This is a genomic window from Actinoplanes sp. NPDC021490 (genome assembly GCF_055562135.1).
In genome coordinates, this window is sequence record NZ_JBVHFW010000011.1 from 1 (window position 1) to 54595 (window position 54595).

At 68.6% G+C, this 54595-nt stretch carries 58 protein-coding genes and 3 tRNA genes (1 of these 61 cut by a window edge); 19 read left to right on the forward strand and 42 right to left on the reverse strand.

The features are described from left to right. A partial coding sequence (locus ACZ3I4_RS26630; RefSeq protein WP_465384749.1) for a serine hydrolase domain-containing protein occupies positions 1-800 on the reverse strand: 800 nt, incomplete at its 3' end. An 86-nt stretch (positions 801-886) separates the two neighbouring features. Beyond that, complete coding sequence (locus ACZ3I4_RS26635) at positions 887-1363, reverse strand: nuclear transport factor 2 family protein (protein ID WP_465384750.1); 477 nt, start codon at positions 1361-1363, stop codon at positions 887-889. Between the two features lie 69 nt (positions 1364-1432). Here ACZ3I4_RS26635 and ACZ3I4_RS26640 point away from each other — a divergent pair, with 69 nt between their 5' ends. Then, a complete protein-coding gene (locus ACZ3I4_RS26640) occupies positions 1433-1969 on the forward strand; it encodes a TetR/AcrR family transcriptional regulator (protein WP_465384751.1) in 537 nt (178 codons plus the stop codon). Positions 1970-2043: 74 nt separating this feature from the next. On the opposite strand, the gene ACZ3I4_RS26645 is transcribed toward ACZ3I4_RS26640, so the two are convergent. From ACZ3I4_RS26645 to ACZ3I4_RS26655, 3 genes are all read right to left on the reverse strand, one after another. Further along, a tRNA-Arg gene (locus ACZ3I4_RS26645) sits at positions 2044-2119 on the reverse strand. A gap of 36 nt (positions 2120-2155) precedes the next feature. Next, a tRNA-Ser gene (locus tag ACZ3I4_RS26650) sits at positions 2156-2246 on the reverse strand. Positions 2247-2540: 294 nt separating this feature from the next. Beyond that, positions 2541-3509, reverse strand: a complete 969-nt coding sequence (locus ACZ3I4_RS26655; protein WP_465384752.1) for a hypothetical protein — start codon at positions 3507-3509, stop codon at positions 2541-2543. 457 nt (positions 3510-3966) lie between these two features. Here ACZ3I4_RS26655 and ACZ3I4_RS26660 point away from each other — a divergent pair, with 457 nt between their 5' ends. After that, on the forward strand, positions 3967-4509 hold the full coding sequence (locus tag ACZ3I4_RS26660; RefSeq protein WP_465384753.1) for a hypothetical protein: 543 nt from the start codon (positions 3967-3969) through the stop codon (positions 4507-4509). On the opposite strand, the gene ACZ3I4_RS26665 is transcribed toward ACZ3I4_RS26660, so the two are convergent. Beyond that, positions 4496-5263, reverse strand: coding sequence for a CPBP family intramembrane glutamic endopeptidase (locus ACZ3I4_RS26665; protein ID WP_465384754.1), 768 nt, complete (start codon positions 5261-5263; stop codon positions 4496-4498). The genes ACZ3I4_RS26660 and ACZ3I4_RS26665 overlap by 14 nt on opposite strands. Before the next feature lie 145 nt (positions 5264-5408). Between ACZ3I4_RS26665 and ACZ3I4_RS26670 the strand changes: the two genes are divergently transcribed. Beyond that, a complete protein-coding gene (locus ACZ3I4_RS26670) occupies positions 5409-6521 on the forward strand; it encodes a globin domain-containing protein (protein ID WP_465384755.1) in 1113 nt (370 codons plus the stop codon). 76 nt (positions 6522-6597) lie between these two features. Here the strand turns inward: ACZ3I4_RS26670 and ACZ3I4_RS26675 are convergent, their stop codons facing one another. Continuing rightward, positions 6598-8127, reverse strand: a complete 1530-nt coding sequence (locus ACZ3I4_RS26675) for a peptide deformylase (RefSeq protein WP_465385046.1) — start codon at positions 8125-8127, stop codon at positions 6598-6600. A 386-nt stretch (positions 8128-8513) separates the two neighbouring features. Here ACZ3I4_RS26675 and ACZ3I4_RS26680 point away from each other — a divergent pair, with 386 nt between their 5' ends. Next, on the forward strand, positions 8514-9233 hold the full coding sequence (locus ACZ3I4_RS26680; protein WP_465385047.1) for a hypothetical protein: 720 nt from the start codon (positions 8514-8516) through the stop codon (positions 9231-9233). 78 nt (positions 9234-9311) lie between these two features. Here ACZ3I4_RS26680 and ACZ3I4_RS26685 read toward each other — a convergent pair whose 3' ends face one another. Continuing rightward, positions 9312-11297: a DUF6311 domain-containing protein gene (locus ACZ3I4_RS26685; RefSeq protein WP_465384756.1), complete on the reverse strand. Its 1986-nt coding sequence runs from the start codon at positions 11295-11297 to the stop codon at positions 9312-9314. 265 nt (positions 11298-11562) lie between these two features. Here ACZ3I4_RS26685 and ACZ3I4_RS26690 point away from each other — a divergent pair, with 265 nt between their 5' ends. After that, complete coding sequence (locus ACZ3I4_RS26690; RefSeq protein WP_465384757.1) at positions 11563-12276, forward strand: class I SAM-dependent methyltransferase; 714 nt, start codon at positions 11563-11565, stop codon at positions 12274-12276. 59 nt (positions 12277-12335) lie between these two features. Here ACZ3I4_RS26690 and ACZ3I4_RS26695 read toward each other — a convergent pair whose 3' ends face one another. Next, entirely contained in the window at positions 12336-12866 is a 531-nt protein-coding gene (locus tag ACZ3I4_RS26695; protein ID WP_465384758.1) for a YbhB/YbcL family Raf kinase inhibitor-like protein, read from the reverse strand. A gap of 312 nt (positions 12867-13178) precedes the next feature. Here ACZ3I4_RS26695 and ACZ3I4_RS26700 point away from each other — a divergent pair, with 312 nt between their 5' ends. Then, positions 13179-14375, forward strand: coding sequence for a GAF domain-containing sensor histidine kinase (locus ACZ3I4_RS26700; protein ID WP_465384759.1), 1197 nt, complete (start codon positions 13179-13181; stop codon positions 14373-14375). A gap of 46 nt (positions 14376-14421) precedes the next feature. On the opposite strand, the gene ACZ3I4_RS26705 is transcribed toward ACZ3I4_RS26700, so the two are convergent. The 4 genes from ACZ3I4_RS26705 to ACZ3I4_RS26720 all read right to left on the reverse strand — a co-directional run bounded on the left by ACZ3I4_RS26705 (position 14422) and on the right by ACZ3I4_RS26720 (position 19370). After that, positions 14422-15462 (reverse strand): C40 family peptidase, encoded by a 1041-nt coding sequence (locus tag ACZ3I4_RS26705; RefSeq protein WP_465384760.1) that lies wholly within the window; start codon positions 15460-15462, stop codon positions 14422-14424. Positions 15463-15697: 235 nt separating this feature from the next. Further along, positions 15698-16213 carry a DUF4352 domain-containing protein gene (locus ACZ3I4_RS26710; protein ID WP_465384761.1) on the reverse strand — a complete coding sequence of 172 codons (516 nt, stop codon included), beginning with the start codon at positions 16211-16213 and terminating at the stop codon, positions 15698-15700. A 316-nt stretch (positions 16214-16529) separates the two neighbouring features. Next, positions 16530-17489, reverse strand: a complete 960-nt coding sequence (locus ACZ3I4_RS26715) for an NAD(P)H-quinone oxidoreductase (protein WP_465384762.1) — start codon at positions 17487-17489, stop codon at positions 16530-16532. A gap of 18 nt (positions 17490-17507) precedes the next feature. Further along, positions 17508-19370: an RICIN domain-containing protein gene (locus ACZ3I4_RS26720; protein WP_465384763.1), complete on the reverse strand. Its 1863-nt coding sequence runs from the start codon at positions 19368-19370 to the stop codon at positions 17508-17510. Positions 19371-19583: 213 nt separating this feature from the next. Here ACZ3I4_RS26720 and ACZ3I4_RS26725 point away from each other — a divergent pair. Further along, positions 19584-19668 (forward strand) — tRNA-Ser (locus ACZ3I4_RS26725). 155 nt (positions 19669-19823) lie between these two features. On the opposite strand, the gene ACZ3I4_RS26730 is transcribed toward ACZ3I4_RS26725, so the two are convergent. The 15 genes from ACZ3I4_RS26730 to ACZ3I4_RS26800 form a co-directional block, all read right to left on the reverse strand. Continuing rightward, complete coding sequence (locus ACZ3I4_RS26730; RefSeq protein WP_465384764.1) at positions 19824-21218, reverse strand: tyrosine-type recombinase/integrase; 1395 nt, start codon at positions 21216-21218, stop codon at positions 19824-19826. Then, a complete protein-coding gene (locus ACZ3I4_RS26735; RefSeq protein ID WP_465384765.1) occupies positions 21215-21406 on the reverse strand; it encodes a helix-turn-helix transcriptional regulator in 192 nt (63 codons plus the stop codon). Before ACZ3I4_RS26735 ends, ACZ3I4_RS26730 begins: the two co-directional genes overlap by 4 nt. A 230-nt stretch (positions 21407-21636) precedes the next feature. Continuing rightward, complete coding sequence (locus ACZ3I4_RS26740) at positions 21637-22746, reverse strand: AAA family ATPase (protein ID WP_465384766.1); 1110 nt, start codon at positions 22744-22746, stop codon at positions 21637-21639. Beyond that, on the reverse strand, positions 22746-23621 hold the full coding sequence (locus ACZ3I4_RS26745; protein ID WP_465384767.1) for a bifunctional DNA primase/polymerase: 876 nt from the start codon (positions 23619-23621) through the stop codon (positions 22746-22748). The genes ACZ3I4_RS26740 and ACZ3I4_RS26745 overlap by 1 nt, the downstream gene beginning before the upstream one ends. Positions 23622-23803: 182 nt before the next feature. Then, the gene (locus ACZ3I4_RS26750) at positions 23804-24343 is read right to left on the reverse strand and encodes a hypothetical protein (protein ID WP_465384768.1); all 540 of its coding nucleotides are present in this window, start codon (positions 24341-24343) and stop codon (positions 23804-23806) included. Next, positions 24343-25017 carry a DUF4417 domain-containing protein gene (locus ACZ3I4_RS26755; protein ID WP_465384769.1) on the reverse strand — a complete coding sequence of 225 codons (675 nt, stop codon included), beginning with the start codon at positions 25015-25017 and terminating at the stop codon, positions 24343-24345. Before ACZ3I4_RS26755 ends, ACZ3I4_RS26750 begins: the two co-directional genes overlap by 1 nt. Further along, a complete protein-coding gene (locus tag ACZ3I4_RS26760) occupies positions 25014-25385 on the reverse strand; it encodes an RRQRL motif-containing zinc-binding protein (protein ID WP_465384770.1) in 372 nt (123 codons plus the stop codon). Before ACZ3I4_RS26760 ends, ACZ3I4_RS26755 begins: the two co-directional genes overlap by 4 nt. Next, entirely contained in the window at positions 25385-26104 is a 720-nt protein-coding gene (locus tag ACZ3I4_RS26765; RefSeq protein WP_465384771.1) for a DNA methylase, read from the reverse strand. The genes ACZ3I4_RS26760 and ACZ3I4_RS26765 overlap by 1 nt, the downstream gene beginning before the upstream one ends. Continuing rightward, on the reverse strand, positions 26104-26442 hold the full coding sequence (locus tag ACZ3I4_RS26770) for a hypothetical protein (RefSeq protein ID WP_465384772.1): 339 nt from the start codon (positions 26440-26442) through the stop codon (positions 26104-26106). The genes ACZ3I4_RS26765 and ACZ3I4_RS26770 overlap by 1 nt, the downstream gene beginning before the upstream one ends. Beyond that, positions 26439-26687 carry a hypothetical protein gene (locus ACZ3I4_RS26775; protein WP_465384773.1) on the reverse strand — a complete coding sequence of 83 codons (249 nt, stop codon included), beginning with the start codon at positions 26685-26687 and terminating at the stop codon, positions 26439-26441. Before ACZ3I4_RS26775 ends, ACZ3I4_RS26770 begins: the two co-directional genes overlap by 4 nt. 143 nt (positions 26688-26830) lie before the next feature. Then, entirely contained in the window at positions 26831-29035 is a 2205-nt protein-coding gene (locus ACZ3I4_RS26780; RefSeq protein WP_465384774.1) for a cell division protein FtsK, read from the reverse strand. A gap of 164 nt (positions 29036-29199) precedes the next feature. Next, the gene (locus ACZ3I4_RS26785) at positions 29200-29346 is read right to left on the reverse strand and encodes a hypothetical protein (protein WP_465384775.1); all 147 of its coding nucleotides are present in this window, start codon (positions 29344-29346) and stop codon (positions 29200-29202) included. A gap of 88 nt (positions 29347-29434) precedes the next feature. Further along, entirely contained in the window at positions 29435-29626 is a 192-nt protein-coding gene (locus ACZ3I4_RS26790) for a hypothetical protein (protein ID WP_465384776.1), read from the reverse strand. Between the two features lie 11 nt (positions 29627-29637). Further along, positions 29638-30375, reverse strand: coding sequence for a DUF2637 domain-containing protein (locus ACZ3I4_RS26795; protein ID WP_465384777.1), 738 nt, complete (start codon positions 30373-30375; stop codon positions 29638-29640). Continuing rightward, positions 30375-30620: a DUF6284 family protein gene (locus ACZ3I4_RS26800; protein ID WP_465384778.1), complete on the reverse strand. Its 246-nt coding sequence runs from the start codon at positions 30618-30620 to the stop codon at positions 30375-30377. Before ACZ3I4_RS26800 ends, ACZ3I4_RS26795 begins: the two co-directional genes overlap by 1 nt. 151 nt (positions 30621-30771) lie before the next feature. On the opposite strand from ACZ3I4_RS26800, the gene ACZ3I4_RS26805 reads away from it, so the two are divergent. From ACZ3I4_RS26805 to ACZ3I4_RS26815, 3 genes are all read left to right on the forward strand, one after another. After that, positions 30772-31551 (forward strand): GntR family transcriptional regulator, encoded by a 780-nt coding sequence (locus tag ACZ3I4_RS26805; RefSeq protein WP_465384779.1) that lies wholly within the window; start codon positions 30772-30774, stop codon positions 31549-31551. Between the two features lie 125 nt (positions 31552-31676). Next, positions 31677-32102: a GNAT family N-acetyltransferase gene (locus ACZ3I4_RS26810; RefSeq protein WP_465384780.1), complete on the forward strand. Its 426-nt coding sequence runs from the start codon at positions 31677-31679 to the stop codon at positions 32100-32102. Between the two features lie 679 nt (positions 32103-32781). Then, positions 32782-34578, forward strand: a complete 1797-nt coding sequence (locus ACZ3I4_RS26815) for a GmrSD restriction endonuclease domain-containing protein (protein ID WP_465384781.1) — start codon at positions 32782-32784, stop codon at positions 34576-34578. 561 nt (positions 34579-35139) lie between these two features. Here the strand turns inward: ACZ3I4_RS26815 and ACZ3I4_RS26820 are convergent. The 5 genes from ACZ3I4_RS26820 to ACZ3I4_RS26840 all read right to left on the reverse strand — a co-directional run bounded on the left by ACZ3I4_RS26820 (position 35140) and on the right by ACZ3I4_RS26840 (position 38845). Further along, positions 35140-35457, reverse strand: coding sequence for a winged helix-turn-helix domain-containing protein (locus ACZ3I4_RS26820; RefSeq protein WP_465384782.1), 318 nt, complete (start codon positions 35455-35457; stop codon positions 35140-35142). Continuing rightward, entirely contained in the window at positions 35454-35918 is a 465-nt protein-coding gene (locus tag ACZ3I4_RS26825; RefSeq protein WP_465384783.1) for a hypothetical protein, read from the reverse strand. Before ACZ3I4_RS26825 ends, ACZ3I4_RS26820 begins: the two co-directional genes overlap by 4 nt. 428 nt (positions 35919-36346) lie before the next feature. Continuing rightward, positions 36347-37090 carry a CDP-alcohol phosphatidyltransferase family protein gene (locus tag ACZ3I4_RS26830; protein WP_465384784.1) on the reverse strand — a complete coding sequence of 248 codons (744 nt, stop codon included), beginning with the start codon at positions 37088-37090 and terminating at the stop codon, positions 36347-36349. Then, entirely contained in the window at positions 37065-38126 is a 1062-nt protein-coding gene (locus ACZ3I4_RS26835) for an iron-containing alcohol dehydrogenase family protein (protein WP_465384785.1), read from the reverse strand. Before ACZ3I4_RS26835 ends, ACZ3I4_RS26830 begins: the two co-directional genes overlap by 26 nt. After that, positions 38114-38845: a phosphocholine cytidylyltransferase family protein gene (locus ACZ3I4_RS26840; protein WP_465384786.1), complete on the reverse strand. Its 732-nt coding sequence runs from the start codon at positions 38843-38845 to the stop codon at positions 38114-38116. Before ACZ3I4_RS26840 ends, ACZ3I4_RS26835 begins: the two co-directional genes overlap by 13 nt. 114 nt (positions 38846-38959) lie before the next feature. Here ACZ3I4_RS26840 and ACZ3I4_RS26845 point away from each other — a divergent pair, with 114 nt between their 5' ends. Then, positions 38960-40054 (forward strand): aminotransferase-like domain-containing protein, encoded by a 1095-nt coding sequence (locus ACZ3I4_RS26845; RefSeq protein WP_465384787.1) that lies wholly within the window; start codon positions 38960-38962, stop codon positions 40052-40054. A 156-nt stretch (positions 40055-40210) separates the two neighbouring features. Continuing rightward, complete coding sequence (locus ACZ3I4_RS26850) at positions 40211-41260, forward strand: magnesium and cobalt transport protein CorA (RefSeq protein WP_465385048.1); 1050 nt, start codon at positions 40211-40213, stop codon at positions 41258-41260. Between the two features lie 60 nt (positions 41261-41320). Here the strand turns inward: ACZ3I4_RS26850 and ACZ3I4_RS26855 are convergent, their stop codons facing one another. Beyond that, positions 41321-41959, reverse strand: a complete 639-nt coding sequence (locus ACZ3I4_RS26855) for a hypothetical protein (protein ID WP_465384788.1) — start codon at positions 41957-41959, stop codon at positions 41321-41323. Between the two features lie 160 nt (positions 41960-42119). On the opposite strand from ACZ3I4_RS26855, the gene ACZ3I4_RS26860 reads away from it, so the two are divergent. After that, the gene (locus tag ACZ3I4_RS26860; protein ID WP_465384789.1) at positions 42120-42650 is read left to right on the forward strand and encodes a peptidylprolyl isomerase; all 531 of its coding nucleotides are present in this window, start codon (positions 42120-42122) and stop codon (positions 42648-42650) included. Positions 42651-42664: 14 nt separating this feature from the next. Beyond that, a complete protein-coding gene (locus tag ACZ3I4_RS26865) occupies positions 42665-43576 on the forward strand; it encodes a rhomboid family intramembrane serine protease (RefSeq protein ID WP_465384790.1) in 912 nt (303 codons plus the stop codon). Here the strand turns inward: ACZ3I4_RS26865 and ACZ3I4_RS26870 are convergent. Beyond that, entirely contained in the window at positions 43573-43980 is a 408-nt protein-coding gene (locus tag ACZ3I4_RS26870) for a PH domain-containing protein (RefSeq protein ID WP_465384791.1), read from the reverse strand. The genes ACZ3I4_RS26865 and ACZ3I4_RS26870 overlap by 4 nt on opposite strands. Before the next feature lie 35 nt (positions 43981-44015). Between ACZ3I4_RS26870 and ACZ3I4_RS26875 the strand changes: the two genes are divergently transcribed. Both ACZ3I4_RS26875 and ACZ3I4_RS26880 read left to right on the forward strand, forming a co-directional pair. Further along, positions 44016-45146, forward strand: a complete 1131-nt coding sequence (locus ACZ3I4_RS26875; RefSeq protein ID WP_465384792.1) for an acetyl-CoA C-acyltransferase — start codon at positions 44016-44018, stop codon at positions 45144-45146. 58 nt (positions 45147-45204) lie between these two features. Next, positions 45205-45642 carry a hypothetical protein gene (locus tag ACZ3I4_RS26880; protein WP_465384793.1) on the forward strand — a complete coding sequence of 146 codons (438 nt, stop codon included), beginning with the start codon at positions 45205-45207 and terminating at the stop codon, positions 45640-45642. Between the two features lie 9 nt (positions 45643-45651). Here ACZ3I4_RS26880 and ACZ3I4_RS26885 read toward each other — a convergent pair whose 3' ends face one another. Together ACZ3I4_RS26885 and ACZ3I4_RS26890 are read right to left on the reverse strand one after the other, a co-directional pair. Then, positions 45652-46521 (reverse strand): transketolase family protein, encoded by an 870-nt coding sequence (locus ACZ3I4_RS26885; RefSeq protein WP_465384794.1) that lies wholly within the window; start codon positions 46519-46521, stop codon positions 45652-45654. Positions 46522-46526: 5 nt separating this feature from the next. After that, positions 46527-47207: a transketolase gene (locus tag ACZ3I4_RS26890; protein ID WP_465384795.1), complete on the reverse strand. Its 681-nt coding sequence runs from the start codon at positions 47205-47207 to the stop codon at positions 46527-46529. 39 nt (positions 47208-47246) lie between these two features. On the opposite strand from ACZ3I4_RS26890, the gene soxR reads away from it, so the two are divergent. Next, on the forward strand, positions 47247-47684 hold the full coding sequence (gene soxR / locus ACZ3I4_RS26895; RefSeq protein ID WP_465384796.1) for a redox-sensitive transcriptional activator SoxR: 438 nt from the start codon (positions 47247-47249) through the stop codon (positions 47682-47684). A gap of 10 nt (positions 47685-47694) precedes the next feature. Then, complete coding sequence (locus tag ACZ3I4_RS26900; protein ID WP_465384797.1) at positions 47695-48432, forward strand: VOC family protein; 738 nt, start codon at positions 47695-47697, stop codon at positions 48430-48432. A gap of 10 nt (positions 48433-48442) precedes the next feature. On the opposite strand, the gene ACZ3I4_RS26905 is transcribed toward ACZ3I4_RS26900, so the two are convergent. The 5 genes from ACZ3I4_RS26905 to ACZ3I4_RS26925 all read right to left on the reverse strand — a co-directional run bounded on the left by ACZ3I4_RS26905 (position 48443) and on the right by ACZ3I4_RS26925 (position 53720). Then, a complete protein-coding gene (locus ACZ3I4_RS26905) occupies positions 48443-49057 on the reverse strand; it encodes a hypothetical protein (protein ID WP_465384798.1) in 615 nt (204 codons plus the stop codon). Positions 49058-49530: 473 nt separating this feature from the next. After that, entirely contained in the window at positions 49531-50109 is a 579-nt protein-coding gene (locus ACZ3I4_RS26910) for a TetR/AcrR family transcriptional regulator (protein WP_465384799.1), read from the reverse strand. Further along, positions 50102-50935, reverse strand: coding sequence for an alpha/beta fold hydrolase (locus ACZ3I4_RS26915; RefSeq protein WP_465384800.1), 834 nt, complete (start codon positions 50933-50935; stop codon positions 50102-50104). The genes ACZ3I4_RS26910 and ACZ3I4_RS26915 overlap by 8 nt, the downstream gene beginning before the upstream one ends. A 59-nt stretch (positions 50936-50994) precedes the next feature. Then, positions 50995-52515, reverse strand: coding sequence for an arylsulfotransferase family protein (locus ACZ3I4_RS26920; protein WP_465384801.1), 1521 nt, complete (start codon positions 52513-52515; stop codon positions 50995-50997). Positions 52516-52544: 29 nt separating this feature from the next. Continuing rightward, entirely contained in the window at positions 52545-53720 is a 1176-nt protein-coding gene (locus tag ACZ3I4_RS26925) for a glycosyltransferase family 4 protein (RefSeq protein ID WP_465384802.1), read from the reverse strand. Between the two features lie 25 nt (positions 53721-53745). Here ACZ3I4_RS26925 and ACZ3I4_RS26930 point away from each other — a divergent pair, with 25 nt between their 5' ends. Next, positions 53746-54595, forward strand: the 5' portion of a protein-coding gene (locus tag ACZ3I4_RS26930; RefSeq protein WP_465384803.1) for an Fpg/Nei family DNA glycosylase. 11 nt of this gene lie beyond the right edge of the window; only the first 850 of its 861 coding nucleotides appear in the window; the start codon lies at positions 53746-53748; its stop codon lies beyond the right edge, outside the window.

A 54595-nucleotide genomic window follows, 5' to 3' on the forward strand; every position in this document is an offset into this window, starting at 1 on the left:
TCGATCGGCTCGCCGTACCGGGGATCCTGCGCCGTCCCGCCCGGGCCGGGGAATCGCTGGTAGCCGACCGCGTGCGGGCGCGGGATCGTCGGGTTGGTGGCCGGCAGGTAGGTGTGGCGCAGGCGCAGCGGCTCGACGATCCGCTTCCGGACCTGCTGCTGCCAGGTGCGACCGGTGATCTTCTCGATGATCATCGAGGCGACGACGTAGTTGGTGTTGGAGTAGCCCCATTTTGCGCCCGGCGCGAAGTCGGCCGGGAACTGCATGGCCAGGCCGACGAGTTCAGCGCTTGTCCAGGTACGCAGCCGGGTCTTCCGGAAACCCTCCACGGTGCCCATGGACGTCATGGCGTTGGTGTATTCCGGCAGGCCGCTGGTGTGCTGCAGAAGCTGCCGTACGGTCATCTTCTGCCCGTCGTTGCCCTTGCTGCGGATCAGACCGGGCAGGAACCGCTCGACCTTGTCGTCCAGCGACAACTTGCGCTCGCCGACCAGCTGCAGCACGGTCGCCGCCACGAACGGCTTGGTGTAGCTGCCGATCCGGAACTTCGCGTCCCACGGAACCGGGGTGCGCTTCGCGACATTGCCGTACCCGCTACGCACTCGCACGTCACCCCGCGGAGTGTTCAATCCGACCAGCACGCCCGGCGCGCCGTACCGCCCCAGTGCGTCCGCGTCGGCCTGCAGGGTCGCGGTCAGTCCGGGCCGGCCGGGCGTGCTCGCCTGAGCGACCCCGACGCCGACCAGGGCGGCTCCCACCAGCGTCGCCGTGGCGACCACGGCTACAAGTGATTTCTTCATGTCGATGACGCTAGAGAGATCACCTGCGGAAAACGTCACCACAGAGTGGACAGTCGGCCGTCCCTCGCACGGGGGACAGAACGCCACTACGACCGGGCGTCAGATGCGGCAAGCGTGGCGGCCAGAGCGGGCAGGCGACCAAAAGCACGGGCGCCGGCCACGTGGTCGACGTAGTCGCGGGACTCGACGATCTCGCCGTCCCGGACCCGGACCACGAAGATGCAGGGCAACGTGAAAGCGCGGCCGTCGATCACCCCGGCGTACCGGAATTCGAAGATGACCACCTCGGGATCCGGTGTCCGATACACGTGGTCGTCAACGACGTCGTAGCGTTCCACGCCGGCCGGGCGGCCCCCGGCGCCGAAATGTTCCCGAACCTTGGCGCGGCTGCTCAGCGGAGTGTCGCCGACCGGGCTGAACGGATGACGCACGTCCGTGCGCTCCGCATAGCAGGCTGCCAGGTCATCGATCTGCTCCGCCTCCTCGGCGGCGGTGAGCCCGCCGCGCATGAGCCGACAGACACCGGCGGCCACGGTGCGAACGGTTTCCTCGGGCGTGCGCATGGCACTGCTCCTAACGAAGTCGAGACTCCGTTACCGTACCGAAGTCCAGACTTCGGTTAAAGTCTTCACGTGCGACAGGATGCCCGGGAGAACCGAGAACGCATTCTCGTTGCCGCCGACCAGGTCTTCGGCGCGAAGGGCGAGTCCGGCTCCACCGAGGAGGTGGCGCGGCTGGCGGGCGTGGGCATCGCGACGGTCTTCCGCCACTTCCCGACCAAGGAGGGGCTGATCGAGGCCGCGCTGGTACGACATTTCACCGGCCTGCTCGACCGAACCCGCGCGGCCGCCGCGGCCCCCGATCCGACGACGGCGTTGCCCGCACTGATCCGCGAGATGATCGAGCGCGGCGCGAGCAAACTCACCTTGGCCTCGATGCTGGGCGATGCCCCACCGGCCGTGGTCGCCGTGGCAAGCGAGCTGAAGACCGCAGTCGACATGGCGTTGCGGCGTGCCCAGGCCGCCGGCTCGGTGCGACCGGATGTCGGCGTCGACGAGCTCTACCTGCTGATTCGCGGCTTGGCCCAAACCACCGCAGCCACGCCGGTCACAGCCGAGATGCTCAAGCGCGCCATCGACGTCATCCTGGACGGCCTCTCCACCCGGTAGCCGAGCATTGCCCCGTGCTGCGGCGGATTAGACAACAAAACGGCCCTCCACCATTGGTGAAAGGCCGTTTCGTGTGGTGCGCCCGAAGGGACTCGAACCCCTAACCTTCTGATCCGTAGTCAGATGCTCTATCCATTGAGCTACGGGCGCTCAGTGCTTTGCCAGCATACACACCGGCTCTACACGCGGAGACTCCGGGATTCGAACCCGGGAGGGGCTATAAAACCCCAACCGCATTAGCAGTGCGGCGCCATAGACCAGACTAGGCGAAGTCTCCCCGGTGACCGTGACGACCACCGACGCTTGAGGATACCGGACCGGTGGAGCGCCACACAAAGAGGTTGCCATCTGGCGGGTCGGACCCCTCTCCAACAGGTGAAATGTTGCTATTGGGGATAGGCTCTCGCGGCATGGAGGACAACTCGCCCCCCGAGCGCCGCAAGCCCACGCGTGCCCGCGCTCCCCGGCCGCCGTTCAACGCGCCGGGCGAGTCGCCGCCGAGTGAGACGCCTCCGAAACGGCCACGGAAGGCCCCGCCCGCGGTCACGTTCCAGCCGCCGGGTGCCGAGAATCACCCCCAAGAGCCATCCCGTACGGGGGTCCCGCGCGGAACAGACCTCCCAAGCAGCCCCCACCCCGCCGGGCCGGAGCCCTCCGACCAGCCCGCGCCGCGCTCCGAGCGCACCCGCAAGCCGCCCGCCGACGCCCTGCCGCCGGCCAAGAAGGCAACACCACCCCAGAAGCGCCCCGCCAAGAAGGCCGCGGCCGCCGCACAGACCCCGCCCGCAGCCAAGGCCGCCAAGAAGGCCACCCCAGCGAGGAAGGGCCCGCCGGCACGCCCAGCCCCCTCGCCCGGGTCGACCTCAGCCCCCGAGCCGACACGCGCTCCCGAGCCGAACCGACCCGCCCGTCCCGTGCCGGCTCCCGCGGCGAACGCAACCACGTCCGAGCCGGCCACTTCCACGGCTGCGCCCAAGCCAACCGCTCCCACAAGCGCACGCACCCCCGAGCGGACCGCTCCGCCGAGCGCGCCAACCTCCGAAACGGCAGCTTCGACGAGCACGGCCGCCTCTGAGCCGCCGGCCGTCGCGAGTACGTCCGCGTCGCAGCCGATGCCGGCGGCGAGTGCCGCGCCCGTCGCCACCCCGGAGCCGGTCGCCGATCGGGCCGCCGCGGCGCCGACGTTTGCCCCCGAACCGGCCGCCACGCCAACTCCCGCCTCCCAGAGGCCAGCGCCCGGCGCCAATCCGAAGCCGGTCACCACCCCCGCGCCCAATCGCGGAAAGAAGCCCACGACTGCCCCCATCCAGCAGCCGACCGCCTCTTCCGCCCCGGACCGCGAGGACAAGTCCGCGACCGTCACCAACTCGAAGCCCGCCGCCACTCCGGCGCCCGACCGCGACCGGAAGCCCGCGACGGTTACCAACCACCAGCCCGCTACCGCTCCCGCGCCGAACCGCGACGACAAGCCGGCGACCACTTCCGGGTCCAGCCGCGACGAAGAGCCCGCGTCTCCGCCCAAGCCCGCGACCGCTCCCAACCCGGCACCCGCTGCAGGGGTTGGAGTAATGAGGGCCGCCGCAGGGCCGGAGGAAGCAAAGACCCTCGTAGGGGCGGACGCAGCAGGCACCGCCACAGATGCGAAGGCAGCAAACAACAGCGCAGGCGGGCAGGCAGCAAACGGCCCCACAGGCGCGCAGGCAGCAAAGACCCCGGCAAGCGGGGAAGCAGCAGCCACCGCCGCACGGGCGGAGACGCCGAAGGCCCCCGCAGGCGTGGAAGTAGTAAGGGCCGCCGCAAGGGCAGAAGCAACCAAAGCCGCAGAACGGGAAGCAACGAAAGCCGCAGAACGGGAAGCAACGAGAACCGCGGAGCGGGGAGCGAGAGCCGGCAAGCCGAGCAGCCACGAGCCGCCGGCTGCGCAGGCCGAGACCGACCGCTGGGCCCGGCTTCTGGCCGATCCGGTTCACACGCCCGAGCTCCTGGCCCTGGCCGCGGTGGCGACGGTCGGCGCCCGGGCCCGGGCCTGGGCGGCCGCCACCAGTGCGGCCTACCCGGCCGCCGGCCCGGAGGCGCTGGCCCGGCTGGCCACCCGGCAGTTCACCCGCTTCGGCGCGTTCACCAGCGTCTTCGGGGCGCTCGCCGGGTCGTACGCGTCAATTGCTCTGGTTTCTTCCCGGACGCTGACCGACGCCGAGCTGATTCTGCATCTGGCCGCCGCTCACGGCCTCGACCCGACCGACCCGCGGCGCGCCGTCGATCTGCTGGTGATCACGCAGGTGTACGAGACCGCGGCCGAGGCCGAGGAGGCCCTGGCCGCCATGCAGGGTCCGGAGCCGGCGACAAGTGGTCTGGCCGATGCCGTGTGGCGGCTTGGTCGCCTGTTCTTCAAGCGCAGCGGCGGCTGGACGGTTCTGCGCGCGATCAACCGCTACTACCCGGGGGCCAGCCTGCTCGGTGCCGTGCTGACCAGTGCGGCCGACGCGCAGGCCACCGCCGCCCGCGCCGGACGCTACTACCGGGGCGTCACACCCAGTTGAGCCACGAGTCAGGCAGCAGGGCGTATCCGACGAAGGCCACGATGTCGAGAAGCGTGTGCGCCACGATCAGCGGCATCACGCGCTTGTACTTGACGTAAAAGAGCGCGAACACGACGCCCATCACGGCGTTGCCGAGGAACGCGCCGAACCCCTGGTACAGGTGGTAGGAGCCGCGGAGCACGGCCGAGGTCGCCACGATCATCACCGTGGACATGCCCCACTGCTTGAGGCGCGTCATCAGGTAGCCGACGACGATCACCTCTTCCAGCACCGCGTTCTGGATTGCGGACAGGATGAGCACCGGCACCGCCCACCACACGGACTGGAGGGCCGCCGGCACGATCTCCGCGTTGATGCCGAGCAGCTTGGCCACGTACACCAGAAGCAGCCCGGGAATTCCGATGCAGGCGGCCAGCAGCGTGCCCCAGCCCCAGTCGAAGCGTGGCCGATCGGCCGACAGGCCGAGTTCGTGGCGGGGCGAGATGCGGTCCCGCATCAGCAGATAGAGCGCGAGCGCGACCGGAATGAGGTCGAACACGATGTCGAGCAGTTGGTAGGTGAGGTCGAGGTAGGGCCTCGACGACTGCGACGCGTTGAGCACGGCCGCCTGCTGCGAGAGGGGCTTGTCGGCGGTCAGTTTGGCGATCAGCGAGACCACCGAGTAGATCGCGCTCTGCCCGAGCGACAGCATCAGCACGATGATGATCTCGACGGTGAGGATCGGCCGCGTGGCCTGCTGGCGCTCTAGGGTCACGGGCCAACTTTAGGGAGCGGTCACCCGATGGGTACTCCGACCCACGACGTAAACGGACTAATCGGGGCAAGCGTCACGGCATGAAATGAGATGAGTCGCACGGGCCGTGCGTCGCCTTTCCGACTCTTCTGCCCACCCTGAAGGCATGGGAGACCTCGGACGCTTGCTCAAGGAGAGCTGGAGCCTCGTCGAGGAGCATCAGGACAAGGTCGCCGGCTATTTCTACGCGCGCCTGTTCCTGTCCAACCCGGAGCTTCGGGACCTGTTCCCGGTGCACATGGACACCCAGCGTGCCCGGTTGCTCGACGCCATCGTGCGGGCCGTGCAGACGCTCGAGGATCCGGAGAAGTTCGACGAGTATCTACGCGCGCTCGGTCGTGATCACCGCAAGTTCCACGTGGAACCAGAGCACTACGAGGTGGTGGGAGGGGCGTTGATCGAGGCCATGCGGCAGTACGCCGGCGAGCAGTGGAGCGTCGAGTACGACCAGGCCTGGGCCGACGCGTACGCGACCATCGCCGCGAAGATGCTGAGCGGGGCGGAGGCCGACACCAACCCGCCTTACTGGCACGCCGAGGTGGTCGCGCACGAGCGGCGGGCCAAGGACATCGCGGTGTTCACCGTCCAGCCGATGCAGCCGCTGGAGTTCCGCGCCGGCCAGTACATGAGCGTCGAGTGCCCACGGTTCCAGCCCCGGCTGTGGCGCACCTATTCGGTCGCGAACGCCCCGCGCCGCGACAACACCCTGGAGTTCCACGTACGCGCGGTCGGCGCCGGATGGGTGTCCAGTGCCCTCGTACGCCGTCTCGAGGTCGGCGACATGATCAGGCTGGCCGCCCCGATGGGAACCATGAACCTGGACCGCCGCTCGACCCGCGACACCGTGTTCGTCGCCGGCGGCACCGGGCTTGCGCCGGTCAAGTCGCTGCTGGAGGAGCTGACCCGCTACAACCGGACCCGCTGGGTGCACCTGTTCTTCGGGGCCCGCAACCGCGAGGACCTGTACGACCTGGCCGAGCTCAACCGGCTGGCGGCGCGCTACCCGTGGCTGTCGGTGGTGACCGCGTGCAGCGACGACCCCACCTTCCCGGGCGAGCAGGGTGACATCTCCGAGGTGGTGGCCCGCTACGGCCCGTGGAGCGAGCACGACTTCTTCGTCTCGGGGTCGGGCCCGATGGTCAAGGCGACGCTGAAGACGCTGGCCGAACTGCAGGTGCCGTCGATCCGCATCAAGTACGACAGCTTCACCGATTTCTGAGACCGACTCCTGAGACTTACTTCTGAGACTTACTTCTGAGACCGACTTCTAAGCGCCGCAGCGACCGGACCGGCCCTCAGTACGCCCAGGGCCGGCCGCTCTGCGTGTAGTCGGGCACCAGGTTGGCCTCCGCGGTCATCCGGTCCACGTACAGCCGCCCCTCGAGGTGGTCGATCTCGTGGGCGACGAGCCGGGCCATGGCTCGTTCGAAGCGCGTGACCACCCGCGTGCCGTCGTACCGGGCGTGCTCGACGTCGATGCACAACGGCCGCCGCACCAGCCCGCGGTAGTCGAAGAACGACAGGCAGCCCTCGTACTGCTCGTCGCGGTCGCTGGATTCGCCGACGATCCGGGGGTTGATCAGCACCACCGGTTCGGCGTCGCGGTCGGCCGGGCGCACCACCGCGACCGCCGCCGACCGGCCGATCTGCGGCGCCGACAGGCCCACGCCCTTGCTGAAGTCGTGCACCTGCTCGAGCCGTCCCAGCGCCGAGTGCAGGGCCCCGACCGTTTCCCGGGCCGCGGCCGACTCGCGGGGCAGCTGGAAGTGCCGGGCGCGCTGCCGCAGCAGTTCCGAGCCGCGCTGGACGATGCCGACGCCGCGCATCTGGCCCGACGCCCGCGGCTGGCCGTTCCCGTTGCTCTCCGGGGCCAGCGCCGGGCAGGCCGGGGCGCCCGCGGCCCGGAACCGCCATTCGAGCCGGTAGCGCGCGTTGAGCTGGGGCGAGTCGGTCGACCATTCGAAGATCGCCCGGTCGCCGTCGTTGTGCCGCTCCATCGGGGTGCGCACCGGCACCTCGGCCGCGAGCGACGTCTCGACCCCCCACACCTGCGGGTCGAACGAGATCGGGAAGTCGAGCCGGACGGTCAGGCGCCGGGTGGGCAGCCGCACCGCGCGCTGGAACCACTGGCCCCACTTCTCCACGCCGATCGTGTATTCGTACTGGATGGTGGTTCGCTCGCCCGGGTAGAGCGCGAACTGGCCGCTCTCGTTGGCGAAGAGCAGCCACACCTCCTTGGAGGCGTCCCGGTCGAGCTTGATCCGCCATTGCATCGGCTCGACCGCGTCGCCCTCGCCGGCGCAGGCGCTGAGGGCCAGCTCGTCGAAGGTGAGCGGGTTGTCGCGGTGGTGGCGGTTGGAGCCGGTCGGGTCGTTCGGGTAGCGGTCGACGGCGATCTTGACGAGGTATCGCGTCACCGGTTCGGACCCGGCGTTGTAGAGGGAGCGCCGCACCCGGCAGCGATAGACCCCTTCCACGTACGTGAGCTCGGCCACTTCGCTCTCGACGATGAGCCCGGTGCCCGGCGGGAGCCACTGCACCGGCACCGGCGGGTCCCGGTGCAGGGACGCGCTGCGGGCGTGACGGAGTTCGTCGTACTCCTGGAAGCGTTGCCAGATCACCCCACCGGCTCCGAGGACGGCCTCGGCACGGCGGGCGAAGTCCTCGGTCGGCTTGTGCCGCCGGCCTTCGACGTGGCTGACGTAGGACGGGTCGAAACCCATGCGCGCGGCGAGCTGCTTCTTGCTCATGCCCCGCTCGACCCGCCAATGCGCCAGCGCTGTCACGAACTGGTCAGCGGCCCGCTCGACGGGCGAGGTGGTCATCATCGATGTCCCCTTCGCGGACGAGAATTTCAGTGTCGCCGCCGGTCGTGTCCGGATGGTGCTAGTAGCGCGTACACGACAGATACCTTGACGAATCAGGCAACGTGCGCGCGGTCCGTTAGGTCACCCTCGCGGAGGGTATTCGTCCGAAAAGTGGGCTTGGTTAGGCTAGCCTTACAGGTGTACGGTGGGTCGTCGTCACGGAGGCGTTTCGGCCTGCGTGTCTCTACTTCGGCTCTTATCGAATTCGGCGAGGTGAATGCGGTGACCGTGTCATGGGAATCGCCGCAGGACGGGTTCCGCCGGTGACCACCGCCATCCACCGCGTTGCACACACTGTCACCGTCGCCGAGCCCCTGGCGCCCGTGACAGCCACCTTGCGCGCGATGTTCGGCACCAGCACCGAGTTGCCCGGGCTGGCTCCCGATCTTGTGGTCCACGACACTGCGGGCTGGGTTCCGACGACCGCCCTCGCCGGCGACCATCTCGGCACGCTGCTCGAGTCGTCGAGCCGCCGCTGGAACGCCCAGCCGCACGCCGCCGCCGCGCTCGCGTGGAAGGCGTACACGTATTGGCTGGCCCTGCCGGCCGTGCTCGGTTACGCCTCGGCCCGCCGCGTGCCCCTGCTGACCGCCGACAACGTGCTCATGCACTTCGACGACCCGCGCCCGCTGGTCACGATCGGCCTGCGCGCCGGCGCCCCGGTCGCGGTGCTGCCCGGCGACCCGATCGCGATCGCCGGCCTGCCGCACGTCCGCGTGGTCCCCGACGAGGCGGCGCTGCTGGCCGAGCTCCGCCGTTCGCTCCTCGACGAGCACCTGAGCCCGCTGCTCGACGCCGTCCACGACCGGGTTCGCCTGGGCCGGCGCACCCTGATGGGCTCGCTCTCCTCCGGGGTGGCGTACGGCGTCCTCCGCTCGGCCGACGTGCTGCCGGGCTCGTCCGTCGAGACGATCGCCCAGCTCCACGAGGCCCTCGGCGTCGAAGATCTGATCGAGCTGGTGCCCGGCCACAACGGCAAGCTCGACGTCCAGCGCAAGACCTGCTGCCTGGCCTTCACCCTGCCGCAGCCCAAGGTCTGCAAGGGCTGCTGCATCAAGTCCTGACGGGCTGCCCAGCCCCGGCCTGAGAACAAAGGGCGGTTCCCCGTACGGGAAACCGCCCTTTCACTGTCTTTTCGAAGCTCAGCCGATGTCGGGGCCGGTCAGCACCGCGTTCGGGTTGTCGACCAGGTGGCGGACGTCCCAGACCCAGGCCCCGCCCGTCCAGGTGGGCTGGAAGCCGAGGAGCCCGGTCATGGCGCGCAGCATCTCGGTGTCGCGCAGCTGCGGCGTGAGCACGATCACCGCGGCCTTCCAGTAGCGCAGGTCGGCCAGGGTCATCTCGCGGCGCGTGTCGTTGATCTCGGGGATCGGGTTGCCCTGGCGGATCGACGCCATCAACCCGCTGGTCGGGCGCCACGGCGGCGAGAACAAGGCCGTACGGTCGCCCGGGTTCAGCGGGTTCTGGTTCGGCAGCAACGCGTACGCCCCGGCGATGCGCATGTCCTGGCCGGTCGTCGCCGTCCACCGCAGCGGGTCGGGGTAGCCCGAGTCGGGCAGCGGCAGCGCGACGACGGTGTGGTTGTCGTCGACGTACTGCTTCCAGGCGCCCGACGTGACGAACTCGGGCGTCGGGGCCATCGGCACGGTCTTGAGCTGCACCGGCACGAGCGGGACCAGAGCCATCGCGACCGCCGTGATCATCGCGACCCGGATCGGGCCGCGGGCGGCCGGCTGGGACTTCACCAGGTCGATGGCCCGCTGCACCCCGAGGGCCAGCAGGAAGCCGACGACCGGCGCGACCGCCATCGCCCAGCGGGTCGGCACGGCCGAGTTGAGCACCGGAACGCTGTGCAGAACGGACCAGATGCCGGGGATGCCGGTGTTGATGCCGTTGAGGAAAATTCGCGGTCCGAGCGACATCGCGGCGAACAGCAGCGCCACGAACCCGAGCGAGAGAACTGCGGCCGAGCGGCGCATCCACACGATCAGGCCGAAGAACAGAATGACCAGACCCCAGCCGAAGAATGCGTTCTCCTCGGCCGGGTTCTGCGCGAGCCGCTCGGCGATCACCGAATTGCCGGCGACCGAATGGCTCGAATAGGCCGTGAACGAGGCGAGGTCGGCCCCGAAGTTGCGGACGAACTGCGGCAGGCCGTGGTAGCTCTGCGGGCCGAAGAACTGCACCGACAGCGGGTAGGCCAGGACGGCCAGCGTCACGGTGCCGGCGATGGCCAGACCGCCCAGGAAGCGGCGGGTCTCACCGGGATGATCCTTCCGGCGCACGACGGCCATGATCAGGCAGAACACGCCCAGGCCGACCGCGGTCATGAAGAGGACCTCGAGATTGATGAACGCCTGCCAGATCAGCAGCGCGGCCATGATCAGGCCGTTGCGCACGGCCCGGCCGGGCTGCCGCAGGCGCAGCGTCCGCCAGATGATCAGCGGGACCAGGAATTGCGAGACGATGTTCGGGTGGCCGCCGGCATGCGACACCATGCTCGGCGCGAATGTGCAGAAGAGCGCGCCGACCCAGGCCGCGAGTCGTGACGAGACGAACACGCGGGAGAAGACGAAATACCACGCGATGCCGGTAAGTGACAACGCGAGAGTAAGAAATAAGTTGAACGCCACATGGGGCCCGAAGAGGAGAGTCACGGGCGTCATCGGCAACGAAACGGCCAGCACCGAGGTGTTGGCCATCATGTTCACCCCATCGGGGTAATTCATGCGATCCGAGAAGAACGGATATGCGCCATCGGTGAGCACGCGCGCACCATGCGCCATCATCCACTCAAAGAAAGCTTGATCCTGTGGATCGTCTCGCAACTGGTGATCGAGATTGAGCCACAAGGGAGCTGTCAGGTAGAGCGCGACAACGACGAACGTCACTGTGGCCAGGACGTCGCGCCAGTCGGGACGCCGCTGCCACCACCGTTTGACCGGCTTGATGTCCTGCTCAGGGGCCGCCTCGACAGCGGGCACGACCGCGATGGGAGCGGTCGGTGCGACATCCGTCTCGAGCGCGATCAACTCCGCTTCGAGATCCTCTGTTTCGGTCACTTGACGGGACGGCGACACGTTCCCGCCGACCGGTCGGCCCGTCGAGGCATTACCCGTAATCGTCATAGCGAGGGCGAGCCTAACTGAGGTTGGTAACGTTGCAGTGACGAGCGTCCCATGCGTGATCGAGCCGATATGAACGGTGTAATCGCGACATCCGTACGGTCGGGCGCATGCGAAGCGGCAGGGCGGTGTACCCAGCTGACTATGTCTCAATCAGGCAAATAATGAGGGCCCGTCCCGGCCTCAACTTTCGGTTACGCGCGCAGGGATGGTTAACTCTTCCGGTCCCGCTGTCAGCTCGGATCGGCAAGACGAGGGAACCTTACATATGGCAGACATCACTGGAGACCAGCGGATCCAGTCCGAAGTGCTCGAGGGCCTCGCCACGGCCGTGAACCACCGGCGGTGGTTCGTCGAGCTCGCCCTTCCGTACCTGGGGGACAACCCGATCGAGATCGGCAGCGGTCTCGGGGACTATGCGATCGAGTGGGCCGAGCACCTTCCGCGGTTCACCGCGACCGAGGCCGACCCGGACCGGCTCGTGCTGCTCAAGGAGCGCATGGCCGACCACCCGAACATCGACGTGCGCCAGATGCTGCTGCCGTCGCCCGACGCCAACGGTGAATACAGCGCCGCGGTGTCGTACAACGTGCTCGAGCACATCGAGGACCACGTCGGCGCGCTGCGCAGCATGGCCGACCTCGTCCGCCCCGGCGGCCGGGTCATCATCATCGTGCCGGCGTTCATGTTCGCGATGAGCAACGTCGACATCGCGACGGGCCACATCCGCCGCTACACCAAGAAGACGATGCGCGCCGCCATGGATGCCGCGGGTCTGCAGATCGAGAAGATGCACTACGCGAACGCGCTCGGCCTCATCGGCTACTACGGCGCGACCAGCATCTTCAAGCTGGCCCCCAAGGAAGGCCCGATGGTCAAGGTGTACGACACGATCGTGCTGCCGGTGACCAAGGCCGCCGAGAGCGTCGTGAAGCCGCCGTTCGGCCAGTCCGTTTTCGTCGTGGCGCGCACGCCCGCCTGACGTCCGCGACAAACGAAGGCCGCCGTCCCTCGACGGCGGCCTTTTCGCGTACCGGAAGCTCAGCCCTTGACCTGGAACGTGGGGCGGATGGTGGCCCGGGCCAGGGTGTGGAAGGCCAGGTTGAAGCCGACGTACGCTGGGGAGGCCTCGGCCGGCACCTCGAGCTTGTCGACGTCGATGGCGTGCACCGCGAAGACGTAGCGGTGGGGCCGGTCACCGGGCGGCGGGGCCGAACCGCCGTAGCTGCTGTCGCCGTAGTCGTTGCGGACGCAGAACGCGTCGCCCGGCAGCGGGTCGACGCCGCGGGGCAACTCGGTCGTGGTGACCGGCAGGTTGACAAGCACCCAGTGCCAGAACCCGCTGCCGGTCGGGGCGTCGGGATCGAAGCAGGTCACCACGAAACCGCGGGTCTCGGCCGGAAAGCCGGACCACGACAGCTGGGGTGAGAGGTTCTTGCCGCCCACGCTCGTGTGTGCGAACAACTCGTCGAGCGGCTGACCGTCGGTCACGTCCGCGCTGGTCACCGTGAAGGACGGGACCGCGGGCAGAAGATCGTACGGATCCGGGGCAACGGCGCGTTCGAGACTCATCGTGATGTCCTCCGGCGATATGCAGGCTTTCTCCGCCCGAAGAGTAGTCCGTTCCGGTATCGCCCGCCTTTCGTAGCGATTGCCGCGCACTGTCACCCGTTCGGGCGGACGCACAGCCGGTGCGCACGCGAACGGGCGTGGCGGGTGATGCTTCTGTCTGACATCCGACCGGGTGTGTGCGGCCGAGATCCCCGCGCCCGGTGGCGATACGCAAGTCGGCACCCGCCGCTGAAGGCGGGTGCCGACTGCTGTATCGGCCCGTTGTCCGACGAATCCCTCCAAATGCGGCGCGCGACCTGAGACGATCGAATCATGAGGGCGCCTCTGCCGGCCGATGAGCCGGGCCGGCTCGCGGCTCTGCACGACGCTCAGGTCCTCGACACCGCGCCGGAGGAGGACTTCGACGACATCGCGCTGCTCGCGTCGCAGATCTGCGGTACGCCGCTGGGCGCGGTCAGCCTCGTCGACCGGGATCGGCAGTGGTTCAAGGCCAAGGTCGGCACCGACGTCCAGGTGGTGCCGCGCGATCTTTCCTTCTGCGCGCACACCATCACATCGCACGACATTCTCGAGGTTTCCGACGCGACAGCCGACCCGCGCTTCGCCGGGAACCCGGCCGTGAACGAGCACCGGCTCATGTTCTATGCCGGCGCGCCGGTCGTGCTGGACGGGACGCACGCGGTCGGCACGGTCTGCGTCGTCGACCACGTGCCGCGGATCCTCACCGACGCACAGCGGCGTGCGCTGCGCAGCCTGGCCCGGCACGTGTCGGTGCAGCTGGAGCTGCGCCGGTACGCCCGGCACGCGGGCGAGTTCGCGGACCGGATGCGTGAAGTCGACCGGATGAAGGACTCGTTCCTGGCCAACGTCAGCCACGAGCTGCGGACGCCGCTGTCCACCATCCGGGGCTATCTCGAGATGCTGCTCGAGGACGAGTTCGACGCCGAGACGTCGCGCCGGTTCCTGACGGTGATGTCGCGCAACTCCGACCGGCTGCTGGGGCTGATCGACGAGCTGCTGCTGGTGGCCAAGATGACCGGCGATCAGGTGGAGCTCGACCTGGCCGAGGTGGACCTGGCCGAACTGGCCCACCAGGCGACCGCGGCCTGCCGGGCGCTGGCCGACCACCGCGGGGTCAAGCTACGTGATCGCACCGATCACGCGGTGCCGGCCCGGGCCGATGGCAAGCAGATCGCCGAGGTGCTCAACCACCTGCTGGTCAACGCGATCAAATTCACCCACCCGGACGGCGAGATCACGATCGACACGACCCTCGACGGCCGTCCCGGGCTGATCATCACGGACACCGGAGTGGGCATCTCGGCCGACGAGCTGCCGCACGTGTTCGAACGGTTCTTCCGCTGCGCCGCGGCCGAGGTGATGGCGGCGCAGGGACCGGGCCTCGGGCTGGCGGTCGTCAAGTCGATCGTCGATGCCCATCACGGCAGCGTGGATCTGGAAAGTGAGCCGGGAGTCGGCACGACGGTCCGCCTCACGCTGCCGGGATGAATTCGGGAAAAGGCGCCGGGGAATCCTCCCCGGCGCCCTTCCGAATCTAGCGGTGCGCGACGCGAGCGACGCGCAGTCCGGAATACACCTTGCGATACACCACCCCGGTGCGGTGGTTGCCCGCGTCGATCATCATCCCGCGGCCCATGTAGATGCCCACGTGGCCGGGCCCGACGACCAGGTCGCCGGGGCGGGCCTGGGCCCGCGAGATGCCGCGCGAACGGGCGGCCTGCGCGCCCGACGAGTGCGGCAGGCGAATGCCGGCCAGGGCGTACGCCCGCTTGGTGAACCCCGAGCAGTCGAAGCCGCCGGGGCCCATCCCGCCACTCACGTAACGCTTGCCGACCTGGGAGCGGGCGAACGCGATCACGGCGTTCATCCCGTTGCCCAACTGCATGACGCGCTGCCCCCGCTGCTTGGCCGGCGCGTACCGGACCGTCACCGCGCGCTGGTGGCGCACGGTGGTGCGGGCCCGGTTCGCCCCGGCGTAGCGGGTCCGGTCCACCCCGGCGTAGCGCGCCTGAGGCGCCACGTAGAGGGGACCCTCGACGCTCTCGGCCGCCTCCTGAGCAGCCCGGAGGGCGGCCGTGCGGGCGTTCCGCTCGGCCAGGGCCCGCCGCGCGGCGAGCCGGCGAGCGATCTCGTCGGCCCGGGTGAGCAGGTCCGCCGAGGCGGGTACGGCCTCGTCGGCCGTCACCTCGCCGCCACGCAGGTCCGAGCGCTCCTCGACCGCGGCCAGGGTCTCGGCAGTGCGCAGGGCCTCGCGCTGGTCGGCCACGGCCAGTTCCACGGCGTCGCGCAGAGCCTGGCCGCGGTCGACAACGGCGAAGGGGTTGGTCCGGGCCGTCGTCGCGGCACGGGCGAGCGAGAAACGCCGGGGGGCGGCGCGCGAGGCACGCTCGGCGGTGGTGCTGCGCTCCTCGAGTCGGATGTCATCCGAGGACTTGGGTCCCACCGGGTTGGTGGGCGGCACGGCCTCGGCGGCGTGCTCGATCGGGTCAAGAGCGGGCGAGATGACGGCCAGCGCGATTGCGCCGGCGGTGAGCGCCCGGCTCGGGGACGGACAGTGCAGTGTTGCCTCCGACATCGGTCCGGGGCTCTCGCGCGAATCCCGTCGGTGTGGCATTAGCGTGTGCCGCACCGGTGCCGCCAATACGGACGGCAATGGGAACCCGGACTACTCGTTAATTCCGTCGACCATGCCAACACACAACAGGAATGTTGCGGGGCAGAAATCGCACAATCACCCTTGCTCGATCGGAAAAAAGAATGTGAGTTACGCACTCGATCGGTGACTGTGGATATCCGAAATGCGTCCGTGATCAGGACAACGGCACCCGTACGCCCGTACTGTATGGCGACTTGCGGAGCCGGAACTCGGTGAGCCGGACCCCCTTGGGCACATCGAACGGGACCACGCCCTGCCGGATCGCGCCCGGCGGGATCTCGTCGAGCAGCGACGGGTCCTGGTCGTTCACGAGAACGGCGGCCTGCTCGGCCACCCGATAGGAGTTCCCCGGCCCGTCGACTGCGCGCTGCGCGCCCGGGTCGAGCAGCCGGGGTTCCGTCCCGGTGTTCTGCACAGCCATGCTGACCAGGCAGAACTCGCCCTCGGCGGCAAGCGGCAGATCAGGTGGCCCGACCTCGGCCACTCCGCATTCGGTCCCGGTGACGGCGACCGAAAGCGTTCCCTCGGCCGCCTTCCGGCCGGCCGGAAGCACCGTCAGCTGAGTCGGCTCAGCATTGATCGGCGCGGCACTGTCGAGCGCCGCGCTGCCGGTGGTCACCGTGCCGGCCGGGGGCTTATCGCCGCCCCGATCGGCCACGGCGTACCCCACTACCCCGACCACTAGCAGCGCAAACACTCCACCCACAAGCCACGGTGCCTTACCGCGTCGGGCCGGTTGGGGTGCCGGCCTCCGATCGGCGGGCGCCGACCGCGCGGGGCGCAACGGCGTGTTGGTCATGAGACCTCCCGATGTCGCTCGTCAGGCAGGACCCGCGAGGCGCGAGCCCACCGGCCGATCACTCGGCCCGAGTGACACCATGCTGAGCGGCGCGCCCTCCCGGAACGTTTCGCCGCGCCGCAGAAAGCGGTCAAAGACACACAAAATCCGCACAACTATCGCCCGAACGTGTACGTTCAAGGTGCCACTACGGGGTCAACAGGATCTTCCCGAGGTGGTCGCTCGACTCCATCAGCGCGTGCGCCGCGGCCGCCTCGGCCAGCGGCATCGTGGTGTGGACGATCGGCTTGACGGCGCCCGCCTCGACCAGCGGCCACACGTCCCGGGCCACCGCGGCCACGATTCGGGCCTTGTCGTCGGCCGGCCGGGCGCGCAGCGACGTCGACGAGACCGAACCTCGCTTCGACATCAGAAGGCCCAGGTCGAGTTCGGCCTTGCGGCCGCCCTGCATGCCGATGACCGAGATCCGGCCGTTCGGCGCGAGCGCCTCGATGTTGCGGCTCAGATACTTGGCGCCCACGATGTCGAGGATCACATCGGCGCCCTGCCCGTTGAAGTCACGGGTGGCGCTCACAAAGTCGTCGGTGGTGTAGTCGATCACCAGGTCGGCGCCGAGGCCCCGCAACGCCTCGTGCTTGCCGGCCCGCGCGGTGGCGATCACGGAGGCGCCGAGCGCCTTGCCCAGCTGGATAGCGAACGTGCCGATGCCGCTGCCGCCGCCATGCACCAGCAGCGTCCGGCCCTTACGCAGCCGATCCCGGTCGACGACGTTCGACCAGACCGTGCACGCGACCTCGGGCAACGCGGCCGACTCGGTCAGCGAGAGCCCGGCCGGCACCGGCAGCAGCTGACCGGCCGGCACGGCGACCTTCTCGGCGTACCCGCCGCCGGCCAGCAGCGCGCAGACCCGCTCGCCGACGTGCCGGTCGGTCACATCGGGGCCGACGGCGCTGATCACCCCGGCGCACTCGAGACCCGGATAGGGCGAAGCCCCGGGCGGCGGTGGATAAAAGCCCTGGCGCTGGGAGACGTCGGCGCGGTTGACGCCGGCGGCGGTGACGTCGATGACGACCTCACCACCGCCGGCCTCGGGATCCGGAACCTCACGCAGGACCAGTTTCTTGTCCTCGATAACGATGGCGTGCATGGTTCCTAGCTTGCCCTGTTACGGCGTGGTCCACTTCTGGTTCGCGGCGCCGGTGCAGGCCCAGAGTTGCAACTTCGCGCCGTTGGCCGAACTGTTGTCCTTCACATCGAGGCATTTGCCCGACGCGTTGTTGACGATGTCGCGACCCGCCGTGACCGTCCACTTCTGACTCGCGACCGAATCGGTGCAGTCCCATTGGTGGACCGTCGCCCCGTCCGCCGTCGAGTTGTTCGCCACGTCCAGGCACTTGCCGAGACCACGGATCGTGCCGTCGGTACCCACCGTCCACTGCTGGTTGGTGTTGCCCGAGGTGCAGTCCCACAACTGCGGCAGGTTGCCGTTGGCGGTCGAGCCGCCGGTGACGTCGAGGCACTTGCCGCCCAGGCCGCTGATCGTGCCGGTCCGGCCGGTGCCACCACCGCCGCCGCCACCCGACTGCGAGCCGTTCCAGGTGAAGGTGGCCGACGTACGGCCGGGCAGGTTGTAGACGAACGACTGCCCGCCCCAGTTCACCTTGACGCTCTGGTTGCCGGTGGTGGTGTTGTACGCGATCAGCGCCTTGGAACCGTCGGTGTTGCGGAACGCCACGTTGGGGACCGTGCCGTTCGCGCTCGAGTCGATGCGGACCGCGCCCGGGCGTACGAACTTGGTCAGATGCCCCATCGTGTAGTACTCGACGGTGTAGTCGACCTGGCCGTTCCGGCTGCCGCCGCGCTGCACGGTGATCAGGCCGGTGCAGGTGCCGCAGCCGCCGTTGTGCGGGCCCATGTTCTGGTCCACCGCGAGCGACCACTTCGTCCAGGCCCGGCCCCAGTTGCGGAAGTACTCGATGAGGTCACCCATGTCCTCGGCGTGCTGGTTGCTGACCCAGGTGCCGCCCGAGTGCTCGGTCATGTACATGTTGACGTTCGGGTACTGGTTGCGCACGGTGCTCGCGGTCGACGGGTTGCCGCCGTAGTCGTGCCAAGCGATGCCGCCGAAGTTCGGGTGGTTGCGGATCGCGGCGTCGGCCACGAGCGGGGCCACCCACTGGTCGTACGTGTCGAAGTTCCAGTCTCCGATGAGGAGCTTGGTGTTCAGCCCGGCCGCCTGCAGAGCGGGCATGAGGTCGTTCTTCGCGAACGACTGCAGACCCGACACCGGCCACTGCATCGACGGGTAGCCGGGGCAGCAACCCGGTTCGTTCTGCGAGGTGACGTACCGGATCGGGACACCCTGCGACTGATAGCCCTGGATGTACTTGACGAAGTACTGCGCGTACGCCTTGTAGTACTGCGCCTGCAGATACCCCTGGCTGTACGCGTTGTTGTCCTTCATCCACGGCGGCGCCGTCCACGGCGAGGCCATCACGAACCCGGCCGGGTTGAGCCCGACCGCCTGCTTGGTCAGCGCCATGACGTCGGCGTCCCGCGCGAGCGAGAAGTCGTTCACGTCGCAGCACGTGTTGTCGTACGAGAAATTGTTCTGCGCCAGATCGGACGAGCCGATGACGTTGCGGATCGCGCTCACGCCGATGCCGGCGGTCGGGCTGAACAGCTTGGTGATCACGTCGTTCTGGGTGGCGGCCGAAAGCGCGCCGCTCCCCCGGATGTTGAACGCCGCGGTGTCGGTGATCGACGCGCCGGCGCCCTCGAACTGCTGGTAGCTGGTGTTCTCGTTGACCGTGATGGTCTGGTTGGCCGACCCGCTGCTGCTCGCGAACGAGACCGGGGCCTGCTGCTGGAGGCCGCGCGTGACGGTGCGGCCGCCGCTGTCGCTGGTGGTGGTCAGATAGACGTTCACTGCCTCGTTGGCGGCAAACGCCTCGGGTGCCACAAAGACGGTCGCCGAAACAACCGCGGCCGCGGATGCGACCCACCCGATCTTCCTGGGGATGGACATACGGGGACTCCCTTGCCTGAGGTGGGGGCCTTGGCGGGATAGGTAAGGCTCTGAACTGTAAACATGTTCGTCGATCCCGTGTCAACTGCCTGTAACAGTTCCGGAGAGCGTGTTCCAGCAGCTCAGATGCCTTTTAAGAGTTTTGAATTAAGTTTCGCGCCGGGCGGTCCCCGGGTGGCGGGCCCGCATCTGGCACACTGGACGGCAACATCGGGAGGGCTCGCCTAGTGGCCGATGGCGCCGGTCTTGAAAACCGGTAAGGGGAAACTCTTCGTGGGTTCGAATCCCACGCCCTCCGCTCCGCGATGAACAGCGAAAACCGTCGCTGACCTCGGCGAACGTAGGTCAGCGACGGTCATCTCAACTCACCGCTCGGTCTCACTCAGTCCCACTCAGGACCGCTCAGGCTCACTCGTCGCGACAAATACGCGACAACGAACGCGTCGGCGCCTCCTACCCGTCGTGCGGCTCACCCAGCGCCTCGGCGATGCGGAGCCGGGCCGCTTGGTCCTGCCCCTCGATGCACTTGGCGTAGACCTTGAGCAGCACGTTGACGCTGTGTCCGGCCCACTCGGCGACCTGGGTAGCCGGTACGCCCGCGTTGAGCCACAGGGATACGGCCGCGTGCCGCAGGTCGTACGGCCGGCGGGCGAGTGGTGAGCGCTGCTGCGCGGGCGTGAAGGCGATCTGCCGCGCCCGTCGCCACGTCCGCGAGTAGGTCTCCTTGGATACCGGCCCGTTGCCGTAGCCACGCGTGACGAACAGTCGTCCGTCCGGCGCGTGCCCGTAGGCCGCGATGTGCCAGCGCAGGGCACGCACGAGCATCGGCGCGGCAGGCACCGGGCGAGTTGCGGTCTCGGGGCGATGTTTCAACGCCCGGTCCTCAAGTACGGCGCTGCTGTCGTCGCCCCAGTCCTGCCCCACGTGTTGGGTGGAGCCGGCGAGCCGCAGCATGCCCCACCCCTGCTCGGGCAGCTCGCAATCATCTACGCGGAGATGCAGGGCTTCGGCCGGCCGCAATGCCGCAAAGTAGAGGCACGCGAAGAACGCGACGAGATGCGGTGCGATAGCCGCGACGACGGACAACAGCAGGAGGGCTTGCGCCGGATTGATGACCGAGCGCCTGTCCACCTCATCATCAGATTTGGGCGTGATCCATTGGACGTGATCCATAGGGTGGGTCGGGAGTAGCCGCAGCTCGACGCCGTAGCGAAGAGCGCCGTAGAAGACGCCGCGTTTACGCGCAATGGTTGTCGCGGCTGCTGGTCGACCGTCCGTGGTGCGGAGCGTGAGCGTATCGAGGGCCTTTCGAATCAGGGCGGCGTCTTCCAATGCTGTCAGCGGCACGGTATTGCGCTCCAGCCAACGCACCGTGTCCGCAATGTCGCTGGGCGGCAGCCCTACCTCACGTCGCGTCCGGTTGAACGACCACGAATACAGCGCACGGCGGATCTCGACATCCGAGGGTGCGCCGCGCTCACCGGCGAGCAGGGCCGGCGTGACGTGCGCCAGAGACTCGGCGATGCTTTTACGGTGTTTGGCTGACGCGCGCGGCCACTTCATATCCACAAACTTGACAGCGTGCTCGTACCATGAGCAGGTGTTGCGAGCCCGCGCCATTGGCTCGGGTAGGCCGGTCGCTACGTCGAATGCGACGCCTTCCCGCTGAAAGGTGACCAGTTTCGACCGGAAGCTCTCCGCGAGCGCTTTCGTCTGGAAGCTCTCGCCGAACACTGAGCCTGCGACAACCCATCGGACTCGGTGGGTGCTGCGCGGTTTTCCGGTCTTACGTTCCTTTCCCTTGTGTTCCTGGATTCCCCAGATCTTGACGTCATAGGTCGTGTTCATGCCGCTTGAGGTTCCTCTCGCGCAGACAGCCAGGATTCGAAATCGGTGCGGCGAATGCGGATCTGCCGGTTCGGCATTTTGTAGGTGCGTGGTGCCCGGCCTTGCGCCTTCCAGCGGAAGAATGTCGAGCGAGGGACGTCCAATTCGGTCAGGAATTCGTCGAGAGTGAGGAAGCTGCGCGCTGCCATGGGTTCCGGCCTCCCTGGCGTGGGGTGTTGCGGGGCTCTCAGCGGTTCCGTGTCGGCCTCAGGGCCGGGCGCGGGTGTCATGTGGACGGTGCGGAAGGCGCGGCGACAGAGGGGCGGAGAACGACCCCCTGAGCGCCACACTGAGCCAAGATCTCGTGGGTCCCGAGGTGTTCCTATGCATCCGGCCGGTATCGCCCCGGATCCTCCGTGTTTCAGCCGATCTCTCATGATCAGGCGCCACCCTGGCTGTCACTCCCGCTGTCACTGCCGTTTTCGCAGGTCAGCTCGGGTTGAGTGACAGCAGTGACAGGAGTGACAGCGGTGACACCGGGCGCCCGGTACCGGCCGCCGGGTTCGGCGGCTAGCTGGCCGTCGGCGAGCATCCGCGTGCAGTTCTGCCGCACGGTGTCCGGCTTGAGGCCGGTCCCCTCGGCGATGACCTTGGGTGTCGAGCCCGGCGCGCCGCGCAGGTAGCGCAGGATCGTCGCGCGGGTGTCGCTGAGCTGGTAGTCGCCGGCCGGGCCGTCGAGCATCCGCCACGCGCCCGCGGCGGGGTCGAAGGTCAGCGGGTACTCGGCTTCGTCGACGTCGCGGCCGGTCACGTGCAGCACGCCGTCACCCTGGTTGCGTGCCCGCTTGAGCACGAGCGTGGCGTCCGCGGCCCCGGCGAGCCCGTTGGTGCCGGACACCTCGGACAGGAAGTCGTCCGAGCCGAGCTTGCGCACGTGGTGCACGGCGACGACGGCGACGCCGTAGTCGTCGGCGACCTTCTTCGCCCGGCCGACCGCGGCGTAGTCGGCGTCGTAGGCGGACGCGCCCGGGGTGGAGTTGCCGCGCAGCTTGGCGAACACGTCGATGATGACCAACCGCGCCCGCGGGTGCCGATCGAGCCACGCGGCGATGGCCTGATCCCCGCCCTGCGGCAGGGGCGGGCATTGGGTGGCGAGGGTGAGCCCGGCGGGCGCGGGCCGGTCGCCGAGCACCTTGCGCAGCCGGTTCTGCAGCCGCCGGGCGGTGTCTTCCAAGGCGAGGTAGAGCACCGGCCCGGCGTCCACACCGATCGAGCCGAACGCCCGGTCGCCGCGGGCTACGTCGACACCGAGCCCGAGCGACATCCACGATTTGCCGACCTTGGGCGGCCCGCACAGCAGCGTGAAGCCCTCGGCGATCACGCCGGGCACGGCCCACTTGGGCGGGGCGAACTCCATCGCCATGATGTCCGCGGCGGTCCACGAGGTCCGCAGCCGGGCGGGCTTGTCGACGGCGGACAGCACGGCCGCGGCGTCGTCCGGCCCGGCGACGCGCAGCGCGGGCCGCTCGGCCGGGGTCGGGGCGGTCATCACGCCACCTGCCGCGGGCGGCGGGCACCGGCGCGCAGGCCGGACAAGATAGTGCGCTCGATCTCGCGTGAGCTGAGGCCGAGCCGGGATGCGCCGTCGACAAGCGCGGTGATCACGGTGTCCTCGGCGACCGCGCCGCCGGCGGCGAGCTGGCCGAGGGTCTGCGCGGCCATGAACAGCGCGTGGTTGCGGCCGCCCTCGCCGGCGTCGGCGAGCTTGGCCAGGGTGCCGTCGATCGCGGCCCGCACGTACGCGCCGCGCCGGTCCGCGGGCAGCTCGATGACGACCGGCGGGCCTTCCGGGCGTAGCGGTGTGGGCTGTAGCCGCTCGGTCAGCCAGTCGGGCAGCGTGGCCGTGTGTGCGTCCTGCCGCACCGTGTACGGGCGGCCGGCGACGATCGAGCCTGCGGCGACGACGTAGCCGCCGTGCGCTCGAGTATCGATCAGCCAACCGAGACCGCCCCGGTCGCCTTGGGTGTTGCGCAGCTCGACGCCGTCGGGCTGGTGGAAGTACAGGTGCAGCCCGCCCCGGCCGGTCGCGACCGCGTACGTGTCCTCCGGGACCGGGTGGCCGAGGTCGGCGCACAGGTCGGTGAACACGCCCCAGCCGTGCATGTAACCCTCGGCTCCGGCGGGCGCGGCCTGCCCGGTTTTGCGGGCGTCGAAGTCGAGCACCACGAGGCCGGACGGCCCGCAGGCCAGCCCGATCCCGTACGGCCCCGCGGTCCAGCACCGGCGGATCCGGTCGGGGTCGGTGGTGGCGCGCTGCTCCCACCGCTCGATCGCGGGCCGCTTGTCGTCCGGGCGGAGCGGGAAGACGTGCCAGCCGCGGGCCGCGGCGGACAGCGCGGCGGTCAGGAAGTCGTTGTCGTGCATGGGAGTCCGCTCCTTCATGTCGCTTGTGGATGGTGTTAGTTGGGCTTCCGCGCAGACCTTGTGGCAGGGCCGGTCGTGGTCGTCACGGCAGATCGCCGGGCGGTGGCAGATCCGGCAAGGCAGCGGGTTTCCGGCGAGGTGTTCACGCCAGTCCAGCCAGCCGCCCGGCGTCGCTCGGCTTGTCATGGCGTGTCGCGACGCCGGCGGACCTCGGCTCGGATCTCGTCGTAGAGCGCGGACGACGTCGTGGTGTCGCGTTGGGCCATGGCCAGGTCGGCGTCGGATGCTCCGGTGACGCCGCCGCTCTCGATGCGTCCGCGGGCACCGGCGTCGACCGGTTTGCGGACTTGGATGAGGTGGCCGTCTTGGTTGCCGGTCCTGAACGCGCCGTCGCGTTGCTCTTGGGTGAGGACCTTTTGGTTGGACTCGGGAACGATCGTGACGTTGGGGTCTCTGGACAGCTCCCGCAGGGCGGCGTCGACCTCTTGCTTGCTCAGGTCGGGCAGCGCGTTGCGGAGATCGGAGAGCATCAGCCAGCCCTCGGTGTTCTGGAGCAGGTCGGAGACGGTGTCGCGGATCCGGTCGGCCGGGGCCGTCGGCTTGGCGACCTGCTCGGTTGCTGCGTCCGGCTGTTCGCCTTGCTCGGCCGCTTCCGCCGGCGGGTGCGGGCCGATCTGGCCAGGTTGGGGCAGGGGCCGGCCTCGACTTCCTCGGCCGCCCATTACCGGCCTGCCCAACGCGTCGGGTAAACCCGTGTCGCCACGTCGCCAACCGCGCAGGTCGGCAGGGGTGTGCCGTAGATCAGCACGAGCGAGGGCCGGATCCGATCGCACATCGCCGTATAGCCGGCCGCGAACAGCGGCCGTGCGTCCCGATCTCGGACGACACCGACGGTGGACACGGCCACTGTCGAGCCGGGGGCGATGCCGGCGAACGCGAACGGGTAGCTGTCCGGCGTCGACCAGCTCACGGTCGGGATCGCGGTGATGCCGTGAGCGAGCATCCAGGCGCCGCACCACCGCGATCGGTAGACCTGCCATTGCTGCATGACCAGCGGCATCGTGGTCCACAGACTGAAATCGGGCGTGAGGGCGGCGCCGACCGATGCGCACCGGGACAGACCACGTTCGGGTTTCGCCCACACGGTCTCGAACCGGTAGTCATCGAGGAAGAAGTGGATCGCGTCACCCGGCCGGGCCGCGGTGAGTGCCCGGCGGTCGTTGTAGGGCAGCAACCGTGCAGGTTCGCAAGCCGCGGCGGGCAGGTCGGGGATTCCCCACGGGTTCGCGCTGGGGAACAGGGCGCGGGTGTTGAGGCGGTCCCAGCCGCCGGGCATCTCGCCCCAGCGGTGACTCGATCGGGTGCCGCCGAGGGTGTGTTCCGGTGCGACGGTCATCGGGTGCTCCGTTTGTCGTGGCAGGTCAGGCATTCGCCGAGCGAGCGCGGGATGTAGTAGTCGCGGGTCTCGTGGCAGGTCGGGCAGGTGCGGCGGGCGCGTAGCGCGGCCCGGATCGCACGGCGCTGCGCGGGTGTCGCGGGCCGCTTGGGTCGGGCGAGATCGAGCCGGTAGAGGTGCGCTGTCCGGACGCCGCCGATCCCGGCCCACAGGATTTGCGCGGCGATCGGCTGGCGGCCGGGGCACAGCCCTTGGGCGCGCAGTTGCCGGCGGGTGGCGTAGCCGTCGGGGGCGCCGCGCCACCAGTACGTCGGCAGGCCGTACCGGGCGCCGTCGGGGTCGTGGAACGCCACGCGGATTCGGCCCATCACGCGGCCTTTCCTGTCGGCTGCGCGAACCGTGCAGGTCGAGCAGCCGCGGAGAGGTAAGCGCGGCCGAGCCATGCGGTGAAAGCGGGTGGGATGGCCTCGGTCAGTTCCTCGCGGACATCGGTCCAGTCGATGCCCATCGCGGTCTGCATCTCGGCCACCGTGGCTTTGCCGCCGCCGTCGCCGTAGGCGGCCACGTAGGGGCCGTCGTGGTAGACGCCGTGCCGCCAGCCCCGCACGCGGCCGCGGTGTTTGACGTGCGTCGGCCGCGGCGCGGTCCAGCCGCCGAGTTCGAAGTTGCGGTGTCGGATCACGCCGAGCCCGAACATCTCCCCGCACAGGGTTACGTCCTTGCGGACCGGGGCCTTGCCGTCGGGTTGCTCGATGACGTACGGCAGCCCGGAGCGGTCGAGCAGGGCGCGCAGGTCGGGGATGAGTTGCACGTGGTCGCGGCCCCAGCCCATCGCCCGGTTCGTGCCCTGGGTCAACGCGCATCCGGCCTGACACGGCGGTGAGGTGTGGATCAGGGTGAACGCGCGGATGCGGTCGCGGCGGATCAGCATGTCGAGGAAGGACAGGGCGTCGGCGCGGACGAACCGGAACGGGTAGCGGGGCCGCTCGGCGATGTCCACCCCGACCACGTCGAACCCCGCCGCCGCGTACCCGGCGGCAGCCCCGCCAGCGCAGCAGAACAGATCGAGCAGCAGCGGCCGGGCCATCACGCCGCCCTCCGGTCGATCGCGGGCCGCTCGGCCCGATGCCGCAACACGCCGCGGCGGATCGCGACCGCGGCCAGCAGTTCCCGCATGAGGTGCAGGGCGGTGCCGAGTTGCCAGCGGGCGCCGGTTTCGGTGTGGTGCAAAGGGATCCGGGCGCGGATCTCGATGTACTCGACGTCACCGGCCCGCACGCGGGTGAGGACGGCCCGGCCGCCGATGCCGTCGGCGAGCAGGTCGGCCGAGCGGTGCTCGGCGATCCCGCAGCGGTGATCGCGGGCGCACCATGCGGTGTGCGGGGTGGGTTCACGGCGGAACCGGGCCATAGTCCGGGCGGTCATCGGTTGCCTGCCTTGTGCTCGGAGCGCAGGTACTCGTAGATGCGGCGTCCGACGCGGATCCGGCGGCCGGTGCCGCCGCAGCGCGGGCAGTCGCGGAAGGTTTTGGCGAAGATGCGGGAGTAGATCCGTCCGCCGGTGCAGCGGGGCCGCTTGCAGACGCCCCAGGGGGAGATCGCGCAGGTGGCGATGTAGAACGCTGCGTAACCGAGGGCGGCAAGAACGGCTAGGACGATGAGGGTCGTCACGGCAGGGCCTCCTGAGCTGGTTTCAGGGTGCACGGGGCCGACGCCTCTAGGTGCTAGGGCGCTGGCCAGGGTTCGGATGGGGTTCTAGGAGGGGTCCTAGGTCTAGGAGGGCAGGGGTCCTAGACCTAGGACCGTCGCGCGGGTCACTTGGTCTTGCCGCGCCCGCCGTTTCCGTCACGCTTGGTGATGGCTCCGGTGATGTCGGCGAGGGTGTAGCCCTGCCGGTTGCCGGTCTCGCCGGTGTCGGGGTCCTTGCCCCAGACCTGCCCCGGGGTGACCTCGTGCGGGGCCAGGGCGGCCCGGAGCTGGTCGGCGGTCAGGTCGCCGTAGACGTCGGGCCGCAGCTCGGCGAGCAGCTTGACCAGCACGGCGGCCCACAGCTTCTTCTTGCCGGCCATCACCGCGGCGGCGTCTTCCAGCACGGTGTCGCGGCGCACCTCGGTGGTGTCGAGCACGACCCCCGCCGCGTGGCCGGTGATGTTCCCGGCCTTCTCGCGGGCCGTCCGCGCCCGCTTGACCAGGACTTCCGCTCCGGGGGCGTCGATGTAGAACCCGCGGGCGATCACGGGGTCGTCGCCCTCACCGGCGAGGTAGCCGATCCCGCGGTCGCGGCGGCCGAACATGGTGGCCCGGATGCCGTTCTTGTACTGCGAGGTGCCGAGCACCATGTCGTTCTCGATCTGGCCCATCACCTTGAGGCAGAACCGCAGCACCGCGTTAGCCGAGATCCCGGAGGGCAGGGACTTCGCGTCGGGGCGCTGGGTGGCCAGCACGAGGGTGATGCCGGTGGCCGGTCCGCGCTTGATCAGGTCGGTGCAGATCTCCTCGAACTCGTCGCCGTACTTCGGGTGCTCGAACCACACCTGGCACTCGTCAACGCCGATCACGATCGGGTGCAACCCGAACTTCTTGATCCCGGCCAACTCGTCGGTGACCTTGTTCTCCGGGCACAGGTCGCGCGGCAGGTCGCGGATCACCTTGGTGCGGCGGCGCATCTCGGTGCGGATCTCGCGCATCGCGGCCAGGTCGTAGGCGATGTCTTCGTCGTCGTCACCGGCCCGGTACCGGTGCGACACGGGCTCCAGCGGGGACAGGTCACCGGTGCCCTTGAGGTCGAACGGCAGCACCCACGCCCGCGGGTCCAACGCGGCGATGAGCAGCACGAACCGCAGGGCGAACGTCTTGCCCATGCGCGGGATCGAGCCGACGATCATCGAGGCGAACATGAGCGTGATCGTGACCAGCGCGCCGCGGGGGTCGGTGCCGAACGGGGCCGGCTTGAACAGGTTCACCGTTCCGGCCTTGAGCAGCGGGAACGCTGCCTGCTTGGCCTTGGACATGTCCTTGTCTGCGACGAACAGCACGAGCCGGCCGGGGTGCACCTCGGCGTTGGCCTCCGGCCACACACACCCGAGCGGGCGGGTCAGCGCGGCGGCCAGTTCCTCGCGCTTGTCGACCACGGCCGAGGCGACCACCCCGCGGGGCAGCTCCACCTCGCACCGCCAGCCGACACCGTTCTCCCGAGCGATCGGCGCGGGGAACCATGAGCGGCCGGTGTCCCCACGCCGGATCGCCTGGTTGATCCCCGGGATACCCAGCGCGGCGAGCGCCGCGAACACCTCAGCCGAGGTCAGCGGTGCCACCTCGGTCCGCACCACCGCGGTGTCCAGCAGCGGCTTGTCCGCCGGGGTGCCCAGTCGTCCCAGCAGCACGCCGAGGGCCGCCAGCGCGGTCCACCGCTGCCAGCCGGGGGCGAGCAGCAGCCATCCGGTCACGGCCAGCAGCAGCACCAGCATGCCGACAGCGGTGATGCCGCGCCACCGCACGCGCCGGTCACGCTGGCGGGCCAGCTTGAGGTAGCCCTCGGCGTCGTCGCGGCGCACGGTGGCCTGCCGGACCGGCTCGCCTTCCAGGTCGAACAGCCAGCGGGTGTAGCCGCCGATCACCCGGACCGCGCCGCGCGGGATCCGCCACGCGATCCGCAGCGCGTACTTCGGCACCCGCACCGCGTGATATGCCAGCGCGTGCACGCCGAACCCGGTGGCCCAGGCCAGGTTCCCGCTGAACTCGGTAGTCGAGCGCAGCCACGACGGGACGATCGGCACCCGGGTGGCGTCGCGGAACGAGGCGAGGGAGAACCGCGGCCGGCGCTGCGCGACGATGCTGTCCACCAGCACCGGGCTGTCCTCGCGGTCCACCTCGTCCAGGTCGGCGCCGGTCGGGTAGGAGGGCGTGGGGTTGCTGCGCCGGGCGCGGGCGGTGTCGAGGTCGACCACCTCGGCCTCGGAGACGTCGGCCTCGGCGGCCGTCCAGTCGAAATCGTCGGGGTTGTTGCGGGGACTGGTCATCGACGGTTCTCCTTCCGGGCACTGCGGGCGGCGAGAACAGTGCTGAGGGTGAACCCGGCCGCCGCAACGGCGGACAACCACCAGCCAGCACCGGGGTCAGTGATCGCGTCCACGGCGAAGAGAACCGCGGGCACGGCAAGCAGGTACCAGAAACGCATCTCGGGTCAGCCCTTCCGGCGGGTCTTGGTCAGGTGGTCGGGCCGCATCGCGTCGTGGCCGCGGGGGCACGTGGCGTACTCGCCCGGACGGCTGACGACGGTGCAACCGCAGGTGAGTCGAGTCGTGACAGTGCGATCGGTCTGCGCGACCATGGGGGTCTCTCCTTGAGGTCGTGATGGGCTTCGGAGGGACCGGCGGCACGGCGCTGCTTTGGTCGGTTGAGCCGTGCCGCCGGGCAGATCAGAAAGGGCGCCGCGGAAGCGGCTCGCCGATCGCCAACGCGGCAACCGCGGTAGACAGGTGCTCGGCGATGTACTGCCGGTCGTGGTGGTCGACGTTCAGCGCGTTCTCGGCCCAGTCGTGCAGGTTCGCCAGGTCGGTGCGCAGGTTGTGAAGTTCGGCGTGCGCCTCGTAGATCTCGGACTCGGTCATCGCTGGTCACCTCACGCGGCCACAAGAGCGGGCGTTTCGGCAGGAACCGGGGCAGATGGTGACGCATCGCTGACGCGCTGGGGCAAGTGACGCCGGGCGGTCGACACCGACACACCGGCCTTCTTGGCGATCTCGGCGACGGGCGCGCCGGGCAGCTTGGCGGCGGCTTTGGCCACCTTCTCGGCCGATGCCGGTCGCGGCGTGACGCGCTTGACCGGAGCGGTCTTGACCGTCTGGACCGGTCCGGGAGCCGGGGCAGCCTCGACCTCGATCACCGGCTGAGGCGTGACCGCGACGGCCGCCGGCAGGGGCGCGGGCATAGGCGCAGGCGCCGGGGTCTCGGTCTGCGCCAGGGCACGGATCCGACCGCCGATCTCCACCAGGCTGATCGAGGCAACCACGATCAGGCCGTCCACGCTCAGCGGCAGCAGATACGGGCTCGCATCGGTCTCGCCGTACCGGGACGCCACCGCGACCATGTGCCAGTACGACACCCACGCCGCGATGCCGGCGATAACCGCGGTCGCACCCAGCCGGACGTACGACATCCAGCCGCGACGGCCAGGGATACGCGAGATCAGCTCAACTGCCAGCAGCAGCGCCAGTGGCGACCACGCCGAGATGGCCTTGCTGATAGGGCTGTCCGCGGCGTGCAGCACGTTGCCCGCCAACGAAGCGGCGATGCCGAGGGCGAACACACCCCGGGTGCCCCAGCCGATGCGCTTGAGCCGGGCGATGTCCTGCGTCATCACGCCACCTCCCGCAGGGCGGCGGGAAGCGCGGCCAGCTCAGCGGCAACCCGGGTTACGCGGGCCTCGGCCCGACGGAGACGACGCCGATCTAGCGGCGACGGGCCGCCGCGCTCGGCGGCGTAGATGTTGACGATCTCGGCGTCAAGCACGGACAACTCCGCCTCGATCAACGGCCACTCGGCCTCGATCGCAGCCAATGCATGCGGGGAAGGTCCGCTGACATCTTCGGCGTGCTCTTTCACTGAGTCCTCCAAGGGTGGCTAACTGGCTTGAGCCAGTACTGGCTTGAGCCAGTAAAAGCCTCTACCCGGCCCCATGTCAAGAAGTGGCCCAAGCCAGTTCGGTTAACATGGCCAGGCAGCCTTGGCGCGGAGCGAAGGAGAAGGGCTCAAAGTGACGTCTGAACAGGGCGAACGACGACCACCAAGCCGGCGCATCGCGGACGACCTCAGAGCGCAGATTGGCGACGGGACATTCCAGCCGGGCGACAAGCTGCCATCCGAGAGGGTCTTGGCAGCGAAGTACGGGACGGCGCGCAACACCGCGGCCGAGGCCATCGACATGCTCAGGAGGGAGGGACTGGCGGTCGCCAAGCATGGCGCCGGCGTGTTCGTTCGAGAGCACCGGCCGCTGCTACGACTCGGTAGCAATCGGTACTCACGAGCACTGCGCGAGACCACTGGCCTGTCTCCGTACCGGGCGGAGGTCGCCAGGCAGGGACGAACGGCACGCGTCGATTGCACGTCGATCACCCGTGTGGATGCGCCGGATGATGTCGCCGAACGGCTTGGGCTTAGCCGCGATAACCGATCTGTGACGCGCAGGGAGAACTGGTATTTCGCCGATGACGAGCCCGTTCAGGTCGGCGTCACGTATATCCCTTGGACCATCTCCGAGGGTTCTGTATTGGCAACCAGTGCCAACATGGGCAAGGGCAGCCTTTACGGCCGGTTCGAGGATCTCGGGCATCCGATCGCACGAATTCGCGAGGAAATTTCGGCGCGCATGCCGACACCCGAGGAAGTCAACGGGTTAACCATTCCCGACGGCGTCCCAGTACTCGATGTGCTTCACACCGCATTCGATAAGCTCGGGACACCATTCGAGGTGACAAGGTTCGTGCTCCGCGCGGACCTCAATGGACTAGATTACAACATGCCGATTGAGGATTAAAAATGACACAGATGCCTAACGGAGGCCAGTCAGTGCGCGTTCGTCCGCGGACTGACTTCGATGTACCCGAATGCGCCGCCCTACTCCGTGAGGTTTACGCACTCGACGGCTATCCGGTAGAAGGGGTGGACGACGCGGAGGGATGGATGTATCCAGCGGGCCTAAAGGCTGCCTGGGTGGCAGGCGAGCCCGGGGAGATACTTGGCCACGCTGCAGTTTGCGAACCGCACGGCGATGCAGCCGTCTCAATGCTCGTGACGCGTACCGGAGTATCGGAATCCGAAGTCGTCGTTCTTGCACGGCTGTTTGTTGGACCGGCTGCGCGCGGTCGGGGTGCTGGCCGGCTGCTCGCCCAAGCAGCAATGGACTACGCCAGAGACGAGCATCTCAAGGCCGTCTTCGACGTAATGGAAAAGGACCAAACCGCGATCAACATGTACGAACGCATGGGGTGCTTCTTGCTAGGTTATACCGAACACCGCGTCGCGGACGGAAGCACTATTCCGGCGCGTTGCTATGCGGCTCCAGGTGTCATTGACTCCGACGCTTAACGATGCTGATCATTGCTCTCTCGCTGCAACCCCTTCAACGTCTTCTGCCGAGGCCAGGAAGCCCGCCAGGTACGGCAGGAACGCTCTTAGAGGGGCCACCATCGTCCACTCTTAGCGCTGGCGCAGGTGGGGTTTCTCGGCGAAGCGAGGGAAGTTCCGGTGGCGACCGCAGTTCCAAATCAGGTTGCAGCACTGCGGAGGCTGAGGCTGGACACACTTTCGTTCCGTCAGAAGGCGTATGAGAGTAGAGGAGACCTGTACGGAGGTTTACCTTTGTCACGCGCCCACAAACGGAGCAGGCGTGAGGTGCCGCGCGTGCGGGTTTCCCCGCTTGACGTTATCGCTCATGGCCTCACCCGCACGCAAGAGTAGTCAACGACAGAACCGAGATCCTACGCGCAGCCGGTAGCCCATGTCACCGCTGTCACTTCTGTCACCGCTGTCACCTGACGTGCTCTGGCCTGCAAAAAGTTGAGTGACAGGCGATCCATCAGAGTGTCACTCAAGCTTATGCGCGATCGGTGGGTACGTCTCGACGAGCCGGACAGAGTCCACCGGAAGACCCCTGTTGTGCATGGCTCACACGGCGGTACGGTGACTCTCCTGGTAGGACACCTGGCAGGTGGGGCGCACGATTCGGCCGATCTATACCACCTCACTTGACGAGACCGGAGACGCCTTGAGCGAACTGACGAGTTACCCAATTCGGAAAATTCTCGATCAGGTATATTCTGGACAGATTCGGATACCAGCGTTTCAGCGCGGATTCGTGTGGGACGCCGATCACGTAGCGCACTTTCTCGATAGCATTTATAAAGGTTACCCTTTCGGTTCGCTTCTTTTTTGGCTGACGCAGGAGAAGTTATCCTCCGAACGTGATCTTGGACCGTTCAAGCTTCCAGATCCCCACGAGAAGTACCCGATCTCGTATGTTCTCGACGGGCAGCAGCGCGTCACCTCTCTTTTCGTAACTTTTCAAACCGAGTTCGAACGCCCTCCGGACTCTTCCTGGCGGTCGGTCTACTTCGACCTTTCGGCGCCCGAGGTTGCGCAGCAGTCACAATTCGTCGCGCTATCTCCTGATGAAGTTGACATGAGTTGCCATTTTCCGCTGGACGCGCTGTTTGACTCCGTGGCCTACCGGGTTGCGTCAGCCCGGTTCACACGCGAGCGTCACATCAGAGCCATAGACAAGTTGCACAGTGTTTTCAAGGAAGCGCAGATACCAATTCAGGCTATGGAGGCCGACGATCGGGCCACCGTTGCAATTGTCTTTGAGCGAATCAACCGCATGGGAGTGGAGCTAACAACCCTAGAATTGCTGTCTGCCTGGACTTGGAGTGAGCAATTCGATCTGCGCTATAAGCTTGAACTGCTGCAGGAAGATTTGGAAGACTTCGGATTCGGCGACATTGGCGCCGACCCCAATCTTGTTTTGCGCTGCTGCGCTGCAATCCTGCGCTCGAACCCGGCCATCGATACGCTCATGGACATAAATGGAGAAGAAGTTCGACAGAGTTTTGATCGCGTTCAGAATGGCATAAAGGGAGCTGTCGAATTCTTACGGAAACAACTCAAGGTCGAAACGATAAAGACCCTCCCGTATCCTCTAATGCTCGCGCCACTATCGGTCTATTTTGCCGTTCCGGGTGATTCGCTTCGACTTACACCCGATTCGGAAGTCCGGGCGCTAAAGGTTTGGTTCTGGCGTTCCTGTTTCGCGGAGAGGTATAGCGGGCAGAGCATTCGTGCCGCCCGTTCCGACATCACCGAGATGGGTCTGCTGAGAGAGGGCCAGGAAAACAATCTTGGGAATTTTGCGGTCGAAGTCAAGCCGAAATGGTTCTTATGGTCAGACTTTAGGCCATCCTCAGCCAAGACTGCGACATTCGTAACCATGCTGGCGCAGTTGAATCCACGCAGCTTCATCTCGGGCAACGCCGTTGATGTTGACAGGGTACTTCAGTCGTATAATAGAGCAGAGTTTCATCACATGTTTCCGAAGGCCTACGTAACGAGAGTTGCGGGGGCAAAAAAGTGGCGTTCTGGATATCTGGTTAACTCGCTCGCCAACTTCTGCTTCCTTTCGCGCGTAGACAACAATAAAATTCGCGCAAAGGCGCCCCAGGATTACCGATCCTTGATGCCGGAAGACGGTGAGGTTCTGGATGATATTCTCCTCAGCGCAGGCACAGGTGAGTGGCTGTTCACTGCAGGGTTCGACGACTTTCTGGGAACACGAGCAGTTGTGCTCGCTCGGCTGGCGAACTTGCTTATAAACAAGGGCTATATCGATCACGTCGATATTGGCCCAGCTATCCCAGATCAGGTGGTCTCTCGTGAAACCTGGGACCCTTTCTTCAACCGGAGAATACCGCGGCAGGCTCGACCATCACCTCAGCCGGCACTGATCCCCGAGGATGCTGTGAGCGAATCGCCGCAGTTGCCCCTCCCGATCGAGGACCATTCGGAGTAGTTAGTTACCTGAGACGGGGTGGGGATGGCCACGACGCCAGCCATCCCCACCCTTCAGGAGCGACCGCTGAAACACTGAGAGCACGACGTATACGCGACGACGAAGGGCTTGCCCCTGGTGTTTCAGCAGGTCATAGCCCTGCTGCGCACGGTCTTGAAAACCGGTAAGGGGAAACTCTTCGTGGGTTCGAATCCCACGCCCTCCGCTGTGCTCACCTGGGGGCGACCCCCAGACCCCGCGGTGCGATGGGCGCGGCCGGTGCGCGGCTCACGCCTTCGTCGGGGTTGCGTCCTGCGGCCGTTGGTGCGATGTGGGCGCCGCGTCGGAAGCAGTGCAATGGCCGTGGCCGGTCCGAGCACGCCGGGGCGGCCTTCGCCGGCTTGAGCCTGCGCAAACTCGCGGACTACCTGCCCACCGACGTCGCCCGGCCGCTGCTTGTCGGCCGGGAACGGGTGCGGCACAGCGCTCAGGCGGACGCGCGTGGATGGTGCCGGTGTCGGGTGCCGAACGGCATCCAGCGGGCCCGGCCGGCGGATGTCGGCGTTGAGCTGCCCGTACGCGTCAGGCAGTCTGTTCTGCGATCTTTCGCAGCATCGCGATGTGGGAGCGCAGCGCCGCGCGCCCGGCCTTCGAGAGGTTGAGCCAGGTGCGCGGGCGCTTGCCGACGTAGCCCTTGCGCACCTCGACGAAACCGGCGTCGCCGAGCTGGGAGATCCGCTTGGACAGGGTTGAGTCGCTGAGACCGGCCGTGTCGCGGACGAAGCTGAACTCGGCCCACTCGGCTGCGGCCAGAGTAGCCATGATGGACAGCCTGGTCGGGTCGAGCAGCAGAGGTTCCAGCCGCGGATCGCCGGCGGCGGTCGGATCCTCGTCGGTCACGGCCGGGCGGCTTCTCGGGCGAGAGCGCGGCGCTGCCACCACGGGCCACCGATCGCCAGCAGCAGGCCGAAGACGAGGCCGACGACGGCGGAGCTGTGCGGCAGGTCGAGGCCGGCCAGGGCCAGCATGGCGACCAGGCCCAGCACCGCCCCGAGGACGGCGAGCAGCCAGCGCCGCCCGGTGGGCTGACGCCGCACCTGCACCCGGCGGCCGAACAGGGCACTGCCCCAGCGGGTGGTCGACAGCACCACGACGGCCAGCAAGGTCAGACTGAGCCCGGTGCCCCCGGCCCCGGCCCAGTCCGGATAGAAATCGGTGAAAACACCGAAGGCGGCGACGAAGACACCAGCGCCGATCCAGTAGGCGGTGGAGTAGCCACTCGCGGTGGCACTGTCCTTGCGCTGCTGGTCGTAGCCCTGCAGCGCCTGGCGGGCCTCTTCGGGCGTAGGTGTCGCAGACATGGTCCGTCCTCCCTGTCCCCCGTGATGAAAGTACTTGCTTGGAGAGAAAGTTACTCTTCACTTTCCGCTCCGGCAAGTATTTTCATCCCGCACAGTTCTTGCTGCATGTCCGTCGCACTCCACGACGTACGTCGATAGATGGGGCCGCACAGCACGCGCGAGCGGTCCACACGTCCGCTCCTGCGACCCGCCTGCCGTCACTGCCGGCGACCCGCCACCAGGACGTTGGGCAGCATCGCCACCACGCCTTGGCCGCCTGCCGAGCAAATACCGACGAGGCTCCAGCGGAGTCCCACCTGGTCAGGGAGGCGTCGATGCGGCTGCCGGTCGCCGCGAACGGTCGTCGGGCGTCCATCGTTGACCAGTCCAAGAAGGGCATGGCTCGATAGCCGCCCCGATCCTCTGGGCGGCGAAGGGCGATGCGCCGGTCAGGAGTGCAGGGCCTCGCGGGCGGAGAACATGACGCTGGCGGCCAGGAAAGCGGCATTCACCAGCGTGAACAGGCCGATGAACCAGATTGTCCACTGTGGGGCGATGGTCAACACCAGGCCGGCCAGCGCGATCACCGCGCCGTAGTCGCGGACCAGCTTGACCAGGCGGACCGGCAGGGAGCGGCTGGTCACCATGCTGGCCGCCTTGTCGCCGCTCTGCATTACCGAGGTCACCAGGTTGACCATCCAGGTGCCGGCGAAGGCGGCCAGCAGCCACGCGGGGGTGTCCGGCACCTGCGCCTCGGCCGTTGCGGCCAGGGCCGCCACCAGGGAGATCTGCACGGCCACGTCGCAGAGGACGTCGAGGCGACCGCCGGCTGCGCTGCTGCGGCCGGTTACGCGAGCCAGCTGGCCGTCGGCGCAGTCGAAGGCGTACGCCAGTTGCCAGCCGATCAGGGCCAGCAGGCCGATCGGCCAGGCCCAGATCCGGTCCTCGGCGACCGGGATGGCGGCGGCGATCACCACGATCGAGATCAGGCCGCCCAGGCCCAGGTTGAAGACGGTCAGCACGGTCGGCGCGAGGCCGTACTTGTAGGCGCGTACGGCGATCTGCGCGCCGATCCGCTGGCTGAGCGCCTCGCTGAAGAGGCCGCCCCCGCGGTTGACGGCGTAGTAGTCGGCTGCGGTCGGCGCGTGCGCCGGGCCGGTGCCGGGGTCAGCGGGCGGCGACGGCTGCGACATAGGAAGCCAGCTTTCCACTGATCTCGTCGGGGGTCATGGCGAGGTGCTCCAGGATCGTAAAGCGGTCGGGGCGGGTGCGCGGGGCGAAGTGGACCGCCTCGACGAACTCGTCGCTGGTCAGGCCGACGTCGGACGGCAACCGGGGCAGGCGGTGGCGGGCCAGGCAGTCGGCCATCTGGGCGAAGCGCCGCTCGTCGCCCCGCAGGTACGTGCAGAACAGCGCGCCCAGCCCGGCCAGTTCGCCGTGCGAGGCGGTGCCGGGGTAGAGCGAGTCGACGGCGTGCATGATCTCGTGGCAGCCGCCGCTGGCGGGGCGGCTGCTGCCGCAGATCGCCATGGCCAGGCCGCTGGAGATCAGCGCCTCGGCCAGCACCGTCACGAACGCGTCGTCCTCAAGGTCGCCCGGCATCGTCAGCACCGCCTCGGCACCCATGCGGGCCAGTGAGGCGGCCAGACCATCGACCGGCTCGCCGCGGACCTCGCGGGCCAGTTCCCAGTCGGCGAGCGCGCTGATGTTGCTGATCACGTCGCCGATGCCGCCGCGGTTGACCCGGTCGGGGCCGGTCTCGACGAAGTCCAGGTCGACGATCACGCCGAACGGGATGTGCACCCCGTACGACCCCTTGACGCCCTCGTTGATCAGGCTCGCCACCGGGGAGGCGATGCCGTCGTTGGCCAGGCTGGTGGCGACCGAGATCATCGGCAGCCCCCAGCGGTTGGCCGCGTATTTCGCCGTGTCGACCGTCGTGCCGCCGCCGATGCCGACCACCGCGTCGTAATGCCGGGTGCGCAGCTTGGCCGCCAGTTCGAGGGCCGCGTCGAGGGTGCCACCGGTGGTGGTGAAGACGTCGGCCGACTGCAGCGACGGCCGGATCAGCTCGGCCACCCGCTCGCCCAGCCCGGGCCCGACCACGACCGCGACGTCACCGCCGGACGAGACCCGCCCGTCGGCCAGGATGCGGCCCAGGTCGGCGACGGCGCCGCGGCGCACATGAATGTGCAGCGGCGCCTGAACGCTCCGGGCTAGTAGTGGCATGCGATGTCCCGGGCCTTGGCCAGGTCTTCATGGTTGTCGACCTCGACCCAGGACACCTCGCCGATGGTGGCGGCCCGGACCTCGCCGCCGCGGTTCGCGAATTCCTGGAAGCCGTCCTCGTAGTAGAGGTTGGGGTCGCGTTCCCAGGTCGCCTTGAGCGAGTCGGCCAGCTCGGCCGCCACCGACGCCTCGATGATGTTGGCACCGATGTATTCGCCGAAGGCCTCGGCCGGATCCATCAGCTTGGTGATCCGGGTCAGACGTCCGTCGTCGCCGAAGACCGTCTTCATCTCTTCGTCGGCGAGCTTCTTCACATTGTCGACGGCGAGCAGAATGCTCGGGCCGCGCTGTGCGAGGAGGGTCTCTTCGACGCTGATCGGGTGAACCGTGTCGCCGTTGACCATCAACGCGCCCTGCGCGAATTGGTCGCGGGCCAGCCAGAGCGAGTAAGCGTTGTTCCACTCCTCGGCCTTGTCGTTGTGGACCAGGGTGATTTTGACGCCGTACTTACTCTCGAAAGCGGCCTGGCGTTCCTCGACGGCGCTCGCGCAGTAGCCCACGACGATGGTCACGTCGGTCAGGCCGGCCGCGGCCAGGTTGCGCAGCGAGATGTCCATGATCGTCGTCTCACCGTCGACCGGGACGAGGGCCTTGGGCAGGGTGTCCGTGTACGGACGAAGCCTGCGTCCGGCTCCGGCGGCGAGTATCAGACCGATCATCGGGGTCTCTCCCTCTATCTGGTGAACTCCAGGAGAATAACGGGTTGAGTCCCACAGCCCGGACGGAGCGAGGCAGAGGAAAATTCTACAGACACGGCTCGTAAGCTTGTCGCCATGACCGCTGAGCAGCTGATCTCTTTCGCCCGGGGCGCCCCGTCGCTGGACATCATCGACGTTGAGGGCCTCAAGGCCGCCGCCGCGCGAGCCTTCGACGCCGATCCCGCTGGTGTGACCGCTTATGGCACGTCCGTCGGCTACGTCCCGCTGCGCAAGTGGATCGCCGAGAAGCACGGCGTCTCGCCCGACCAGGTCATCGTGACGAACGGCTCGCTGCAGGCCGACGCGTTCCTGTTCAACCACCTCGTTCAGCCGGGCGACGACGTCGTCGTGGAGAAGCCGACCTACGACCGTACGCTGCTGAGCCTGCAGAACCTGGGCGCCAAGGTGCACCAGGTCACGCTGCGCCCCGACGGCATCGACGTCGACGAGCTGCGTTCGCTGCTCGAGTCGGGCGTGCGGCCCAAGCTCGCCCACATCATCCCGAACTACCAGAACCCGGCCGGCATCACTCTCTCGCTCGAGAAGCGGCAGGCCCTGCTCGCGCTGGCCGCGCAGTACGAATTCACGATCTTCGAGGACGACCCGTACGTGGACATCCGGTTCCGCGGCGACGCCCTGCCCTCGATGCTGTCGCAGGACACCGACAACCTGGTCGTGCACGCCTCCAGCTTCACCAAGACGGTGTGCCCCGGCGTTCGCGTGGGTTACCTGGTCGGCCCGGCCGCTCTGATCGACGCGATCGCCAAAAAGGCCACCAACCTCTACATTTCGCCCGGTATGGTCTCCGAGGCGATCGTGCACCAGTTCTGTGTCTCGGGTGACATCGAGCGCTCGGTCGCGACGGTCAGCGCCGCCCTCGGTGAGCGCGCCCGCGTGCTGGCCGAGTCGCTACGCAAGCACATCCCGGGCGCTACCTTCACCGAGCCCGACGGCGGATACTTCCTCTGGGTCGACCTGCCCTCCGATGTCGACGTCGACAAGCTCTTCCCGGCGGCGATGAAGAAGGGTGTGGCCATCGTCAAGGGCAGCGACTTCCTGCTCGAGGGCGGCCGCAGCTCGGTTCGCCTGGCCTACTCGGCCGTCACCGTCGAGCAGATCGACGAGGGCGTACGCCGGCTGGCCGAGGCGATCGACGAGGTGCGCGCCTGATCCCACCGGCGGGGAACGGACGCCCGGTGGGTATGTGCAAGACCCGCCGGGCGTAGCCTCGGGCGGTTTGTTTCGTCCGTGTGGGGGAGGGTGACGGTGAGCGATCGCAACCGGAACAGGCCGTTGTCGCGAGCCTTCGCCGCCCCCGTACGCGCGATGACCCGGATTCTCGGCACGACCGACGGCCACGAGGACCACACCACGGGACGCCGGGCCGGCAGCGCGGTGGTGGACTGCGCGGTCTACGCGGCCGGTCAGCGGATGCCGGGCCATGTCTCTCCCGACGAGGCGCTGCGGATCGCGTGCGAGCGCGACGACGCGTTCGTCTGGCTCGGCCTGCACGAGCCGGGCGCGGAGGAGATGTCGGAGATCGCCCACACGTACGGCCTGCACGAGCTCGCCGTCGAGGACGCGGTCAAGGCCGAGCAACGGCCCAAGCTCGAGCAGTTCGGCTCGGTGCACTTCCTGGTCATGCGGACCGCCCGGTACGTGCCGCACGGCGAGATCACCGAGACGTCGCAGGTGGTCGAGACCGGCCAGATGATGGTCTTCGTCGGCGAGCAGTTCGTCATCACGGTCCGGCACGGCGACGCCTCGGAGCTGGGCTCTGTGCGGGCCGACCTGGAGTCGTCGCGGGCCGACCTGATCGAGCAGGGCCCGTGGGCGGTGGCCTACGCGGTGACCGACCGGGTGGTCGACCACTACGTCGCGGTGGCCGACCGGGTCGAGGCCGACCTCGACCTGATCGAGGAGGGCGTGTTCTCCCGCGACCACGCGAGCCCGATCCCGGCCATCTATCAGATGAAGCGGGAGCTGGTGGAGTTCCGGCGTGCGGTGGTGCCGTTGCAGCGGCCCCTGGCCACCGTCGTGGCGCTCGTGCCCAAGCGGATCGGCAAATACTTCCGGGACGTGCAGGACCACCTGACCCGTACGGTGGAACAGGTCTCGTCCTTCGACGATCTGCTCAATTCGATCCTGCAGGCACGGCTCGCGCAGGTCACGGTCGACCAGAACAACGACATGCGGAAGATCGCGGCGTGGGCGGCCATCGCCACGGTGTGGACCGCGGGGGCCGGCATCTACGGCATGAACTTCTCTTTCATGCCCGAGCTGACGTGGCAGTACGGCTATCCGGCGTGGTGGACCATCATCCTGATCGCCTCGGTGCTGCTCTACCGGGTGTTCCGCCGCAGCGGCTGGCTCTGAGCCGGCACCACAATGGGGCGGGCCGCCTGAGCGGGCCCGCCCGATTGGGCGTCACAGTCTCTACCGAGGGGTGTTCGGCGAGGTTCCGTTCTGCGAGCTGTACGCCTGCGGGTTCTCCGTCTCGACGACGACGACCTCGGGCTCGAACGCCGCGTCGTCCGCGCCGGTCGCAGCCGGCGTCGTGGAGCTGATCGGCTCGGCCGGGTCGTACTCGTCCCACTGCGCGGCCTGGCGGCGCTTGTTGGCGTAGGCCGCGGCGATGCCGATCGCGGCACCGAGCAGAGCGAAGCCGACGAGCTTCTTGCCGCGTCCGCGAGGCTCACGGCCGATCGCCTTGTTGGCCCGCTTCTGCAGCGTCTTGGCCGCCTTCTTGTTCTGCTTGGCGGCCTTCTTGGCCTTGCGCCGGCTGAGTTCGCCGGTCTGCCGGGCGCTTTCGCCCGTCTGCCGCACGGTCTCGCCGGCCGCGGCGACGAGCGGGGTGATCGTCGCCACCGCGCTGCCCCAGCCGCTCGAGGCCGCATCCTTGGCCTTGACGGCGGCCGGCTGCACCCGGTCGACCGCCGCGCTCAGCGTAGGTCCGACCGTCGCGCTGGTCTCCTGCGCCGCGAGCGACGCCGCACGCTTGAAGTGGTCAACACTCTGTCCGAGCTCGTTCTTCATCCGCTGGCCGCGGCTCTTGCGGCGCATAGTCGTGATCACCAGTGCCCACCTCCTGTGTCTTTGCCATGCATGGTGCCCTGTTTCGGTACCCCCTCGCTGCCGCTTCAGACACATGGGGGAGGATCCGAACTGCAATGAACTGTCCAATCGCCCCGACGAGGTACGCCCCGGGGCGACCGTGACACAGACAGGAGTACCCGTGGCCGAGAAGCTTTACGCCATCCTGCACACCAACCATGGTCCGATCCGGCTGCAGCTGTTCCCGGATCACGCCCCGGCGACTGTGCGCAACTTCGTGGAGCTCGCCGAGGGCACGAAGGACTACACCGACCCGCGCACTGGTCAGAAGGGTTCCGGGCCGTACTACGACGGCACGATCTCGCACCGTGTGATCGCCGGTTTCATGGTCCAGATGGGTGACCCGACGGGCACCGGCCGGGGCGGCCCCGGCTTCCAGTTCGGTGACGAATTCCACCCCGAGCTGCAGTTCGACCGTCCGTACCTGCTCGCCATGGCGAACGCGGGCCCGGGCACCAACGGCTCGCAGTTCTTCATCACGGTCGGCCCGACCCCGCACCTGAACCGTCGCCACTCGATCTTCGGCCAGGTCGCGGACGAGCAGTCGGCCAAGGTCGTCGACTCGATCGCCACCACGCCGACCGGTCCGGGCGACCGTCCGCGCGAGGATGTCGTGATCGAGCGCGTGGAGATCGAGCGCGTGAACGACTGAAGTACCGTTGATGCATGAGTGAGGCTCCCTCGACGGTCCCGGTCTGCTACCGCCATCCGTCGCGGGAGACCTACATCCGGTGCACACGGTGTGACCGGCCGATCTGCCCGGACTGCATGAACGAGGCGTCGGTCGGTCACCAGTGCCCGGAATGCGTGGCCGAGGGCAAGCGCACCCAGCGCCAGGCCCGCACGGCGTTCGGCGGCAGCAGCGTCGGCCGGGCCGGCTACGTGACCCGCGGCCTGATCGGCATCAACGTCGCTGTGATGGTGCTCTCGGCCGTCGTCGGCGGCCCCCGGGCGATTGCCGGCGCGGGCGGATGGTTCGGCCTGATGGGCGGTCAGACCGACGTCACACGCTGGGCCTCGGTGCTCGGCTACGCGCCGTACGTGATCGGCGGAGAACCGCACGGCATCGCCGCCGGTGAGTGGTATCGCCTGTTCACCGCGATGTTCGTGCACTACGGCGTGCTGCACTTGCTGCTCAACATGATGTTGCTGTGGCAACTGGGCCGCTATCTGGAAGAGAAGCTGGGCCCGCTGCGCTTCGCCGCGCTCTATCTGCTGGCCGGCATCGGTGGCAACGTCGCGGCGTACGTCTTCACCGCCCCCAACGCCCCGGCCGCGGGCGCCTCGACCTCGATCTTCGGCCTGGTCCTGGCAATGATCGTGGTGAACCGGCGGCTGCGCCTCGACATCACCCAGCTGATCCCCCTGCTGGTAGTCAACCTGCTCTTCACGTTCAGCGTCCCGAACATCTCGGTCGCGGGTCACATCGGCGGCCTGGTGATCGGCGGGGTGGTCGCCTTCGTTCTCGCGTACGCCCCCACGAAGAGACGCAGCCAGATCCAGGCCGCGGGCTGTGCGGCCGTGTTCGTCGTGCTGCTGATAGCCGCGGTGATGCGCACCACGGTGCTGCTGGGTTAGCTCGCCACCCGCAGGTCGGCCAGCGCGGCGGCCACGTCGTCGGGCAGGTCGCCCAGGTCGTTGGCGCTGAACAGATAGATGGCGTCGCCCGCGTCCAGCTCGAGGAATTCGCTGCGCAGGCCCCTATGCGAGCGGCGGTCGACCCGTACGCGCTCGATCTGGCCCCAGTCGAGCCGGCGCCGGCCCAGGAAACCCGTCACCACGGTCACGCCCTCGGCGTCGGCGGCCAGGCGCACCGGCCGGACCAGGTCGCGCAGAGCCCACAGAAGCAGCGCCACCACGAGCACCGCGGCCAGCGCCCAGCGCACGAGGTCGTAGCCCGCGAAGGCGAACGCCAGCACCACGACGGCGACCACGGCGATGAGCTTGCTGACCGGGAGAACAGGCTTGATGCGCCACTGCATGTCACCACTATGGCAGTTCGGGCTACCGTCGAGTCATGCGTGATGCGGTGATCGTCGGAGCGGTTCGGACCCCGATCGGCCGGCGCGGCGGCGGCCTCGCCGGCGTGCACCCGGTCGATTTGTCGGCGCACGTGCTGCGGGCCCTGGCCGAGCGCACCGGCTTCGACCCGGCTGTCGTCGACGACGTGATGTGGGGCTGCGTCTCCCAGGTGGCTGAGCAGTCGTGGAACATCGGGCGCAACGCCGTGCTGGCGGCGGGCTGGCCCGAGGCGGTGCCGGGCACGACCATCGACCGGCAGTGCGGCTCCAGCCAGCAGGCGCTGCACTTCGCGGCCGCGACCGTGATCTCCGGGCAGGCCGACCTGGTCGTGGCGGGCGGGGTCGAGTCGATGACCCGGGTGCCGATGGGTTCGAGCGGGCAGGGCGCCGACCCGTACGGGGAAACGCTCCGGACCCGATATGGCGTCGACTCGTTCAACCAGGGCATCGGCGCCGAGATGGTGGCCGAGCGCTGGGGTTTCTCCCGTGCCCAGCTCGACGAGTTCGCGCTCTCCAGCCACGCCGCGGCCGCCCGCGCCCAGGACGCGGGCGAGTTCGACGCCGAGATCGAGCCGCTGGCCGACCTGAAGCGTGACGAGGGCATCCGGCGTGACACGACGCTCGAGAAGCTGGCCGGGCTCAAGACGCCGTTCCGCGAGGACGGGCGGGTCACCGCGGGCACCGCGTCCCAGATCTCCGACGGCGCCGCCGCGCTGGCCGTCACCACCTCGGAGTGGGCCGCCGCGCACGGTCTGCGCCCGCTGGCCCGCGTGCACACCGCGGTGGTCGCCGCCGACGACCCGGTGATCGTGCTGACCGCACCCATCCCGGCCACGGCGAAGGTTCTGGCCCGGGCCGGTCTGAAGATCGACGACATCGGCGTCTACGAGGTGAACGAGGCCTTCGCGCCGGTGCCGCTGGCCTGGCTGGCCGAGACGGGCGCCGACCGGGCCCGGATGAATCCGCGGGGCGGGGCGATCGCCCTCGGTCACCCGCTCGGGGCATCGGGCGCGCGCATCATGACGACGATGCTGCACCACATGCGACAGTCCGGCATCAGGTATGGCCTGCAGACGATGTGTGAGGGCGCCGGCATGGCCAACGCCACGATTGTCGAGACTCTGTAATTCGACATTCATCGGCCGACGGCAGCGACTTCCCCGAAGGCTCGCCGTTAAACGCCACATGGACGTCTTTTCCCGTACGTTCCTTCCCGCCGCCGCCGAAGCCGGTATCACCCTCCCGACCGTGAGCCGGCACATGCCGATCTTTCGGCGCTGCGTCGAGCCGGACGAGACAACGGTGCTGGTCGGCCGATGTCTGCGCCCCGAGGCGCCGTTCTCCGGCGAGTTCATGCTGGTGCTGACGCACCGGCGGCTCGTCGTGACGCAGGAGACCAAGGTGCTGCACCGGTTGCGCCTGCACCTCAACGCCAACCTGCGGCACCTGAGCAACGTCTCGTGGAGCCCGACGGCGTCCCGCTCGGCCCTCGACATCGCCGCGACGGCGGTCGACGGGGTGCGCGAGCGGTTCCGGATGCGGCTGAGCACCCCGGACGCCGTGTGGCACATGGACGGGCGGCTGCGCGAGATCTTCCACGCCAAGCACGCCCTGGCCGCCTAGGCTTCTCGTTCAGCCGAGGAAGTCCACGATCGACGCTCGCAGGCCCGCGGCGTCGAGGCCGTGCGCCCGCGCGTGGTCGCGCCAGTTGCCGTAACGCCGGATCTCGGTGCGCCCGACCCCCAGGTGCATCACCCGGTGCGGCACACCGGCGAGGGCGCTGCTCACCGCGGCGGCCGAGGTGCCGGCCAGATATGGCTCGACCATGACGACCTCGCCCTCGGTCAGCATCCGCAGGCCGTCGGCGTCGAGCGGGCGTGGCGTGTTGGTGTAGGCGACCGTCACGTCGAGCCCGGCCGTGGCCTCGAGCACCGGATCGAGCATCGGGCCGACCGCCACGACCAGCGGCCCGCCCCGGCGCAGCACCCGCAGCCGGCCACCGTCGGAATACGCACGGTCGTTCTCCTGCACGCCCAGGCGCACATAGACCCGGTCGTCGTGCCGGGCCGCCTCGCGCAAAATCGCCGGCACCTCGTCGTGATGCCCGGGCACGTGCACGGTCCAGCCGTCGAGCGTGTCGAGCAGCGCGACGTCACCAGGTGACTGGTGCGTGTAGCCCTCCTCCGACGCGTCGTACGAGCCGCCGATGCTGACCACCACCGCGCCCGTGTCCTGGTGGCCGAGATCGAGCTTCAATTGCTCGTACGCCCGATCGACCGCGAACGGCGCGTACGAGTGCAGGTAGGGCCGCATGCCGGTGAGCGCCAGCCCGCCCGCGACACCGGTCATCAGCTGCTCCCGGATGCCCACGTTGAGCACCCGGTCGGGATGCCGGCGGCGCGCCGGTTCGAACGACTCGGCCGAGATGTCGGCCAGCACCAGCGCCGTACGCGGATCCTCGTCGAGCAGCGCGGTCGTGGTGGCCACGAACGTTTCCCTCATCTTGCTCAGCTCCCCTTGCGTTCGACGGCGGCGACGACCAGGTTGGGGCGGTCGTGCCGGGGTTGGAGCGCGCGTTCCAGCCGGTCCTGATCGCGTCCGTCCACAACGGAGACGTCCCAGCCCGGGAACCGCGCGGCGATCCCGCCCGGCCAGCCGTGCGTCGACGACTGGTTGTCGATGACGATCGCCGTGATCGGCAGCCGGGTCGCGGCGGCGTACGCGATGGCCTCGTGGTTGGAACCCTCGTCGAGCTCGGCGTCCCCGATCAGCACGAAGGTCCGCGTACGGGTGAAGCCCTGGGCCCTTAGACCGAGAACGACGCCCACGCCGAGCCCGAGGCCGTGCCCGAGCGATCCCGTGCCGATCTCGACGCCGGGGATGCGAACGCGGTCCGGGTGATGGCCGAGCGGGCTGTCCCAGCTGCCCAGGTCGTCCAGCCACTCCTCGGGGAAGAACCCCTTGGCCGCCAGGACGGCGTAGTAGGCGGCCGGCCCGTGCCCCTTGGAGAGCAGGAAGCGGTCGCGGTCGGGCGCGTCGGCGGTCTCCGGGGTGACCCGCAGCACCCGGTCGTAGAGCGCCCAGAGCACGTCCAGCGTCGAATGGGCGCTCGGCAGATGTTTCTTGTCCCCCGTGATGCGTTCCAGCAGGGGGCCGAGCCGGTCGGTGTGCACTGCTGTCGCTGTCATGGGGATAGAGTGCAACTTAAAGTTCGCTTCAACTCAAGGATGACGATGGAGACACTGACCATCGGTGACTTCGCGGTCCGCAGCGGCGTCGCGCCGTCCGCCCTGCGGTACTACGAGCGCGAGGGCCTGATCCGCTCCACCCGCACCACCGGCAATCAGCGCCGCTACGAGCGGGCCGAGCTGCGGCGGGTCGCCTTCATCCGGATCGCCCAGCAGGTCGGCGTCTCCCTCGACGAGATCCGGGCCGCACTGGCCGAACTACCCGAGAACCGTACGCCCACGCGGGCCGACTGGGCCCGGCTGTCCGACCGGTGGCGGCACCGGCTCGAAGAGAAGATCGCCCTGATGCAACGCCTGCGCGACGACCTGTCCGGCTGCATCGGCTGCGGATGCCTCTCCCTGCACCGCTGCAAGCTGATCAACCCCGATGACCGGATGGCCGCCGAGGGGTCGGGCCCCCGCATCCTGCTGTCCTAACATCGTTGCCATGGCAACCCGGCTCGTGCAGATCAACATGAAGGCCCACGACGACGCCGCCCTGGGCCGGTTCTGGGCACAGGTGCTCGGGTGGGGCCTCGACAGCGAGGCCCCCGGCGTGACCAACCTCGAACCCGAAGGCTTCGTCTATCCCGATCCGGTCGCCGTCTGCATCGACCTCATCGCCTCCACCGAACCGAAGACGGTGAAGAACCGCGTGCACGTCGACCTGGCCTCCACCTCGGTGGCCGGCCAGGCTGAGCTTGTGGAGCGCCTGATCGCGCTGGGTGCGAAGCCGGCCGACGTGGGCCAGGGCGACGTTCCCTGGAAGGTCCTGGCCGACCCGGAGGGCAACGAGTTCTGCGTGCTGGAGCCGCGGCCGATCTATCAGGACACCGGCCCGATCGCCGCGATCGTGGTCGACTGCGCCGACCCGCAAGCCATGGCCGGCTTCTGGGGCCAGGCGATGGACTGGACCGTGCACGAAGTGACCGACCAGATCGCGACGCTGCGGTCGTCCCAGGGAGTCGGGCCCTACCTGGAGTTCGTCCGCACGCCGACCCCGAAGACCGTCTGGAACCGCGTGCATCTCGACATCCGCCCGTACAAGGACGACGACCTGCAGACCGAGGGCGCCCGGCTGCTGAGCCTCGGCGCCACCCCCGCCGACCTGGGCGACGCCAACATCTCGTGGCTGGTGCTGAAGGACCCCGAGGGCAACGAGTTCTGCCTGCTGTCACCGGGTTAGAACTGCCCCGTCAGGGGATCTGCGGGAGAGCCGCTATGACCGCGTCGTAGGCGGCCAGGTCGCTTCGGTCTTCTCTGGGCGGCGGAAGCCCGGCGGGCAGACCGGCAGGCGGCAGTTCCCATAGGACATTGGCGGCGCCGACGTGTTCCACGGCCTGGTACCACTGCTGTAAGGGTTCCATGAGCCGGATATGTAGGTCGAAGTTGCGACGTCGACGCGTGGAGTCCGCGTCGCGGCGCCGGCGAAGTTCCTCTTCCGGTGGCGCAGACACGAGAACCAGGTCCGCGAACCCGAGCCGGCCGGCCGCCACGGCGAGGCGGTGGGCCTCAACCTCGGCCTGCCAATGGCGCCAGGACAGCGCCCCGATACTGGCCAGCGACCAGCTGTAGTGCAGCTTGAGCGGGTCGTCGTCACAGACGGCCAATCCGGTGAGGCGCTCTCGGCGCAGGGCCTGCAGCCACCGCCGAGAGTTGACTTCGCACCAGAACGCCGCTTGTTCCGCCGGGTCGGGCCCGGGGAGGTCGTCGCTGTCCGGGATGCACTCGGGCACGGTGTCCTCGGGAAAGTGCCGGCGACACCATATGGTTTTTCCGGCTGCACTGGGTCCGGTCACCACAACAATCACGTCCGTGGTTCTACCGGAATCACGGGCTCTCCGCTGTTGCCCTTCCTGACCCTGACGTGTCCCGGCTGGTCGGCAGTCAGCGCGGCACTCGCCAGTGCTCCGGCGGCAGGGCGGTTGCCTGGTTCAGAATGCGGCGTACGGCCTCGCTGTGAGCCGCCGCCTGCGTCCGCTCGGCGTCGCGCCATACGCGGACAGCTCGAATGCGGCGCCGCCACAGCAGGCGTCGCGCAAGCCTGCCGGCCGCCTCATCGTCGATCTCCTCGCCTCTCGATTTGAGAAGGCCGCGAGCGCTGTTCGGGGGAACGTGTCGCCGCCTTCACTCCTGATCGTCGACGAGCGAGGGCCGCGAGTGGAGCGTCGAGCTGTCCGCAACCGGCGTCCGCCTGTCCGCTGATCGGCGAACACGGGGCTCACGAGTTGATGGCCGGGCAGTGCGCTGTCGCAAGCTAGCAGCACCGCTCAGGCTCCCGCACTCATTCGGCCGCGTCTGCTTTCAGGGTCAAGCCTCGATCGATGAAGTCGATCAGCCACTCGAAGCTTTCGTTGATGTCGGTGTTCATCTCGAAGCCGCCCTGGGCCTCGATCGTCGCGAAGCCGTGGAACAGGCTGCGCAGCAGGCGTAGCGCGTGCACAGTGTCGGCCGGGGGGATCTTGTAGCCGGACAGGACGGCCGACAGGGAGGTCAGCGTACGTCCGCCGGCGACGGCCAGGGGGTCGTCCGGGCCGGTCACGCCGAGCCGGACCGTTGCCGCGTAGCGGCCGGGGTGGCTGACGATGTAGTTGCGCATCGTGCGGGCCGCCGCGGCGAGCGCGTCGCGGCCGGCGAGGCCCTGCAGGGCTTCGCGCAGCTCGTCGCCCAGTTCGTTGGCGACCAGCAGGGCGATCCGCCGGTTGAGGTCGGCCTGCGAGTCGATGTGCTTGTAGAGCGACGGCGCCCGTACGCCGAGCCGTTCGGCCAGCGCCCCCATGGTCACGTTGGCCAGCCCGACCTCGTCGGCCAGTGCGGCGGCGGCGAGGGTCACGGCCGCCGGGTCGAGTCCGGCTCTAGGCACGGGCGTACGCCTTGAGGAACGGCAGCATCACCGCGACAGTCTCGTCGGGGTACTGCGTGTGCGGGTAGTGTCCGGCGCCCTCGATCACCTCGAGCTGGCCCAGGCCGGCCGGCAGCTCGGCCACGATGGCCGCGCCCTCGGCGCGCGGGTCGGCCCAGTCGGGGTCGAGCGAGCCCTCGATGATCAGGGCCGGGCAGCGGACGTTGGCCAGTTGCGCCGCGGCGTCGGCCGGAGATCCCTGGCCCATCTTCTGCAGGGCCTTCATCCGGCCCGGCTCGCCGAGGCCGGCCGCGTTGCGCCGCAGCTGCTCGTCCCAGTCGGCCGGCTTGCGTCCGGGGAACGCGAGGTCCAGGTATCGGTGCCACGACTTCACACTGCCCAGCATGGTCGCCATCATCAGCCGTGTCATGCCCGCCCGGTACGACTTCACCCGCAGGTCGCCCAGCTTGATCGACTGCTTGCGGGTGAACGATCCGAGCTCGACGATGCCCTGCACCAGCTCGGGGGCCTGCGCGGCGGCGATGGTGACCGCGCCGCCCGAGATGGACTGCCCGACGAGCACGGCCGGGCCGCCCAGGTGGCGCACCACTGCGAGCAGGTCGCCGGCGATGTCCGTACGGGTGAAGGACGGCCACTCGGCACTGGACTGGCCGCAGCCGCGCAGGTCGACGTTGGCTACCCGATATCCGGCCGCCACCAGCTGCGGCACCACGAACCGGTAGGACTCGCGGGTGTCGCCCATGCCGTGGGCCAGGACGACCAGAGGGCCCTCGCCGGTCACTTCGTACGCGATGGTGCCGCCCGGAACGGAAACAAACTCGGTCATGACATCTCCCTTGTTGGCTAACTTCATTAGCTAAAAGCTAACGTCATTAGCCAGCGATGTCAAACCCGAACCGGAATGGCCGATGAGACCCCGAGCACCTTCCCGTTCGCGTCCAGCGCCTCCGCCACCACGTACTCGGGCGTTCCGGCCACCGTCAGGGTCGTCTCGAAGCCGGTCCGCGCCTCCTCGACCTCGCCGCCGGAGAGGGCGCCGGGCTGGGTGCCCCACCGCGCCCGCCAGCGCGCCACCCTGGTCGCGCCGTTCCAGCTGGCCGAGACGATCACGTTGCCGCCGTCGACGCGCAGGCCCAGGGCGGGCTGGTCGGCCGGCGAGCCGGTCCACTCGGCCTTGTACGCCCGGTACGACTGGTTGTCGAGCGGCAGGTGCCCGGCCAGGCGTACGGTGCCGTCCGCGTTGTGCTCGGTGAAGTGCGGCATCTGCCCCCACCCGACGAACGAGCCACCGTCGGCCAGTTCCCGGAAGCTGCCCTGCGTGGGCGCCGACAGCCGCTCGGGGTGCAGGAACTCGGCCACGAACGTCGTCTTGCGGGCGGCCTCGTCCACCTTGAACACGAGCCCGCGCGAGTACTCCTTCTCCTTGGTCACCCCGGCGCCGTTGTCGAACAGCCCGTACGACCCGTCGCGGCGCTGCCGGAAGTCGTGCTGCCACGAGAACTTCGTACGCTCGTCGACCTCGAAGTCCGACTTCTTGCCGCCGATCCGCCAGAGGATCTGGCCGGACTTCCGATCGATCTTGTAGACGGTCCAGGTGTGCCGGGCCGAGATGATGATGTTGCCGTCGGCGGCCAGGCCCACCGAGTTCGCGTGGAAATAGTCGTACGGGAGGTGCTCCGATTCCCCGACCGGCCGCGGCGCGTACGACTCGTCCAGGGTCACGTGCTCACTCGACCGCCACTCGAAGATCTTCTTGCCGGTCGCGATGTCGATCTCCTGGATCACGCCGTCGTGCAGCACGCCGTCGGTGGGGCCGCCGAGCGCGCTGAGGTCGTACGGGATGGGGTCGTAGACCCAGAAGAGCGCGGTGTCCCGCGGCGTGATCACCAGGTCGTGCTGGTCGGCCTGCTCGGTGCCGGCCGCGCGGATCCGGGTGATCTCGCGGTACGACTGGTCGGCGATCACGAACTCGCCCTGACCGACGCCCTGACCGCCGGTGCCCCCGATGGTCCCCTCCCACCAGGTCAGGACCGGCTTGTTCCGGTACTGCTGGGCCTTGAGGTCGATCGCGACGGTGGCCGGGTCGGGAACCTTCTTGAACCAGACCGGCGAACCCTTCTCGTCGACGACGAGCGGACCCCACAGGCCGGTTCCCGAGGCGGGGGTCAGAAAGATCGAGCCGGCCACCGTGCCGTTGGCCGCCGTCGTGATCGTGACGTCGGGCAGCGTGCGCAGGTCGGGCCGGGAACGGTATTTCGGATCGCCGGCCGGCGCGGCCGCGGGATCATCAGGGGCGGCCACGGGGTCGTTGTCGCGTCCGAGCGCATAGCCGACGCCACCGCCGGCGAGACCGGTCACCACGGCGCCACCCACGCCGAACAGGACATTTCTCCGGGAGATGCTCACGAGGCGAGCGTTCCCGGCTGCGACGAGATCTACCTTGACGAATGATCAGAGTTCGCTGTGAGGCCGGCGTAGATCCCGATCAGCCGCGGGGTGAGCACATCCGGATGGAACTTCTGCTGGTAGCGGGCCCGCGCGGCCGGGGCTCGAAGGGAGGCCTCGTTCCGGGCGCGGGCGAGACCGGCGGCCAGCGCGCCGGGTTCGGGCGCGACCACCCAGCCCGCTTCGTCGCCGACGAGATAGGGGATGCCGCCCACCTCGGTGCCGAGCACGGGCCGCCCCGAGGCCAGCGCCTCCAGGATCACCGTGGGCAGGACGTCGTTCCAGGTCGGCGTCGCGATCACCACGGCCGACTCGTCGCGGACCTTGCGCATCCCCTCGCGGTCGAGAATGCCCAAATACCGCACGTCCGTACGCTCGGCCGCCGCTTGCTCGGCCAGCGGCCGTAATTCGCCGTCACCGGCGATCCGCAGCGTGCCCAGCGACCCGTCGGGGTGCCGCCGCCAGGCCTCGAGCAGCAGGCCCAGGCCCTTCTCGGGGGAGAGCCGGGCGCCGTAGAGAAAGCCCTCGCCCAGCGGCGCCGGCTCACCCGGGTCGGGCAGACCGTTCGGCTTGACCACGATGTGCTCGTCGGGGATGCCGTAGTCGCGCAGGTGGTCGGCGATCCGGTCGGTCAGCGCGATGAACCGGTCGACCGAGCGCCAGGTCGGGCGGTGCACGGCCAGGGTGGTCGCCATCAGGGCGCTCTGCGCGGCCGAGCCGCGATAGCAGCGGTGCTGGACCGCGGGCCAGCCGATCAGCTTGCCCCGGCAGTCCTGGCAGTTGTGCCCGTCGCGGAAATAGAGGCCGGACGAGCAGACCTGGCGATAGTTGTGGACGGTCTGGATCACCGGCACGCCATGCGCATGGGCCGTCCGCACGACCCAGGGCGAGAGCAGCGGGTACGGGTTGTGCAGGTGCAGCACGTCGGGGCGCTGGGATTTCAGCAGCTGAGCCAGGTCGCGCTGGGCGGCCCCGCCATAGATCGGGGACAGCGGCAGCAGCGCCTTCTCGGCCAGGGGCAGGTCACCGATCGAGTCGGAGCTGCGCTCGAACGGCAGCACCTCGACGCCGGCCTCACGGAGCTGGGCGATCTCGGTGTCGACGATGACGTTCTCGCCGGACGGCATCGCTTCCCGATACCGGTTGTGCGCAACGACGACCTTCACGCCCGGAGACGCTACCGTTGAGGTCGTGCCCGAACTTCCTGAGGTCGAGGCGCTCGCCGCCTACCTGCGCGAGCGCGCGGTCGGCCACACCGTGGAGCGCTTCGAGGTGTCCTCCTTCAGCGCGCTGAAGACCTACGATCCGCCGGCCTCCGCCGTCGCCGGCCTGCCGATCACCTCGGCCGGGCGCCACGGCAAGTTCCTCGACGTGGGTCTGGGCGACGACCTCCACCTGGTCGTCCACCTGGCCCGGGCCGGCTGGCTGCACTACCGCGAGACCTTCAAGTCGCCCGCGCCGCTCAAGCCGGGCAGCGGGCCGATCGCGATCCGGGTGCGGATCGACGACGGCTCCGGGTTCGACCTGACCGAGGCCGGCACCCAGAAGTCGCTGGCGGCCTATCTCGTGCGCGATCCGGCCGCGGTCCCGGGTGTGTCCCGGCTCGGCCCCGACGCGCTCGCCGTGTCCCGCGACGAGTTCGCGACCGCCCTGAAGAGCCGGAACGGGCAGGTCAAGGGCGTGCTGGTCGACCAGGAGGTGCTGGCCGGCATCGGCAACGCGTACTCCGACGAGATTCTGCACGTGGCCAAGCTGTCGCCGTTCGCGCTCACCGCCAAACTGACCGACGAGCAGATCGACATCCTGTACGCGGCCATGCGCGAGGTCGAGACCGACGCGGTGGCCCGGTCGGTCGGCATGAAAGCGGCCGAGCTCAAGGGCGAGAAGCGGGCCGGCATGCGCGTCCACGCCCGTACGGGATTGCCCTGCCCGGTCTGTGGCGACGCCGTCCGCGAGGTGTCGTTCGCCGACAAGAGCCTGCAGTACTGCGCGACGTGCCAGACCGGGGGCAAGCCGCTGGCCGATCGACGCCTGTCCAAGT

Bases quoted from the DNA above. Each gene is read 5' to 3' on its own strand.
- ACZ3I4_RS26635 (WP_465384750.1), bottom strand. From the start codon at position 1,363: ATGCGCACGCCCGAGGAAACCGTTCGCACCGTGGCCGCCGGTGTCTGT.
- ACZ3I4_RS26670 (WP_465384755.1), top strand. From the start codon at position 5,409: ATGGGAGACCTCGGACGCTTGCTCAAGGAGAGCTGGAGCCTCGTCGAG.
- ACZ3I4_RS26675 (WP_465385046.1), bottom strand. From the start codon at position 8,127: ATGACCACCTCGCCCGTCGAGCGGGCCGCTGACCAGTTCGTGACAGCG.
- ACZ3I4_RS26680 (WP_465385047.1), top strand. From the start codon at position 8,514: ATGTTCGGCACCAGCACCGAGTTGCCCGGGCTGGCTCCCGATCTTGTG.
- ACZ3I4_RS26685 (WP_465384756.1), bottom strand. From the start codon at position 11,297: ATGACGATTACGGGTAATGCCTCGACGGGCCGACCGGTCGGCGGGAAC.
- ACZ3I4_RS26690 (WP_465384757.1), top strand. From the start codon at position 11,563: ATGGCAGACATCACTGGAGACCAGCGGATCCAGTCCGAAGTGCTCGAG.
- ACZ3I4_RS26695 (WP_465384758.1), bottom strand. From the start codon at position 12,866: ATGAGTCTCGAACGCGCCGTTGCCCCGGATCCGTACGATCTTCTGCCC.
- ACZ3I4_RS26700 (WP_465384759.1), top strand. From the start codon at position 13,179: ATGAGGGCGCCTCTGCCGGCCGATGAGCCGGGCCGGCTCGCGGCTCTG.
- ACZ3I4_RS26705 (WP_465384760.1), bottom strand. From the start codon at position 15,462: ATGTCGGAGGCAACACTGCACTGTCCGTCCCCGAGCCGGGCGCTCACC.
- ACZ3I4_RS26715 (WP_465384762.1), bottom strand. From the start codon at position 17,489: ATGCACGCCATCGTTATCGAGGACAAGAAACTGGTCCTGCGTGAGGTT.
- ACZ3I4_RS26720 (WP_465384763.1), bottom strand. From the start codon at position 19,370: ATGTCCATCCCCAGGAAGATCGGGTGGGTCGCATCCGCGGCCGCGGTT.
- ACZ3I4_RS26730 (WP_465384764.1), bottom strand. From the start codon at position 21,218: ATGAACACGACCTATGACGTCAAGATCTGGGGAATCCAGGAACACAAG.
- ACZ3I4_RS26735 (WP_465384765.1), bottom strand. From the start codon at position 21,406: ATGGCAGCGCGCAGCTTCCTCACTCTCGACGAATTCCTGACCGAATTG.
- ACZ3I4_RS26740 (WP_465384766.1), bottom strand. From the start codon at position 22,746: ATGACCGCCCCGACCCCGGCCGAGCGGCCCGCGCTGCGCGTCGCCGGG.
- ACZ3I4_RS26745 (WP_465384767.1), bottom strand. From the start codon at position 23,621: ATGCACGACAACGACTTCCTGACCGCCGCGCTGTCCGCCGCGGCCCGC.
- ACZ3I4_RS26750 (WP_465384768.1), bottom strand. From the start codon at position 24,343: ATGGGCGGCCGAGGAAGTCGAGGCCGGCCCCTGCCCCAACCTGGCCAG.
- ACZ3I4_RS26755 (WP_465384769.1), bottom strand. From the start codon at position 25,017: ATGACCGTCGCACCGGAACACACCCTCGGCGGCACCCGATCGAGTCAC.
- ACZ3I4_RS26760 (WP_465384770.1), bottom strand. From the start codon at position 25,385: ATGGGCCGAATCCGCGTGGCGTTCCACGACCCCGACGGCGCCCGGTAC.
- ACZ3I4_RS26765 (WP_465384771.1), bottom strand. From the start codon at position 26,104: ATGGCCCGGCCGCTGCTGCTCGATCTGTTCTGCTGCGCTGGCGGGGCT.
- ACZ3I4_RS26770 (WP_465384772.1), bottom strand. From the start codon at position 26,442: ATGACCGCCCGGACTATGGCCCGGTTCCGCCGTGAACCCACCCCGCAC.
- ACZ3I4_RS26780 (WP_465384774.1), bottom strand. From the start codon at position 29,035: ATGACCAGTCCCCGCAACAACCCCGACGATTTCGACTGGACGGCCGCC.
- ACZ3I4_RS26785 (WP_465384775.1), bottom strand. From the start codon at position 29,346: ATGGTCGCGCAGACCGATCGCACTGTCACGACTCGACTCACCTGCGGT.
- ACZ3I4_RS26790 (WP_465384776.1), bottom strand. From the start codon at position 29,626: ATGACCGAGTCCGAGATCTACGAGGCGCACGCCGAACTTCACAACCTG.
- ACZ3I4_RS26795 (WP_465384777.1), bottom strand. From the start codon at position 30,375: ATGACGCAGGACATCGCCCGGCTCAAGCGCATCGGCTGGGGCACCCGG.
- ACZ3I4_RS26825 (WP_465384783.1), bottom strand. From the start codon at position 35,918: ATGTCTGCGACACCTACGCCCGAAGAGGCCCGCCAGGCGCTGCAGGGC.
- ACZ3I4_RS26830 (WP_465384784.1), bottom strand. From the start codon at position 37,090: ATGTCGCAGCCGTCGCCGCCCGCTGACCCCGGCACCGGCCCGGCGCAC.
- ACZ3I4_RS26835 (WP_465384785.1), bottom strand. From the start codon at position 38,126: ATGCCACTACTAGCCCGGAGCGTTCAGGCGCCGCTGCACATTCATGTG.
- ACZ3I4_RS26840 (WP_465384786.1), bottom strand. From the start codon at position 38,845: ATGATCGGTCTGATACTCGCCGCCGGAGCCGGACGCAGGCTTCGTCCG.
- ACZ3I4_RS26845 (WP_465384787.1), top strand. From the start codon at position 38,960: ATGACCGCTGAGCAGCTGATCTCTTTCGCCCGGGGCGCCCCGTCGCTG.
- ACZ3I4_RS26850 (WP_465385048.1), top strand. From the start codon at position 40,211: ATGACCCGGATTCTCGGCACGACCGACGGCCACGAGGACCACACCACG.
- ACZ3I4_RS26865 (WP_465384790.1), top strand. From the start codon at position 42,665: ATGAGTGAGGCTCCCTCGACGGTCCCGGTCTGCTACCGCCATCCGTCG.
- ACZ3I4_RS26870 (WP_465384791.1), bottom strand. From the start codon at position 43,980: ATGCAGTGGCGCATCAAGCCTGTTCTCCCGGTCAGCAAGCTCATCGCC.
- ACZ3I4_RS26875 (WP_465384792.1), top strand. From the start codon at position 44,016: ATGCGTGATGCGGTGATCGTCGGAGCGGTTCGGACCCCGATCGGCCGG.
- ACZ3I4_RS26880 (WP_465384793.1), top strand. From the start codon at position 45,205: ATGGACGTCTTTTCCCGTACGTTCCTTCCCGCCGCCGCCGAAGCCGGT.
- ACZ3I4_RS26885 (WP_465384794.1), bottom strand. From the start codon at position 46,521: ATGAGGGAAACGTTCGTGGCCACCACGACCGCGCTGCTCGACGAGGAT.
- ACZ3I4_RS26890 (WP_465384795.1), bottom strand. From the start codon at position 47,207: ATGACAGCGACAGCAGTGCACACCGACCGGCTCGGCCCCCTGCTGGAA.
- soxR (WP_465384796.1), top strand. From the start codon at position 47,247: ATGACGATGGAGACACTGACCATCGGTGACTTCGCGGTCCGCAGCGGC.
- ACZ3I4_RS26900 (WP_465384797.1), top strand. From the start codon at position 47,695: ATGGCAACCCGGCTCGTGCAGATCAACATGAAGGCCCACGACGACGCC.
- ACZ3I4_RS26915 (WP_465384800.1), bottom strand. From the start codon at position 50,935: ATGACCGAGTTTGTTTCCGTTCCGGGCGGCACCATCGCGTACGAAGTG.